Origin of the sequence: Flavobacterium branchiarum (assembly GCF_030409845.1) — a bacterium.
GTDB lineage: Bacteria > Bacteroidota > Bacteroidia > Flavobacteriales > Flavobacteriaceae > Flavobacterium > Flavobacterium branchiarum.
Map to the genome: position 1 here is coordinate 1958724 of NZ_JAUFQQ010000003.1, position 57671 is coordinate 2016394.

41 protein-coding genes and 2 tRNA genes (2 of these 43 cut by a window edge) are annotated in these 57671 nt (G+C 31.1%); 16 read left to right on the forward strand and 27 right to left on the reverse strand.

What is annotated here, in order from left to right; all coding sequences use genetic code 11:
* The 4 genes from QWY99_RS09285 to QWY99_RS09300 form a co-directional block, all read left to right on the forward strand.
* A protein-coding gene (locus tag QWY99_RS09285) for a type II asparaginase (RefSeq protein WP_290264071.1) crosses the window boundary here: on the forward strand, positions 1-1039 show its 3' portion. 11 nt of this gene lie to the left of the window's left edge; only the last 1039 of its 1050 coding nucleotides appear in the window; its start codon lies off the left edge, out of view; the stop codon is at positions 1037-1039.
* A 29-nt stretch (positions 1040-1068) separates the two neighbouring features.
* Positions 1069-2478 (forward strand): aspartate ammonia-lyase, encoded by a 1410-nt coding sequence (gene aspA, locus QWY99_RS09290; protein ID WP_290264073.1) that lies wholly within the window; start codon positions 1069-1071, stop codon positions 2476-2478.
* Complete coding sequence (locus QWY99_RS09295) at positions 2475-3809, forward strand: anaerobic C4-dicarboxylate transporter family protein (RefSeq protein WP_290264075.1); 1335 nt, start codon at positions 2475-2477, stop codon at positions 3807-3809. The genes aspA and QWY99_RS09295 overlap by 4 nt, the downstream gene beginning before the upstream one ends.
* Positions 3810-4028: 219 nt before the next feature.
* Positions 4029-4101 (forward strand) — tRNA-Met (locus QWY99_RS09300).
* Between the two features lie 626 nt (positions 4102-4727).
* On the opposite strand, the gene QWY99_RS09305 is transcribed toward QWY99_RS09300, so the two are convergent.
* From QWY99_RS09305 to QWY99_RS09320, 4 genes are all read right to left on the reverse strand, one after another.
* Positions 4728-5561 carry an outer membrane beta-barrel protein gene (locus QWY99_RS09305; protein WP_290264078.1) on the reverse strand — a complete coding sequence of 278 codons (834 nt, stop codon included), beginning with the start codon at positions 5559-5561 and terminating at the stop codon, positions 4728-4730.
* Positions 5562-5627: 66 nt separating this feature from the next.
* Positions 5628-12503: an MBG domain-containing protein gene (locus tag QWY99_RS09310; protein WP_290264081.1), complete on the reverse strand. Its 6876-nt coding sequence runs from the start codon at positions 12501-12503 to the stop codon at positions 5628-5630.
* Between the two features lie 1065 nt (positions 12504-13568).
* Positions 13569-14123, reverse strand: coding sequence for a hypothetical protein (locus tag QWY99_RS09315; RefSeq protein ID WP_290264083.1), 555 nt, complete (start codon positions 14121-14123; stop codon positions 13569-13571).
* 172 nt (positions 14124-14295) lie between these two features.
* Complete coding sequence (locus tag QWY99_RS09320) at positions 14296-15039, reverse strand: carboxypeptidase-like regulatory domain-containing protein (RefSeq protein ID WP_290264084.1); 744 nt, start codon at positions 15037-15039, stop codon at positions 14296-14298.
* A 288-nt stretch (positions 15040-15327) separates the two neighbouring features.
* Here QWY99_RS09320 and QWY99_RS09325 point away from each other — a divergent pair.
* Positions 15328-15400: transfer RNA gene (locus tag QWY99_RS09325), tRNA-Met, on the forward strand.
* 196 nt (positions 15401-15596) lie between these two features.
* On the opposite strand, the gene QWY99_RS09330 is transcribed toward QWY99_RS09325, so the two are convergent.
* The 6 genes from QWY99_RS09330 to QWY99_RS09355 all read right to left on the reverse strand — a co-directional run bounded on the left by QWY99_RS09330 (position 15597) and on the right by QWY99_RS09355 (position 21240).
* Positions 15597-15959, reverse strand: a complete 363-nt coding sequence (locus tag QWY99_RS09330; protein ID WP_290264086.1) for a hypothetical protein — start codon at positions 15957-15959, stop codon at positions 15597-15599.
* Positions 15960-16207: 248 nt separating this feature from the next.
* A complete protein-coding gene (locus QWY99_RS09335; RefSeq protein WP_290264089.1) occupies positions 16208-16702 on the reverse strand; it encodes a hypothetical protein in 495 nt (164 codons plus the stop codon).
* 490 nt (positions 16703-17192) lie between these two features.
* Positions 17193-17900 carry a DUF6090 family protein gene (locus QWY99_RS09340; protein ID WP_290264091.1) on the reverse strand — a complete coding sequence of 236 codons (708 nt, stop codon included), beginning with the start codon at positions 17898-17900 and terminating at the stop codon, positions 17193-17195.
* Between the two features lie 59 nt (positions 17901-17959).
* Entirely contained in the window at positions 17960-19096 is a 1137-nt protein-coding gene (locus QWY99_RS09345) for a hypothetical protein (RefSeq protein WP_290264093.1), read from the reverse strand.
* Between the two features lie 396 nt (positions 19097-19492).
* The gene (locus QWY99_RS09350) at positions 19493-20506 is read right to left on the reverse strand and encodes an alpha/beta fold hydrolase (RefSeq protein WP_290264096.1); all 1014 of its coding nucleotides are present in this window, start codon (positions 20504-20506) and stop codon (positions 19493-19495) included.
* Between the two features lie 158 nt (positions 20507-20664).
* Positions 20665-21240 carry a hypothetical protein gene (locus QWY99_RS09355; RefSeq protein ID WP_290264098.1) on the reverse strand — a complete coding sequence of 192 codons (576 nt, stop codon included), beginning with the start codon at positions 21238-21240 and terminating at the stop codon, positions 20665-20667.
* A 425-nt stretch (positions 21241-21665) separates the two neighbouring features.
* Between QWY99_RS09355 and QWY99_RS09360 the strand changes: the two genes are divergently transcribed.
* The gene (locus QWY99_RS09360; RefSeq protein ID WP_290264100.1) at positions 21666-22169 is read left to right on the forward strand and encodes a hypothetical protein; all 504 of its coding nucleotides are present in this window, start codon (positions 21666-21668) and stop codon (positions 22167-22169) included.
* Between the two features lie 272 nt (positions 22170-22441).
* Here the strand turns inward: QWY99_RS09360 and QWY99_RS09365 are convergent, their stop codons facing one another.
* The 8 genes from QWY99_RS09365 to QWY99_RS09400 all read right to left on the reverse strand — a co-directional run bounded on the left by QWY99_RS09365 (position 22442) and on the right by QWY99_RS09400 (position 28778).
* Positions 22442-23920, reverse strand: coding sequence for a serine hydrolase (locus tag QWY99_RS09365; protein WP_290264103.1), 1479 nt, complete (start codon positions 23918-23920; stop codon positions 22442-22444).
* A 71-nt stretch (positions 23921-23991) separates the two neighbouring features.
* A complete protein-coding gene (locus QWY99_RS09370; protein ID WP_290264105.1) occupies positions 23992-24759 on the reverse strand; it encodes a DUF2185 domain-containing protein in 768 nt (255 codons plus the stop codon).
* Between the two features lie 29 nt (positions 24760-24788).
* Positions 24789-25631 (reverse strand): carboxypeptidase-like regulatory domain-containing protein, encoded by an 843-nt coding sequence (locus tag QWY99_RS09375; RefSeq protein WP_290264107.1) that lies wholly within the window; start codon positions 25629-25631, stop codon positions 24789-24791.
* 52 nt (positions 25632-25683) lie between these two features.
* A complete protein-coding gene (locus tag QWY99_RS09380; protein ID WP_290264109.1) occupies positions 25684-26169 on the reverse strand; it encodes a hypothetical protein in 486 nt (161 codons plus the stop codon).
* 42 nt (positions 26170-26211) lie between these two features.
* Positions 26212-27096: an alpha/beta hydrolase gene (locus tag QWY99_RS09385; RefSeq protein WP_290264111.1), complete on the reverse strand. Its 885-nt coding sequence runs from the start codon at positions 27094-27096 to the stop codon at positions 26212-26214.
* Positions 27097-27650: 554 nt separating this feature from the next.
* On the reverse strand, positions 27651-27812 hold the full coding sequence (locus QWY99_RS09390; protein WP_290264113.1) for a hypothetical protein: 162 nt from the start codon (positions 27810-27812) through the stop codon (positions 27651-27653).
* A gap of 224 nt (positions 27813-28036) precedes the next feature.
* A complete protein-coding gene (locus QWY99_RS09395; RefSeq protein ID WP_290264117.1) occupies positions 28037-28204 on the reverse strand; it encodes a hypothetical protein in 168 nt (55 codons plus the stop codon).
* Between the two features lie 73 nt (positions 28205-28277).
* The gene (locus QWY99_RS09400) at positions 28278-28778 is read right to left on the reverse strand and encodes a DUF6934 family protein (RefSeq protein WP_290264120.1); all 501 of its coding nucleotides are present in this window, start codon (positions 28776-28778) and stop codon (positions 28278-28280) included.
* A gap of 291 nt (positions 28779-29069) precedes the next feature.
* On the opposite strand from QWY99_RS09400, the gene QWY99_RS09405 reads away from it, so the two are divergent.
* From QWY99_RS09405 to QWY99_RS09420, 4 genes are all read left to right on the forward strand, one after another.
* Positions 29070-29540, forward strand: coding sequence for a GIY-YIG nuclease family protein (locus QWY99_RS09405; RefSeq protein WP_290264123.1), 471 nt, complete (start codon positions 29070-29072; stop codon positions 29538-29540).
* Positions 29541-29795: 255 nt separating this feature from the next.
* Positions 29796-30203 carry a helix-turn-helix domain-containing protein gene (locus QWY99_RS09410; protein WP_290264126.1) on the forward strand — a complete coding sequence of 136 codons (408 nt, stop codon included), beginning with the start codon at positions 29796-29798 and terminating at the stop codon, positions 30201-30203.
* Between the two features lie 178 nt (positions 30204-30381).
* Entirely contained in the window at positions 30382-31080 is a 699-nt protein-coding gene (locus QWY99_RS09415) for a pseudouridine synthase (RefSeq protein ID WP_290264128.1), read from the forward strand.
* 499 nt (positions 31081-31579) lie between these two features.
* On the forward strand, positions 31580-32260 hold the full coding sequence (locus tag QWY99_RS09420; protein WP_290264130.1) for an ATP-binding cassette domain-containing protein: 681 nt from the start codon (positions 31580-31582) through the stop codon (positions 32258-32260).
* 183 nt (positions 32261-32443) lie between these two features.
* On the opposite strand, the gene QWY99_RS09425 is transcribed toward QWY99_RS09420, so the two are convergent.
* On the reverse strand, positions 32444-34828 hold the full coding sequence (locus tag QWY99_RS09425) for an outer membrane beta-barrel protein (protein WP_290264132.1): 2385 nt from the start codon (positions 34826-34828) through the stop codon (positions 32444-32446).
* Positions 34829-35506: 678 nt separating this feature from the next.
* Positions 35507-37534, reverse strand: a complete 2028-nt coding sequence (locus tag QWY99_RS09430) for a tetratricopeptide repeat-containing sensor histidine kinase (RefSeq protein ID WP_290264135.1) — start codon at positions 37532-37534, stop codon at positions 35507-35509.
* A 196-nt stretch (positions 37535-37730) separates the two neighbouring features.
* On the opposite strand from QWY99_RS09430, the gene QWY99_RS09435 reads away from it, so the two are divergent.
* The 3 genes from QWY99_RS09435 (at position 37731) to QWY99_RS09445 (ending at position 40717) form a co-directional block, all read left to right on the forward strand.
* Positions 37731-38399 carry a response regulator gene (locus QWY99_RS09435; RefSeq protein ID WP_290264137.1) on the forward strand — a complete coding sequence of 223 codons (669 nt, stop codon included), beginning with the start codon at positions 37731-37733 and terminating at the stop codon, positions 38397-38399.
* 541 nt (positions 38400-38940) lie between these two features.
* Positions 38941-40038: a Ppx/GppA phosphatase family protein gene (locus QWY99_RS09440; protein ID WP_290264140.1), complete on the forward strand. Its 1098-nt coding sequence runs from the start codon at positions 38941-38943 to the stop codon at positions 40036-40038.
* Positions 40039-40363: 325 nt separating this feature from the next.
* Complete coding sequence (locus QWY99_RS09445) at positions 40364-40717, forward strand: DUF6713 family protein (protein ID WP_290264142.1); 354 nt, start codon at positions 40364-40366, stop codon at positions 40715-40717.
* Between the two features lie 43 nt (positions 40718-40760).
* Here the strand turns inward: QWY99_RS09445 and QWY99_RS09450 are convergent, their stop codons facing one another.
* Positions 40761-41615 carry a helix-turn-helix domain-containing protein gene (locus QWY99_RS09450; protein WP_290264143.1) on the reverse strand — a complete coding sequence of 285 codons (855 nt, stop codon included), beginning with the start codon at positions 41613-41615 and terminating at the stop codon, positions 40761-40763.
* Between the two features lie 62 nt (positions 41616-41677).
* On the opposite strand from QWY99_RS09450, the gene QWY99_RS09455 reads away from it, so the two are divergent.
* Together QWY99_RS09455 and QWY99_RS09460 are read left to right on the forward strand one after the other, a co-directional pair.
* Positions 41678-42682: an alpha/beta hydrolase gene (locus QWY99_RS09455; protein ID WP_290264145.1), complete on the forward strand. Its 1005-nt coding sequence runs from the start codon at positions 41678-41680 to the stop codon at positions 42680-42682.
* 5 nt (positions 42683-42687) lie between these two features.
* Positions 42688-43281 (forward strand): NAD(P)H-dependent oxidoreductase, encoded by a 594-nt coding sequence (locus QWY99_RS09460; RefSeq protein ID WP_290264150.1) that lies wholly within the window; start codon positions 42688-42690, stop codon positions 43279-43281.
* Positions 43282-43408: 127 nt separating this feature from the next.
* Here QWY99_RS09460 and QWY99_RS09465 read toward each other — a convergent pair whose 3' ends face one another.
* From QWY99_RS09465 to QWY99_RS09490, 6 genes are all read right to left on the reverse strand, one after another.
* Positions 43409-44686, reverse strand: coding sequence for a RagB/SusD family nutrient uptake outer membrane protein (locus QWY99_RS09465; protein ID WP_290264153.1), 1278 nt, complete (start codon positions 44684-44686; stop codon positions 43409-43411).
* A 15-nt stretch (positions 44687-44701) separates the two neighbouring features.
* Positions 44702-47761, reverse strand: coding sequence for a SusC/RagA family TonB-linked outer membrane protein (locus QWY99_RS09470; protein ID WP_290264155.1), 3060 nt, complete (start codon positions 47759-47761; stop codon positions 44702-44704).
* 361 nt (positions 47762-48122) lie between these two features.
* Positions 48123-48755 (reverse strand): AcvB/VirJ family lysyl-phosphatidylglycerol hydrolase, encoded by a 633-nt coding sequence (locus QWY99_RS09475; RefSeq protein ID WP_290264157.1) that lies wholly within the window; start codon positions 48753-48755, stop codon positions 48123-48125.
* Positions 48756-49208, reverse strand: a complete 453-nt coding sequence (locus QWY99_RS09480; RefSeq protein WP_290264159.1) for an alpha/beta hydrolase — start codon at positions 49206-49208, stop codon at positions 48756-48758. It lies immediately after the preceding gene.
* A gap of 4 nt (positions 49209-49212) precedes the next feature.
* Positions 49213-49545: a hypothetical protein gene (locus tag QWY99_RS09485; protein ID WP_290264162.1), complete on the reverse strand. Its 333-nt coding sequence runs from the start codon at positions 49543-49545 to the stop codon at positions 49213-49215.
* Between the two features lie 153 nt (positions 49546-49698).
* Positions 49699-51435 carry a tetratricopeptide repeat protein gene (locus QWY99_RS09490; protein WP_290264165.1) on the reverse strand — a complete coding sequence of 579 codons (1737 nt, stop codon included), beginning with the start codon at positions 51433-51435 and terminating at the stop codon, positions 49699-49701.
* Positions 51436-51654: 219 nt separating this feature from the next.
* Between QWY99_RS09490 and QWY99_RS09495 the strand changes: the two genes are divergently transcribed.
* Positions 51655-57671: the 5' portion of a T9SS type B sorting domain-containing protein gene (locus QWY99_RS09495; RefSeq protein WP_290264167.1), read on the forward strand. 1231 nt of this gene lie beyond the right edge of the window; the window shows 6017 of its 7248 coding nt (coding positions 1-6017); it begins with the start codon at positions 51655-51657; its stop codon lies off the right edge, out of view.

Below are 57671 nucleotides of genomic sequence, written 5' to 3' on the forward strand. Positions count from 1 at the left end.
AGTACTCGTATTTCTGTTGTGTTTAGCAACAGCTGTGGCTTTTGCACAACAAAAGCCAAGAATAATAATTCTTGCTACTGGAGGAACTATTGCTGGCGAAGGAAAATCTTCTGATAGAGCAGGGTATACTGCGGGTAAAATACCTGTATCAGATCTTATAGGAGCTATTCCTAGTGTGAATACTATCGCAAATATTAGTGGAGAACAAATATCTTCTGTTGGAAGTCAAGATATGAGTATAGAGATATGGAGAAAACTAGCTATACGTATTAATGAAATAGCCAGCAAAAATGAAGCAGATGGTGTTGTTATTACACATGGTACCGATACTCAGGAGGAAACAGCTTATTTTCTTGACTTAGTTGTACCAAATGATCTACCAGTTGTATTAACTGGATCTATGCGTCCAGCAACTGCTATTAGTGCTGATGGACCTAAAAATCTTTTTGATGCTATTACTGTTGCAGCAGATCCGCAAAGCAAAGGACGTGGCGTAATGGTTTCTTTTAACGAATCAATTTACGATTCAAGAGAAGTTACAAAAACAAGTACTACAAAGGTAAATGCATTTAAATCTCCCGATACAGGTCCACTTGGAGAAGTATATGATGGACGTGTAGAGTATTATAAAACAGCTACAAGAGAAAGCGCAAAAGGAAAACCTTTTGAAGTAAATAATACGACTAAATTGCCGAAAGTAGAAGTTGTATATATGTATGCCGATGCTTCTCCAGATTATATAGATTATTTAGTAAAACAAAAAGTAGATGGAATTGTAATCGCTGGAGTTGGAAACGGAAATTTTTCAAAAGCTTTTACAGATGCTATAAAAAGAGCCACTAAGGCGAACATTGCTGTATGTCGTTCAAGTCGTTGTTTAGGTGGTAGAGTAGTATTAGATGGTGAAACTAACGATAGTGAACTTGGAACTGTAATATCAGATAATCTAAATCCCCAAAAAGCAAGAATATTATTGATGCTTGGGCTTACAAAAACTAAAAACCAAAAAGAACTGCAAGATTTTTTCTTCCGTTTTTAATTTTCTTTAATAATTTAATATATAGTATTATGAGTGATTTTCGTACAGAGCATGATTTTCTTGGAGAAAAAGAAATACCAAACAATTGTTATTATGGTGTACAAACCGTACGTGCCAAAGAGAATTTTAATATAACAGGAATCCCTATAGGATCAGAACCTTTATTTATTAAAGCTTTTGGGTATGTTAAGAAAGCGGCGGCAATGGCCAATAGAGATTTGGGTGTATTAGATGCAAAAAAAGCTGAAGCTATTATTTATGCTTGTGACCGTTTAATTGCTGGCGAGTTTTTAGACCAGTTTATAAGTGATTTAATTCAGGGCGGAGCAGGGACTTCAACGAATATGAATGCTAACGAGGTAATTGCCAATTTAGGATTGGAATATCTGGGGCATAAAAAAGGGCAGTATGAGTTTCTTCATCCTAATAACGATGTAAACCTTTCACAAAGTACTAATGATGCTTATCCATCAGCTTTTAGGTTAGCTATTTACCTTAAAATAGATGCTTTTGCAGATGCTTTGACAAATCTAAAAGATGCCTTTTATGATAAAGGAAAGGAGTTTGCAAATGTAATTAAGATGGGACGTACCCAATTGCAAGATGCTGTACCAATGACATTAGGTCAAGAATTTAATGCGTTTGCAACAACTATAGGTGAAGATATTCAGCGTCTGCTTGTAGCTGAACAATTAATCACTGAAGTAAACATGGGAGCAACTGCCATTGGTAGTAAAGTAAATGCACCAGAAGGCTACCCAGAGTTATGTGTAAAATATCTAGGCGAAGTAAGTGGTATTCCAGTTACTCTTGCAGGTGACTTGTTTGAGGCTACTTATGATCCAAGTGCTTTTGTAGAACTGAGTGGTACTTTAAAAAGAAGCGCTATTAAGTTAAGTAAGGTTTGTAATGATCTTCGTTTATTAAGTAGTGGACCCCGTTGTGGTTTTAATGAAATTAACTTACCAGCTTTACAACCAGGATCATCTATCATGCCTGGAAAAGTAAATCCTGTGATTCCAGAAGTTGTGAACCAAACTTGTTTTTATGTTATTGGAGCCGATTTAACGGTTACAATGGCAGCTGAAGCAGGACAATTACAATTAAATGTAATGGAGCCAGTAATTGGTTTTGCTTTGTTTACATCATTAGAATATCTTGCCAAAGCATGTAACACTTTAAAAGATAAGTGTATTGTTGGTATCACAGCTAATGAAGAGCATGCCAAAGATTTAGTTATGAATAGTATTGGAATTGTTACACAACTTAATCCTATTTTGGGGTATGAGGCTTCTGCAAGCATAGCCAAAGAAGCACTTAAAACTGGTAAATCAATACATGATATTGTTGTAACCGAAAGAAAACTAATTACCCAAGCAAAATGGGACGAGATTTATTCTATAGAAAATCTTATTAATCCTAAATTCATCACTTCATGATATTAGTACAGTTCGCTATACTTTTGGCTATGATTCTTATTGGGTCACGGCTTAAGGGAATTGGTCTTGGTGTTATGGGAATGATTGGACTACTCCTATTTGTCCTTGTTTTTCATATGCGCCCAGCCGATCCACCTATAGCGGTGCTTCTTATCATTCTAGCCATAGTAACCACAGCTGCCACATTACAAGCAGCTGGTGGTTTGGATTATTTGGTAAGCATTGCCGAAAAGATTATTAGACGTAATCCCAAGCATATTACTTTTATAGCTCCATTTACAGTTTATTTTTTATGTTTATTTGCTGGAACAGCACATATTGTTTATTCCTTACTTCCTATTATAGCCGAAGTATCAGCAAAAAAAAGAATACGACCAGAAAGACCATTGAGTATATCGGTAGTCGCATCTCACATGGCACTTACAGGAAGCCCAATGAGTGCGGCAACAGCTTCATTAGCGGCTGTATTGGCTTATTCTACAGCAGTAGTGGATATTATGAAAGTATGTATTCCTGCCTGTCTAATAGGAATTATTGCTGGTGTTATTTCAGTATGGAAAAAAGGGAAAGAACTTAGTGATGATCCTGAGTTTATAGAAAAAATGAAAGATCCTGAATTTGCTGAAAGTATTGATAAGACATCCGAAACAAACAGAGAGATAAAACCAGGCGCTAAAACGGCTGTTTTTATTTTTGGTGCAGCAATAGTACTGATTATCTTTTTTGGTGCTTTTCCTCAATTTCTACCGAACGTTGGGCCTGGAGCAGCAGGATTTGCAGTAGGAGCAGATGGGGCTGTTAACCTAACAGGATTAATCATTATGATTACTTTATCAGCATCGGCATTGATAATGATAATTACAAAAACGTCTGCAGTTTTAGTTTCAAAAATGAGTCTATTTACTTCTATGGCAACGGCTGTAGTTTCAGTACTGGGAGTAGTATGGATGAGTGCTACCTTTATGAGTGCCAATGATGTTTTAATTGAGAAAACTTTTAGAGAAGTTACATCAGAATATCCTTTTACTTTTGCTTTTGCATTGGTCATCATGGGGGCGCTGACTTTTAGTCAAGCTGCTACTACAAGAATAATGATGCCAATAGGATTGTCTTTAGGAATTGGTCAACCACATCTGATAGCTATGTTTCCAGCTGTTAATGCTGATTTTATATTACCAGGTTATCCTACATTGGTTGCTGCAATGGATTTTGACCGAACAGGTACAACCCGTATTGGTAAATATGTGGTTAATCACAGCTTTATGATTCCAGGCCTTGTTACTATAGCTACAACAATAGCATCAGGTTTTTTATTGAGCATGTTTTTATAACAGCAATGAGTAGAATTTATATTAATGATTTGTTTTTCTTGCCTCAGAACATCGAAATCACAAGGAAAACAAATCATTTATAAAAAAACACAAAAGGGTAACAGGTTAACAATAATTGTATTAGAGATTGTTTTTAGATTGAATAAAAAAAACAAGCAAAATAATTCGATATTTATATTGTTTAACTGTATAAACTGCCTATCTTTGCACCCGAAACAACGCGGGATAGAGCAGTAGGCAGCTCGTCGGGCTCATAACCCGAAGGTCACAGGTTCGAGTCCTGTTCCCGCTACTAAGGAAAACACCACTTGAAAAAGTTGGTGTTTTTTTCGTTTATAACACATTTTATTATGGAAGAATCTCATGTCTCAGAAGGACAAGCTTGGAATCAAGACGAACCTTTAGAGCATTAAAATTGGGGTAATGCAGGATTCTCTAAAAAAAGCTTTTTTGTGTTTGCTACTTGTGGAGATTCTTCGTTCCTCAGAAAGACAAGTTTGAGGGTAATTGAGGATTCTAAAATCTGTTTTGTGTTAGTTACTTGATTAGGTTTTTGTCTCCCCACAGGTTTCAGTTTTGATTCATTGTGTTCTATCTTTGCAGGCACAGATTGCAAATCTGCACTGTCGCTGTCTACATATGGGAGCTAGCAACTGAATTGGGTTTCGAAACGCTAGTAAACCATGTCCAACACATCTGTTACACGAGGTATTGCTTAAAGTTTTTTATTCAATTTAAAATTAAACATAATAAAAAAAACAACCCGAAGGTTGTTTAGATAATGCTATAATTTGATTAGAGTTTAGCATGAAAAAATTAATCACCGACACATCTGAAATACTATCAAATGATTCACCTTTACAGAAAAAGATATTAAGTCATTTTGGCAATCAATAATTTATAATTTAAAAAAAAAAATTATTTAAAATTCCATCCTAATGTCAGTCCAAATGCAACAGGTCGGATTTTTGCATTTTTATCAGTGCTGTACAATCCGTTAGCTTTTCTATCTGAAGCAGATGTTGGGTTATATCCTATGTAAGATTCATCTTTGTCTTGGTCAAGAATAGAACCATAACCATTTTCAAGGAACATCGCTACATACAATGCATTTCTTGCACCCATATCAAATGTAAAACCCAACTCAAACATACTCATTACAATACCTTTGGTTTGGTATTCACCAGATGCCGAATAATTACTCTGACTACCAAAACCATACTCTGGTAAATTATCAATAGTTAAATTAATATCTGGATAGTAAGCAATACCATTTACGCTGCTTGCTGTTGCTTTTATTTTATAATTTACAGGTAAAAAGTACTTCGCACCTGCTCTAAAATTAAAATCAATTCCTTTATTAATATTCATTTTATACTGTACGAAAAGTGGAATTTGAATAGCATGCAAGGTTTGTCTTTCTTTATAATTACTTGCTGCAACATTATAACTAAAAGCAGAGGTAGCAGGATCAACTTCAAAATTACTGAGCGTTGCTGATGAATTACTTAAAAAAACATCTTGTTTGTACTGAGAAAATTCTATTCCAGTACCAATTCCGATATGATTGTTTAAAGAATAAATGTAACCTGCCTTTATTGCTCCTCCAAGTTCATAACTAGCGTAAGTTCCTTTAACATTACTTTTAATATTTCCAATTCCTGATTGCACACCTACATAAAACTGTGCAGCCATTGTTTGCGAAATTAAAAATGCAGCTATCCCAATTGTATTTTTTATATTCAATTTCATAATTGTTTTTCATTAGAATAATCCGTCCTCATTTATAAAAAATGAGGACTTCATACTCTTGATTATTTAATTTTTAACTAGAAGGTTTTTAGTAAAATACTTTCCATTTGCTAAAGTCATCTTTACAATATAAATTCCCTCAACACTTGGCGCTTCTAAAGTCACTCTACTTTGATTGGTTGTTTTATTGATCATTAGCACGCCACCTATGCTATACACTTCAACACGAGTATTTTCTAATCTTGAAGAAGATATAATCGTAAGGAGTTCATAATTTGCATTTGGTTTAACTGGATTTGGAACAATTTTGATATATTCCTCTTCTACTGTTGGTGATAAAGTTAACGGACAAGTAGTAATCAATGTACCATCAAGTTTTTCAGCTATTGCATAATAAGTTCCATTTAAATCTCCATTTTCTTTATAAAACTGATGCGTTTGACTTGGAACCAAAATTCCGTTTTTGTACCAAGTATACGATTTAAAACTTTTAGAACTATTATCAAAGAAAATAACATTTTCAAACTGTTTTCTAATTAAATTAGGATGACTATTTGTTATAGGTAATACTACTACTGAAGCGGTATTATAATTGTTATTTCCAGCTTGTAAAGCATTAACAGTTGCTGAACCATAACCTGTAAAAGTTAATAGACTATTTGTTACAGTTGCAACATCAGTATTTGAAGAAGTATAATTTACAAGCAAACCACTACTAGAGGTAGCTGTTAATACTGTTGTAGTCTCTCCATCGCAACCAGATACTAAAGTTTGATTCCAGGTAATTGTTTGATCAGCTTTAGTTATGGTAAAATCATTACCAACATAAGTAATACCGTAGTTAGCACCTGCACTCAAACTTCCCTGACCAATTTCATAAGTACCTACATCTTTTCCTGCAGCTCTTGTCAATACTCCGGTAAACGCATCTCCAGTGACTAAGGTTGGAGTAAAAGTATATGTTAATTTCGGATCGGTAGTACCATACACTTTTGTTTGTGATGCCGAAGTTACAGTTACTGTTTTACTACCAATGGTTAAATCGGCACTTATATAATTCAAAGTATAATTTCCGCTTAAAGCAAGTGTACCTTGATTAATTGCATAAGTTCCCACGTTTTCACTAACAGCTCTATCAAGACTTCCGGTAAAGGTATCTGTTCCATTAAGTGGCGGGTTGAAAGTATAAGTGAATGCTGGATCAGTATCGCCATACACTTTTGTTATAGCAGTTGCTGTTACAGTAATTGTTTGCGAAGTAATAGTAAGGTTAGCTGGTACATAAGTAATCTGGTAGTTTGTACCTAAGCTAAGGTTACCCTGTCCGATGGCATACGTACCAACGGCTTCGCCAACTGCACGATCCAGATTTCCAGTAAACACATCTGTTCCTATCAATGCTGGGTTAAACATGTAAGTTAAAGCGGAATCAGCGGCTGTAAATATTTTAGTTTTAGCATCAGCAGTTACAGTTACCGTTTTCTTACCAATGGTTAAATTGGCACTTGCATAATTCAATATATAATTTCCGTTTAAAGCAAGTGTACCTTGATTGATTGAATAAGTCCCAATGTTTTCACCAGTAGCTCTATCAAGATTTCCTGTAAAGGTATCAGTGCCTATTAACGCTGGGCTAAAAGTATAAGCAAATACAGGATCAATTGTTCCGTATTCCTTATTACCAGTTGTTCCGTTTACGTTTACTGTTTTCTTAGCAATGTTTAAATCAGCAGATGTAAATGCTAGAGCATAATTGTTACTTAAAGCCAATGTTCCCTGTGTGATAGCATAATTTCCAATGTTTTCACCAGGAGCTCTGTCAAGATTTCCTGTAAAGGTATCTGTACCGTTTAGTACCGGGCTAAAAGTGTAAGTCAGAGAATCAGCATCGCCATAAGTTTTGGTTTTAGCTGTTGCTGTTACAGTAATAACTTGGGAAGTAACGGTCAGGTTAGCCGGGTTGTAAATAATTTGGTAGTTTGAAGCTAAGCTCAGGTTACCCTGTCCGATGGCATAAGTACCAACATTTTCGCCAGGAGCACGGTCTAGGTTCCCAGTAAAGGTATCAGTTCCGTTAAGTGCCGGGCTGAAAGTATAAGTTAATGTAGGATCAGCAGCAGTAAATGTTTTAGTTTTTGCGACAGCAGTTACCACTATAGGTTTGACAGTAATGCTTAGGTCTGCTGAAGTAAAGGCAAGAATGTAATTGTTATTTAAAGCTAATGTTCCTTGTCCAATGGCGTAATTCCCAATGTTTTCACCAGGCGCTCTGTCAAGATTTCCTGTAAAGGTATCAGTACCTATTAACGCTGGGCTAAAAGTATAAGCAAATACAGGATCATTTGTCCCATATTCCTTATTACCAGCTGTTGCGTTTACGTTTACTGTTTTCTTAGTAATGTTTAAATCAGCAGATATAAAGGAAAGGGTATAATTGTTATTTAAAGCCAAGGATCCTTGTCCGATGGCGTAATTTCCTATGCTTTCACCAGTAGCTCTGTCAAGATTTCCTGTAAAGGTATCAGTACCTATTAACGCTGGGCTAAAAGTATAAGCAAATACAGGATCAATTGTTCCGTATTCCTTATTACCAGCTGTTGCGTTTACGCTTACTGTTTTCTTAATAATGTTTAAATAAGCAGATGTAAAGGCAAGAGTATAATTGTTACTTAAAGCCAATGTTCCCTCTGTGATGGCATAATTTCCAATGTTTTCACCAGGAGCTCTGTCAAGACTTCCTGTAAAGGTATCTGTACCGTTTAGTACCGGGCTAAAAGTGTAAGTCAGAGAATCAGCATCGCCATAAGTTTTAGTATTAGCGGTTGCAGTTACAGTAATGACTTTAGAAGTAACGGTCAGGTTAGCTGGGTTGTAAATAATTTGGTAGTTTGAAGCTAAGCTCAGGTTACCCTGTCCGATAGCATAAGTACCAACATTTTCGCCAGGAGCACGGTCTAGGTTCCCTGTAAAGGTATCAGTTCCGTTAAGTGCCGGGCTGAAAGTATAGGTGAATGTAGGATCAGCAGCAGTAAATGTTTTAGTTTTTGCGACAGCAGTTACCACTATAGGTTTGGCAGTAATGCTTAGCTCTGCTGAAGTAAAGGCAAGAGTATAATTGTTATTTAAAGCTAATGTTCCTTGTCCAATGGCGTAATTACCAATGTTCTCACCCGCTGCACGGTCCAGAATCCCTGTAAAAGTATCTATTCCGACAAGTGCCGGACTGAAAGTATAAGTGAATGCAGGATCAGCTACGCCGTACACTTTGGCTTTAGGAACCGCCGCAACTGCAATATCCTTTTTATTCACGACTAGATCATGAGCTACAGGAGTAGCAGCAAGAAAGCTAGAGTTTCCAGACTGATAAGCAGTGATTGTGGTTGTTCCTGATGACAGTATTGTTATTGAGTTTCCTAATATAGTAGCTACAGCGGTATTACTAGAAGTGTAAGTAATACCTAATGTAGAACTGCTGGTTGCCGTTAGTGTAATTGGGCTTGCGCCATAAACTGAAGCGGCAAGCGGATTAAAGGTGATGGTTTGAGATCCTTTAGGAGCGGAAACAATATTTCCAGATTTAGCCCCTTCGTTGCCAGTTAAATCTACTGCGGCGATACGGTAAAAATAACCAACACCATTGGTCAAGCTGGTATGGTTATATGTTAAAGTTCCTGCCGGTATGGATTGAATAACTGTGGTTGGGTTAATAGTTGTTCCTCCATAAAGCATGTATTTGCCAAGATCGGGAGCCGTACTGGCATTCCAAGTAATGGTGTTTTGATTATTTCCTGCAGTACCCGTCAGGCCTGTAGGTGCAGCAGGAGCAGTTCTGTCAACAGTCACTGTGCTACTGTTAGTGGTCGCGGTTACTGGGATTCCTGCATTTCCTGGCAGATCTGAGAAAGTAATATTAAAGGCAAGAACTCCTTCAGAAGTCATTGGTGATACCGTATGGGTTGCTACCCAATTATTCGCCCCGCTATTAATAGAAGTTACCGCAATTCCGCCTATGGTCACAGTAGGCGTGTTAATAGCTTTTGAGACAGTAAAATTCAGGGTGATAATATCACCTATCTTTGCTAAAGTTGTGGTAAGGTTGTTTGAAGCAATAGCTACAGTACTTAGGGTAGGGATCGTTTTGTCATAAGTAACACTGCTGCTATTGGTAGTTGTAGTTACGGTTGTTCCTGCATTACCAGTCGAGCCTGTAAAATCAATATTGAAATTAATGGTTCCTTCTGTTTCTGTACCTGCGAGGGTGTAGCTTGCAACAAAGCTGTTTTCACCTGTTGAAGTTGCTACTGCAGGATTACCTGCAATAGTTACAACGGGAAGTGCAACAACTTCTGAAGCGGTAAACGTTAAGAAGATGGTGTTTCCTGTTTTAGCTGTTTGATTTGAAGTATTATTCGAGACAATGGCTACTGTAGTTAATGTTGGTATAGTTTTGTTGTAGGTTACGCTACTGGCATTTGTTGTTGCAGTAACCGCAGTCCCAACGTTTCCGATAACATCAGTAAAAGCAATGTTAAAGGGGATGACACCATTTGCATCTGTAGCTAATGTAGTGTAAGTAGCTGTCCAGTTGTTTGCAGCTGTATTGGTAACAGTAGCAGCATTTCCAAAAATGCTAACTACTGGTGTACTAATTGTTTCTGAGGCTGTAAAGCTAAAGGTAATCACATCTCCTGCCTTTGCTTTTTCAGTATTGGCATTATTGGATGTAATGCTTACGGTAGTTAAAGTCGGAATTGTTTTATCGATGGTATAAACTTCACCGGAATATCCTACCTGAATTTCATTTCCAATCGAGTTGATGATTCCTGTACCTGAACTATTAAGATTCAGTCTTAAGGTTCCTGATCCTGTTCCGGTGTTTACCGTAACCGTACTGGTATTATTATTTCCTATTACAGAAGTAACAAAAGGACCGTTAATTCCGGTAGTGGTAATACTAAAATCTGTAGTATTAACACCCGTCACATTTTCAGAGAAAGTCAATAAAAATTCTACTAAAGTACTGTTAGTTGTGGCGCTTCCTGTTCTTGTAATGCTCAGTATGGCTGGTACAGTAGTATTGATAACAATATTTTTGTTGGCGCCTAAAGATCCTGCAGTTCCTGGAGCTGTCAATGTTAAGTTGGCATTATTTCCTGCAACATCTTTAATCGTTCCACCTGCTAGAGAAAGCGAGGTAGTACTGGCTTGATCCAGATCTGCAATACTTTGGTTTAGCGCTACTGTATAGTTAAATACCAAAGCTGTGCTTCCTGAGCCACTCGAGTAACTGGCTGTTCCACCAGAATTAAGACTGAGTGTTGGTGTTCCTGTTACGGTTACTGCTTCTGAGAAGTTAACTGTTACGGGTATATTGTTACCAATTTTGTATGTTCCGTTTGCTAGGCTGGAGTTAACTGAACTTACGACTGGTGAAGTGCTGTCTATGACAATATTTTTGTTGGCGCCTAAAGATCCTGCAGTTCCGGGAACTGCCAATGTTAATGTGGCATTGTTTCCTGCTCCATCTTTAAGTGTTCCTCCGTTTAAGCTGAGTGCAGTTGTACCTGTATAGTCGAGGACGGCACTGGCATCTCCTGCCTGTACAATATAGTTAAACGTTAGAGTTGATGTTCCTGAACCACTAGTATAATTTATAGTTGTACCAGAATTCAATTCGAGTCGAGGCGTTCCAGTTACGGTGATAGCCTCAGAAAAATTTACGTTAATGTTGATGGGAGCACCAGCATTATAAGCACCGTTGGCATTACTTGAGCTTACTGAAGTCACCGTTGGTACAATTCCATCTATAACAATATTTTTGTTGTTGCCAAGGGAATTCGTTGATCCAGGTGCTACGAGAGTTAATGTGGCATCACTATTTCCTGCATCTTTAATAGTTCCTCCATTAAGACTTAATGCTGTAGTAGTAGAATAGTCGAGGTCAACAGTACTTTGTCCGCTGCCCACAGTATAATTGAAAGTAAGTGTATTTGTAGTGCTTCCGCTGCTGTAATTAACAACGGCTCCTGTATTTAGGGTCAATGTTGGCGTTCCAGTTACGGTTACAGCAGATGAAAAGATGACATTAATCGCAATAATATCACCAACTTTATAGGTTCCGTTTGGAGTAGAAGATGTTACATTGTTGACTTTTGCTCCAAGTTGAAAAATAGGATTCAATCCAGGGAAGGCTACTCCGCCAGGATCAAGGGATTTCTTTGATGCGAGTATTTCTGTCGTTGTCCAGTTCGACTTTGTCTTGATTGTGGCCAGGATGGATTCTTTTGTTCCTAAAAAAGTTCCATTATAGTTGTTATAATCTCCGTGATAACCTGCGGGTGGAGTTCCTGCAATGGTTAATGTTGCATAAAAATCTCCTGCCGCAAGTGTTGCTGGCAGGTAAGAAACGGCGGCACCAACAATTCCTGCTGATTGCCATCCGGTAATTGGATCTGAAGGATACGCACCAGGAAGTGGAGTAGACCAGTTAGCAAATCCGTAGATAAAATTAGGACTTGCATCGTTGCCGCTATAGAGAAACCAGTTGTCTCCAACACCTGCTACAACGGTTCCTGTAGTCCAACCAGTAGCAGTAGTAGTCCCATAGGTATCGAGTCCAGTCACGGATACAGAAGCCCCACCGGTTATTCCAATGTTAAATAGCGTTCCTGCCGGGATAGGAGTCGTGGTTGTCCAGGTAATTAATCCATCAGAACCATTCGCGACCAATAAGGTTGTATTTTCATCCCAGCCTCTATCGGTAATTTTAAGCTCGGTACCTGAAGGGATAACTTTTAAGGCTACAATAGCTAAATTGACTGTTTGTGCATTACCGTTAAAGCCAACAATCGCAAAATCACCTGGAGTTAATTGTGCGAAAGCACTAAAATTAGTAAAATAAAATAAACAAAATAAAAGTGGTAATAGTAGATTTTTTTTCATATTTTTCATTATAAATTACTCTTATAAACAATGGGGGAATCACCGTAAATGTATGTAATAAAACGTATTAACAATGCATTTTTTACAGGATTTTAATAAAACAAATCTTTAAAAAAAACATTCCCATATTTGGGATAGAACTTTAAGACTTTTTTACCTAAATTCCATACACTTGTTGAACTTCTCTTTTTTATAGCCGAGGCAGAACTGTCCAGAAGTCTTATTTCATTAATCTGATGAGACGATTGAATATGGACGAAATTACATTTAACTTGTGAATTAGTTATAGGTAATTTTACCTGTTTTCAATCTATGATAAATTACATATTCTAGGATGAGATATACCTTATTTTAATGACATTGATTGTTCGGGGCTTTGTTCCTCAGATGAGCAGATTGAAACTTTAGAGAGCTAAGAAGTCTAGAATAAAAGTCAACTTTCTGTGATCAAGCATAAAAAAAACTCGAAAAATAGATTAGATATATAAGTTGATTTTAATTTATAAATTTTTAGATAAAATATAAATATTTTTAACTATTATTAAATACCCAATAAATCTTATAATAGTTCTATATTAGTAATTATAAAAATGAAATAATGACTTGAGTTTTAATAAAAGGATTTGATAAACTATTATTTTTAAAAAAACTTCAAAACTTTCATAAGCAGATTATTATCTTCGAATTCATTTTTTTTAAATAATATAAAACCATAATAAGAATTTTAAGAAATATGTCATATCCAATTTGCCGAAATAATAGATATGGTGTTATTAATAAAAAAAAACCAAGTTATACTACCTTTTAATTATGATAATACAAGTAATTTTCAAAATGTTTTAAGGATAATAATCTCTTAACAAATGAAGGTATTGATGCCTACAAGGATAAAAGAACTTAGAAACAAGATTTTACCGATCGATATTCAAGGAAGATACCACTGAATTTTTAGACTATTTTTATGATTATTGGTTTAATAAACAATATATTGAAAATTATCAAATTGATCCTGATTTAAAATTTTCTAAATTATGCTAAATACCCAAAGATTTTAGCGGTAATGCATTAGTCAACGATATTTTTATAATTCTGCTCTCCTAATTTTCCAAATCTATAATAAGTTCTAAGCTCATCAGAAAAAATTCGAATATCTTCTGTTTTAGTCTGAAGAAAAAAATATTTTTTATACTCTCCGTTTTTTTTATATATTTCGATATAATTTTTAACGCCATTTGATCTTTTGCGTTCCCAAGCACTTATATTACCATTAAATTTTCCACGAAAATAATCACTTAAAATACTTATTTTTTCAATTTCGTAAATTGAGTAAACATCTAAATCACAAGTGATTTTGTCAGAATCGATAACCAAATACCCACTAAAATTTCGATTAGCGGTTTCGCATTTAAAAAAATTACTTGTGAGAAAATAAAGAGAGTATGAAAAAGTAATTATTGCAACAAATATAACTAGTAAATTAAGGCTTTCTTCATATGTTGGGAATATTGATTTTGCAAAATTTAATAAAAATAGTAGTAACCATAAAAATAATGCTATCAATAAATTCTTATCAATCTCAAATGAATTTTCTGGTTTATATATTTGTAGTTTTTTCTCCATAGTTTCTTGGCTTAGCATCAGCATTATTGACTAACGTCTCTCTTTTAGAGCGAGTTTGGGACAAAATTAAGCACTTTTTGTTGACAGCTAATTTTTTTTTTAGAAATCAAATACCCAAATCGCTTGTCGAATTTGTTAACTTTATTTTATTTTGTATTTTGGTTAATAGATTTTATTTGAATTGCCTAGTTATTTTTCTAATGATTTTTCCAACAAAACTTCTTTTTTTCGTGACATAAAATGAGGTTAAAATCATTTGTTCTTTTTCTAAAATTAGTACACCTAAGTCTATTACTTTATTATTCGTACTTATTTCAATTTCTTTCTTCTTAAATTCAATTCCTCCAAATAATAATGTAATTTTTTCGTTTTCTACACTTGGTAAGTATTTGATTTTAAAATCTCCATTTTCGTTTGTTGTTGTTCCGATTTTAGTTCCTTTGATGATTACATAAACGTAAGCATCTGTTAAGTTCGTTTTAGAAATTGAATCATAATATTCAACTTTACCATTTATTGAAATAGAATCATTAGTTATTTCAAATTGTTGCATTATTTGTGTACTATTTCCGTTGTCGTTATAAACTTCATTTGATAGATGTTTTTCAGTCGTTTTATTCTCAGAATTAGCAACTGTAGTTGTAGCGATTAAAGTTGTCAATCCTATAGTTAATGGGATATTCTTCTTTGAACGTTTAATTTCTAACAATTGTTCAGGTAAATAGTACCCACAAGTAGAAAGATTAGTTTCGGACATTTTTAAAGCTATTTCGCTAAACGACATTTTAGAAAAATCTACTATTGATTTATCACATTTCTGACACAAACGACCGATTTCATTCGGTTCCATTTCGTTCCAGTACATATCACATTTTTTTAATCTTTTGAGACTATTTTTAAAATTGTCTAGTTCCATTTCTTGATTTTTTTACCTTACAGATTGCTTACATATATTTGATAAAATCAGACAAAATAACTTAATTATGAAAGACTAACGTCGTAATTGATTTAAACCAAATATATGATAATTCTTTATAACTCATTAAAAGGATTTTATATTTATTGACTGAGATTGTGGCATTACAGTGCTGACATTGATTACAAAACGGAGTGTTGTAATTGGAAATTATAGGTGAGTAATGAGAATAATTCTTTTTTTTTATTGTTTAACCATAAAAAGTCCGTACATTTGCACCCGAAACAACGCGGGATAGAGCAGTAGGCAGCTCGTCGGGCTCATAACCCGAAGGTCACAGGTTCGAGTCCTGTTCCCGCTACTACAAAGAGAACTTTTTTTTAAGTTCTCTTTTTTTATGTCCTAAGATCAAGGATTTACACTACTTTCCTATTTTTATTTTTTTAACTTTCTATTGTTCTGGATCAGGTTCAAAAGTTGTGTTTATGCAAAAATGTTAGTTAATCTAAAGAGGAAGAATTTAAATATCAAGACGAATCTTGTGGGACAAATGCAGTTTAGTCTTGCCATACATCAATTTCTATAACTCTTTCGTTTTCAAATTTTATGATTAAACTTCCAGTATTAATTCCAATTTTACTGTAACCAAGATAATATGTGAATTTCTTTTCTGTTGAAAAATCACTGTCAGGTTTTCCAAGTAAATTAAAAATTTGATTTTTAGACATCCCAATTAACTTATAATTATTCCGCAAACTATTCATCATGTCCCAACGCAATGACATGTTGTCTTCAATATTTAAATTTGCATTTTTCCATTTATAAGGGTCAAATTTTTCTCCAGAAATTTTACCGCTGAATCCTAAAACGCAAATAAACACTGTTACAATGACAATTATAAAAATATTATTTTTTTTCATTTAATTACTTATGTTTTAAATTGCCTATAAGATTCCCTTGAAACAAGTTGTTGAGACTAAATTAAGCCTTCTTTTCGGAATTGTGTATACATTCCAATTATAAGACGATTTTTAAATTAGACCAAATGTCAAAATCTAATATAGCAAGTGTTATTGGTTGGTTTTGTTAAAATTATGATTCTAACTGTAATTTTGTAAATTTCCGTTGGGGAATTCCAAATTTCAAGTTTCTGCTTCGCAATCAAAAGTTACTCATTGATGATAGGAGGAGGAACTGGAAACATTTTATCAAATTCATCAAATTTTATTTTTCGATCTATCGTTTTGAGTTGTTTGTAACTTTGTAAACGATCGATGCATTCTTCAAATTTCCAAAACTCTCCTGGTCCTTTACCACCATGTAACATTAATCTTTTATTGTCAATTGAAAAAGCTATCGTTGTTCCATCTTCTATTTGGTTATTTGAAATGACTGAATCTTTGATAGGGAACTTAAGTTCACATATTAAACTATCTAATATTTTTTTCTCATCCTGTTCGAGTATAAAATAGCTTAATACTTTTTGTTGAAATGGATTGTCGTTTAAATAGTAAACTGTATCTGAGGAGTTAAATTTTAATCTATAAAGCGTTTTGATATTTCCTTTTGAATAAGTAAAATTTGTGTAACAATTTTTCTTATTCTCTTCACAACTGCAGAGTAAAACTAATATTATTATTATTATTGTAAGAAGTTTTTTCATTTTTAAAATATTATTTTTTACCAACTATTATTTTTTTTAACTATTTTAATTTGAGTAATTTAAATCTGTTTATTCTATGCTAACTTATTTATTTATTTATATATATGTGTAACAATATTCCTCAAATTATTCAAATTAGGGTAGATATGTGTCATGAATTTTAAACATTATTTGTTTCACATATATTAACTATAAATTATCAAAATATCTTTTATTTTATTGATGCTTTTTTATACTTATAAAATTGACGATACAAGAAATAAAATAGAAAAAAATTAGATGCGCATTATAAAATATTATAATCTAAGACAATCTAGTTAGATACTTAAATGCTTCCCACTACTAACACAAAAGCTTCAGATTTCTCTGAAGCTTTTGTGTTTACATTAGTTTTTATAAATTGACATAAATACAAGCTAGACTACTAAAAATTATGTACTTTTCTTATTGATTTAGATTGCAGTGCGAAGTTAGAAAACAATTGTCGTTTTTATTTATTCAACTCTTTTTCAATTTCTTTAATAAGTTCAATTGCTCTTGGCTTTGTGTTTTTATCATAAACCCTTATGTTATTGTTACCTAGTTTGACAAGAAATTCAACTGTCATTTTGAATTTTGGATCTGAATATAACTCTTGTTCTGATTTATCTGCATTTTCTATCATTTTATCAAAACACTTAAATAAAAATTCATTGTAATATTTATCGACTTCGTTTATTGCTGGTACAAATATTTGGTAATAATTTAAGATTTTTTGTTTTAATTTTTCGTCTTCAATATATCCAATTTTACCACTTGATTTAAAACCTTCATAATTACCAATGTTCATTTTTGGTCCATGTGAATAAATTGGAAAATTTACTTTATTATTAGATTTATAAATACTGTCAAGTTGGTGAGTAGTTAGTGTTAAAATTTTTTCATAGTCTATGTTAGACTTTTTGTATGCTTCCTTTTCAATTTCAATGTTTTCTACATCATTTTGCAAATCATTCTTTAAATTTTCAAGAAAAACTGACACTTCTTCTTGTTGATGTCTGTGTTCGCTCCAACTGTGTAGCGATATTGAAAGTGTTACGGCAAAAACGATTATAAAAATTTCTATGATTATTTCTTTCGCTTTCTCTCCCAATGTGTGTTTAGAATTTTTAACAGTTTTATAAATTTTTCCTGAATGTTTCGTTATTTCTTCTTGCATAATTTTTTGATAAAAATATTTTTTGATTAGTTTGTTTTTACGACGGTGGTTATTTGTTGTTATTTTATCGAGATTTCTTTACTTTTAGTCACTTTAGGAATATAAATAAGATAATCATATCCTTTTATAACTCTCGATAAGTATGCATCATCTACTTTTAGCTTGTTTTGTAAAATTGATTTCTTTAGAGGTCTTAAATCGAAACAATACCATTGGTCATCTTTTAGTACATTTAGAAAAGATTTAAAACTAGTGTCATCACTTTCATCTTCTCCTTTTCCTATAAGCATTATATGCAACGATTTCCTAAAACTTGCCTCTTCAACATTAAGAACTAAGTTACCTATATCATATATATCAGTTTTCATTAATATGGTTTCACCTTTTGGTAGATGGACTGCACCAAATTTGAAAAGATTCTTTTTGTCTTTCCAATCAGGCAGTTGGTTTAGCAAGATATTTTTCATCAATTGAATCCTTAAAGGATGATTTCTATTAATATAAATCTCTCTACTTAACTTTAATGCCTCTATTTGTTTTCGCTCATTATCAGTAAGTTTTAATTTTAACAACAAATCTATTTTTTGAAGACAATCTTCGGATAATAGGTAGAATTTTTCAAGACCTTCTTTAGATGCAGCTAGTTTGGAGTTAAGAAGCATTTGCTCATATAGCTCTATTACTTTTTTATTTTTTGAAGTTTCTTTTAAAGTTGAAATTATCATTTGATCTGCAAAAATGCTAATTTGCTCGGCACCATATATTTTGGTATTGCGTTTAACTAAATCCTTAAACAAGTTAAATTCGGGTTGATACTCTAAGAAAGAAAAGTTTGTACTATATTGTTTAACAAAAAAATCAAGCTGTTCGGCAGATAGAGTCTTAACTTTTTTTTCGATTATATCTACTGAATATGGATCAACCTCAAGAAAATAGTTGTCAAACTTAACCTCATTGATAATAGCATTTGTGAAATAAGGAATTTCGTTTGTAAAATGACTTTCTCCCAACAAAACCGAATTAGATTCTTTTATTTCATTTAGCAAAATATCCCATCCTTTTCCCTGAAAAGAAGCGGTTTTATCATTTTGGAAAGGAAAACTATTCTTTTGAACTAAACTGTCAAGTAATACATTTTGAGAATAAATAAAATTTGCAATGAATATTGTAAGAAGTAAGAGTATTTTTCTTTTCATGTTGTATTATCTTTTTTTTGGGTTGTTATTTGTTTTTAAGGTTTTTGAAAATTGCTCTAACTTATTTATGATTGTAATAAAACCACATAAAACGTCCATAATTAGGGAAGATATATGTGATAAGTATTACATATTATTTATTTTCAAATATATAATTTTTCTATTATAAATTATTCAAAAAAGCTTTTATTTAGTTGGATGTTTTTGATACTTAAATGAATGTAGTTAAACAAAAAAAGCTTCAGAGTAATCTGAAGCTTTTTGTATGTGTGATTTATATTACAGAAGTAATGAAAAGAGAAAAATATTTTAAATCTGGAATTGGAAGCGAATTTTTTTGTAATAATAAAAGGTTCAATTTACCGAGATTACATGCATAAGCTCTTGTAAAACGTTTTAAATTCTTGTTGACATTAAGCGTATTTCTTTATTAATTTTTTCAGCATTTTCTTTTTTTGTAATTATAGTACCGTGAGTCCCATTAAGAATAAATTGTTTTCCGTTGGTTGATAGCTCTTTTAGTTCTTTCTGCATTTCGAACCATAATGAAACTTGCTTGTCAGGGTCAATCCCTTTTTTTCTATATCTTTCCTTTTGAGGTTCGTTATATTGTTCTGTTGCCGTAAAAACTAAAATTGGTAATGAATCTAAAGTAGTTGCTTGACCACTTCGAGAAAGAATAGCATCGTTGATGTCATTTTCTTTTAAGTTTCTACGATAAACTTCACCTGAATAAGAAGTAAGATTACGAGAACGAATATGGCAATCTTTTGGTAAACCATCATACATAAACTCTGAATTAACTACTTTATTATAGACTCCCAATATCCCCATGTCGGCAAGTATTGAAACAAATTTGAATAATTTAATTTGTTCTTTCGGGATTAGTTCTTTTTGTTCCAATCGCTTCCATTGTTCGGGATGACTCGAATCCAAGAAAACAAGTCCTTTTACTTCATCAGGATATAGGTCTCTAAATATGCGATTATAAGGGCCTCCCATAGAATGGCCTACTAATATATAAGGTGGTTTTTCTCCATTTTTTTCAAGTAATGCGTGTAATTGCTTGGCGTAAAATTCTGGTGTAATACTGTCTTTGCTTGATTCACTAAACCATTTTCCTTCCCTATCATAGCGTATAACCCTCATGTTTTTCTTTAATCCTTCTGCAATCCAATGAAACATATCTGTATTGCCACCTGCACCAGATTCAAGTATAAGGGTTGGCAAATCATTTTTATCTCCTTCTGCTATAATATGAAGTTTAGTTCCATTGACGTCAACTAATTTTCCTGGTGGAACAGGTTTTGAACTAAACAATCGATAGCATGCTCCTGATATTATCAGTAAAATTATAAGACCGGCTAAAATTTTACCAATCCACTTAAATGTTTTTAGAATTATTTTCAAAGGGTTGTTTTTTAATGTTATATAATATTTTATTGCTATAAAAGCTTTGGGATTAAATTATGTCTTATTTTCGGATTAGTCTAAACTTCTCAAATACAAAACTATTTTTGAAATAAGCCAAATGCCAAATCGCTTGTAGCAAGTGTTGGCTACAGTAACTAATTGAATTTTATTATTACTCCAAACTTATCTTCTAGTTTGTCTACTTTCTTATTAACTTTTTCTATGATGTAATTTGTGCAATGGTCAAAAAGGGCAAAGTATTTTTCATATTCTCCTACTGGAGATTTGAAAGTTATTGTTTGACTTAATACAATTTCATCTTCCATTTTTTTCTGAAAAACTACTGCAAGTTCAAAATCACTATTACCATTGTGCGCGATGTATTCGTTACGCATATTCATTAGAGCAGTGTGAATTTCTTTAAGTTTCGGCTCATTTTTGAAAACTTCTTTCGCATCTAGTGATACTTTTTCACTTCCAGAACTCGAAAAACATTTCGCATAAGAGAGAACAGAATTTTTAAACATTCCATGCGCCAACACAAATTCCTCAAAGTTATTAAAAGGTTTCTTTTCGTTAAATTTATTAGCAAACTTTAGCGAATGTTCAGCTTCTAAAATTTGCATAGATAAATTTGTCCAAGAATTTAAATAATGTGTTTCATCTTCACTGATGGCAAAGCCTTTATCTGTCAAGCTTTTTAAATTTTCTGAAAGTTCTTCTTTATGCATTGTTTGTAATTATTGTAGCTAACTTATCAGATATAACAAAATCATGCAAATAAACCTAATTTTTGGTAGGTAAAAATGATAAGCAACATACTTTATATAAACAAATGTATTGATAATTCTTTCTAAATCATCAAAAGTGGAATCTTGGACTTTAAAAGCAGAAATAAATTTTAAAGTAACCTTTTTTTAATCTACAATCTGACATTGATTCTAAACATGATATATTGCCTATTCTGGGCTTAAAGTTTTCAAATCATCGCAAAAAAGGCTCTAGAAATGTCTGGTTAGGGCTACTTAGATAAGCTTCAGCAAATTCAGAAGTTTTTTTATTTACTTTTGATTTCTTGTCGGGTATAGATCTCGAGTATAATTCATGATTTTATTTGCAAAAAAAAGACACAAACAATAAAACTATACAATTAAAAATGTTGATAGAAGCTTTAGAAATTATTGTACCACACGAAGAAAATAGAGAATACTTTAAAAAAGTACTTGAAAGCGGCAATTCTGATATTAATTTTTTCTTTGAAGAAGAAATCTACAAATTTGGATATAGTGATAGTAATCGATCCTTTTTATTTCAAGATAGGAAAGATATTTATGAATATGTATTTTATGATTTATTAACTGAGGAATACCTTATACCAATTCGCAAAATTCAGAATAAGGACAATCTTTGGAGTTCTTTATCGATTTTACTTATTAATTATGAAAGAAATGATTTGCGTAATAATTTAAACATCAATCTTTGCGATAATAAAGATTATGTATTTGATATAGCTAGATGTTCAAATATTTTGGAAGACGAAAATACAGTCGTCTACGAATTAAAAATTTATGATGAAAAATCAATTGGATTGGCTACTAAATTTGATTTTACTCGATTGAAAGAATTGCTTAAACTATCCAAATTGGAAATTAAGGAATAGAAATAGAAAAACAAAGCTTATTGAATAAAGTGATTATGTTCATTTTTTAAAATGGTCTCTATATCTATAAATCTGTATAGATTATTTAGGACTAGTCATAATTACAATAAATGTAAAAAAAATTAATTTCATGTAGTTTTGGTTTTTAATTTTTACGTTTGATTTTTTTAGCATTACAGATAACTTGTATATTCTCTTGACTTTCTAGCACATGATAAAGTTAAGTGTAAATTATTTATATCCCATATATTAAGATTATTACAATGTCTATCTCAAAGTAATTCTTTCAGTACTTTTTTACCATTTTCATTATTTGGATTTAATTCAATAGATTTTTGATACATCTTAATTGCATCCTCTTTTTTACCATTTTGAAGTAATGCTTCACCATAGCTATCATATATATTGGCGCTATTTGGAAAAATTAATGTTGCTGCAGCGAATGTTCGCAATGAATTATCGGTCTTTTGAAGTCTAAGAAATTGATAACCTAATCTATTAAAATCTCTCTCTGTTGCTTCATAACCACTTGAATTTTTTAAATATTCTTCGATTAAATGATTCGCTTTTTCCTTATTTCCAATTTCAAGTAAACTACCATATACTCGCGAAAGATTCTGTGAAGGCATTTTATAAGGTTTCTTATCTATCAAATTCAAAACTTCTGTGGCTATCATAAAAACAGGAGTTGCTGTATTAGATATCAAAATTACAGTATTGTTTTTAGTAATGTTATGCATTAAAATTGATGTTAGTCCAGAAATTAAGCCATCATGAAAAACTATTTTTTCGTTATTATCATTAGTAAATGTTTGCCAGCCCAAACAGTAAGCAATCTCTTTTTCATCAAAACGATAAGAAGCAGTTTTTCCATCATTGAGCTTTGATGGCGTGAGCGCTTCTTCTAATTCTGTTTTGCCTAAAATCTGATAACTAAATAATGCTTTTTGATAGTTTTGCAAATCTTGAGCAGTACTTACAATCCCACCATTTCCATAAAAATTGCTTTTCTCAGCTATTAAAAAAGGCTCTTTTAAGGTTTGAATATTTACTACGCTTGTCGAGTAAAAGTTTGGATACGTGTATAATTCTACTTGATTCGGCGCTTTTAGCTTTCTGTTTTTTGGTAGAAATGAATCTTTCATTTTAGCGGGGCCGAAAATATTTTTTTCCAAATATTCTCCAAAACTAATTCCAGCTATTTTTTCAACTATTAATGCTGCTATACAAAAGTTAACATTGTTATATTCCCATTTGTCTCCTGGAGCAAATGAAAGTTGTACTTTATTATCGATTAAGGCAGGTATAATATCTTCGTTAGAAAAGATTTTTTCAGGATTTTGTTTTATTGCATTATCAAATAGATGATATTCTTGCCCCAACCCAGAAGTATTGCTTAATAGGTTTTTAATACTAACATTTGGATAAGGAAAATCCAGAAGATATTTTTGGACAGGATCTTCAATGTTCAATTTTCCTTTTTGTTTAAGTTGAAGTATCGCTACTGCAGTAAACGTTTTTGATACTGATGCAATTGGAAATTGAGATTTTTTATTGATTTTTTCTTTCTTATCTGCATTAGAATATCCATAAAAAATTGAAAAGATATTTTCTCCTGATTGTGAAACTAAAACACTGCCGTAAAAAAGATCATTTTTAGCAAGTGTTGAAAAGAAATCTTTTATCTCTTGTCCTGAGATACTACATGTAAAAAGTAAAGCTGTTAAATAGAGAAATAACTGTTTGTTCATTTTGATTGATTGATTGATTGATTGATTTGTAAAACGAAAATAATATAGTATTATTTCTTACGTGTTCGTTATTATTTAATTTTTATATTTTTCCAAGTAGTTGTTGCCCAATCAAGATCATTTACTTCGTCAAAATATATAGCAACTTGTATTACTTCTTTGTCAATGATTGAAAATCCAAAAAGTACTGAATACGTTTTTTCATCATCATTCTCTTCGATTAAATAGCCAATTCTTATAACATCACTGTCGGAAAAGTCAAATTTAGCTAACGTTTTTGAATTTGTTTGGTCTCTATTTTCAATATCTTTACTGTAATCAAGTTGTAATTCTTGCTTGTTTTGATCTGAGTTCCAAATGATAAGTCTTATAGATTTATCTCCAGTTGTATAATATAAAGTTCCGTCTTCTTCAATCGAACGTTCAAATAAATTATTGATTTCAATTGTCCAATCTTCTGTTAGTCTATGAGTAGTGATATAATCATCCTCGATATCAAAATCTGTCACTTGATACCATTCGCTACTAGCATCACTTCTTTCATAAACAGAACCAACTCCTTTTAATAATATATCTTGAATTGAAGGGTCAATTTTTAGAATAGTGGAAGGATTGTAAATTCCAACATTATCCGGATTATCGTTATATTCTTCTGTTTCATATCCTGTAAAAATTCTCCAACCGCTATCTTCTGGTCGAGTTCTTTTTTCACGATACATAAATTGTGGTTTGATATTTTCATCAACTACCATTTTAGAAACCATAAGTCCGCCAATAGGAGGGAAGTTATCGAAATTATTATCTTCTTTGTTTTCTTTTTTTTTGAAAAATTTCATCATTACTAATAGTTTTTTATTTTGTAAAATAACTAATTTGATATATTACCAACCGATTGGTTTGCAGTTAAATATATTGATATTGATAAGCCTTTTTTTGTTTTCCAATTTCCTAAACTTGACGTTCTTGTGATTGATCTTCCAAACAATTGGCCACTATATCGAAAAGGTTCATCTGTATTGTCATTATCAGGAATATATTCTAATGAAATGAAAAATGATTTTGCTAATTTTACATCATAATCAGATATATCAAATTTGTTCCAACCAGTTTCAATATCGTGGGTCAAAATTATATTTTGTTGATTTATATTTTCAAAAGGTAAGTTGTTTTTTATACTATAGAAATTTATTCTAAACTTGGCAGTTTTGACTTTTACATTAAATAAATTAACACTTAAGCTTTTAATTTTTATTGGCTTATTAATGTTTATTTCTTTGGCAAATTCTTGAATATCTTTATTCTTGTCATTATTGACTCTAACATAACCTGCAACCATAGAGCTATACGATTTCGTACCAATAGCAACTTCTTTGATTTTGTCCGATAAAATAACAACTTCTGATAATTCATTGATACTTTCTTCAAGAACAAATTGGCTTATTTTATTCGCTATTACATCTGTGATTTTAATTTTAAATTCGTTGTATCCTACATATGATATAGTTAAAGTATCTCCTAGGTTCTTTTCAGGAATGTAAATTGAAAAAAGACCGTTTTCGTCTGAAATCGTTCCTAAATCTTTGTCCTTAATTCCGATATTTGCAAATTTTATTTTGTTATTATTTTTGTCTAAAATTTGAGCACTTATTTTTGTTTCCTGACCATAAAGGAAATTGATATTTAGTAATACTACGATGATAATTCGATACATTTTCATTGTTATTTATGCTCGTTTTGGTTAGCAATATCGTTCGATTTCAGTTTTAATCTATTTTCTTCAACAATCTATAATAAATAACGTTTCCTTTTCCATCGTCCAAGCTCATTATTAAATTTCCTTTCTTTAGGAATTTGTTCACATCCTTTGCGAATAAATTCACACCCCATTTTTCTTCATAATCTTTAATTTCTTTATTATCAATACTTATGAATTGACCGTCTAATTTATAATTTGGAGTTTTTTCAAATGGTAAAGCTGTAAAGATTTCATTTAATTTTTTAGAAGTATAATCATAATCATTGTCAGACATCATAGAATACACTTTTCCATTTTCATAAAATGCAAACCATTGATATTTTTGAGGCCAAGGATCTACTTGATTTATATTTTTAGCATTAGGGATTTCTACTTTCTTCCAAAAACCTAATAATTCTTCTAATTTTGGTGGCCCTCCAGCTTCGGATTTATTTTCTTGCGCATATATTGAAATTGAAAATAAGGTCAATAAAAGCAGCAATGTTTTTTTCATGTTTGAATTATTTTTAATCATTTAGGTGTTTAGTTTTTAAAATTACCGCTTATTATTCAAAGTTTTCTGCTTTATCCATTGAATCGAAATATCAAAAGGTGTTGTATCATTGTCAAAAACTGTATTGTGTCCTAATTTAGAAAACAAAGTATATTCGAAAGGTTTGCCTTGAGCTTTCAATGTGTTTAATTGCTCTATACACATCTTTACTGGAATCTGAATATCTTTTTCACCAAAAAGCCACAGTCCTGGAATTGAAAGAGTATTAAGAGAGCTTTTGGGATCAGTTGCTGTAAATTGATAACGGTCTGCATCATTTTTGATATGTTCGCGAGCTGCTGCTTCTGTATTATTTTCCCAATAATTATTATTTCCATTAGTATGAAACTGAAATCGAAGTTGTTCTAGAGTCGTAATTGTTGGGCAACTAAATAAAACCATAAATTCTATTTGTGGATTTTTCTCTGCTGCAATTGGAATTATCCATCCAGCTTGACTAAAAACAACTAATCCGATAGGTGTTTTTTTATCTTTTAAATAGGTTCGAAATGTATTTACTGCTGCATTTGCATCTTGAGATAATAAATTGAGATTTGTAGTATCAATATTATTAGTACCAACAGTTGGTCCTACATATACGCCGCCAGATTCTCCAACGCCACGTTTATCGTATGTCAATACTGCGATTCCTTCTTTGGCAAGACGTTTAGCAAACTCCATTTCTCTTTTTACAGGATCAGACCCATGAACAATTACAACTGCTGCAAATGGTTTTTTAGGCGTTAAAATCGAGCCTGCAAGAGTTACGCCCTCACTTTGAAACTTTACATCTTGAATGGTAAAATCGTCCGATTGAGAAAATACCATTTCTGGTAAGGTTACCAATAACAACAAAAGAAAGAAGTTAGAAATAAAGGTAATGTTCATTTTAGTTTACTGTAAAAATTGCGTTAGATTTTTAATTTTGAATTAACGTTGCTCATAACTTGAATATATGTGAGAAAATTACACAAATTCCCTCGTTTTTTGTAGATAAGTATGAAAAAAGCAATACTTTAATCTGAATCAAATGTATTGATAATTCTTTATAACTTATCGAAATGGCTTTTAATTTGTTAGATATTTTTAGTACTCAAATAAGTGTTAATTGATGGTTTGTTACTAGCCATAACTAATTTGAATCAAGAGTTAAAATAAAATCCTATTATTTCTCTGATTAGACCTAACAGGTTTTAAAAACCTGTTAGGTCTTCTTTTGAAACAATTAATTATTTATCTAACAGCTGATTCGCATAATTGAATAATTTATTTTTGATTATTCAAAAAAAATGAGAAAGACATTAATACATTTTTAAAATTAATTTTTTACTCTCAAATAATAATTATGAAGGAATTACGCAACTAAATGAAGGATAATTGAAAACTAAACTGATTAGATAAAAAAAATTCGGATTTCATTTTATAATAATTAATTTTATTTTCTAAATAGGTAAAGTTTTAAAGCCTTCCAAAGATCTTTTAGCTGCTCCAATTTTGGTTTGAAACAACTTTTTATCCTTGATATTCGAAGCTACAGTGCTAAATTTGGCTTTAGCATCTTTAGGAATATCAATTGTTTTTCTTGTTTCTACTGTTTGTTTCATAATTACAACTTTTGTAAGTAAATTTATTCAAATATACATACATATACGAGGAACAGAAGATCCGAGCGATTGTGAATCGTCGAAGTAATAGCAACTAGTAGATTGACTAACGAGGAATACTTTGCGTTAGTTTATTGCGGAGATTCTTCGTGCCTCAGAAAGTCAAGATTGTGGTTAAAAAAAAGTGTACTTTAGTGGTGATTTAACTTTTTTCTCCTATAATTTTAAATCTTTTCCAACGGTTCTAAATGCAAATTTTTTAAAAAATCTTTTGCTGTTTCTATTTTTTTTGGAAACAAAACTCTTTCCTTCAATTTAGAAGAAACTAATGATAAAAGTGCCGTTTCAGATACTTTTATATTCTCATAGGTTTTTATATTTTTATTTTGCATAAGACAAATGTATTACTTTTTTTTCAACAACAACGACATTAAAGTGGTCTTTGTATTTTATATACTCTTCTAGTTATGAGTTATTGAACTCATCTTTAAAGCCACCATAGAAGATATACTCTTTAATTAAATCATGATAATTTTTATCTACATATTTCTTGTAAATTCTTAATCTTTGATTGAATTTACGACATTTACTATTGATACACTTTTTCGTTGTACAATTTTGTTTGCATTTATGTAGAAATTCGTCTGTACTATCACTTCCTTGAATTATAATTTTATCATTAGGGAACATTTCAAAAAACTTAGGAATACTACTTAAAACTGTTTTAAAAACGGGATATACATCACCATTATTAGAGATAGTATCATCGACTACTGTATCATTTTCTGAATCATAATTTCCGAAAGCTAAATTATAAATATTGCAATTTTCATGTTTTTGCACGTATTGATAATCTATAATTTTAATTATTTTTTTACTGCCTTCACTAATAAAAAAATATCTTAAATATTCATTTTCATCATTTACGCTTTCTGAAATATTATAAGTATTAGAATTTAAATTCATGTATAATAATTAAATAACAAATATATAAAAAATCTTTAAGTTTAAAATTGAAAAGTAATTTTCTTGTTAATTATAACTTATTAAATTTATTAATTACAGATATGTTTTATGAAACTGTTTACGTTAATATTTATTATTATTAATATTTGTTTAGAATAGCTGTGAGAAATCTGAAGTTTTTATGTTGTATTTATTTTTATTAACTTAGAGCGAAGTCAGGAAAGATTCATACAGCGCTTAACAAGATCACTTGGTCAAGGGAATTAATATTAGAAACAAACAATTAAAAATATGGAAAAATTAAATCAATTAAAGTCTTATGAAATTGAAATGGATTCTTTATTTAGAGATCTATATGAAGAATTTAATACTACTCCTTTTCTAAAAAGAGTAGATTTACCTAAAGTTAGAGGCATATATGTCTTTTATGAAAATAGAGAACCGATTTACGTTGGACGTACAAATAATATTCGTTCAAGAATTCAACTACATACAAGAAAAAGTTCTGGTAGTGAAAGTGCCAGTTTTGCTTTCAATCTTGCAAAGAAAGAATATCCGAAAAATGAAAAACCAATGAAAAGAAAAGAATTTATGCAAATCGACGAATTCAAAGAAATTTTCATAAAACACAAATTAAATTTATCTAACATTGAATATAGATGCATTGCTGTTGAAAATGATATTTTGCAAACAATGTTTGAGCCTTATCTTGCTTTCAAATTAGGAACATATCCAGCAAACAATACTTTTGAAAATCATTAAATTTTAGCTGAATTAATAAAAAAATAAAACCAATCAGTTCAATCCAATAATAGACAATATCTTGGTAATTTAACTTAATCCTCCAATCGGTATTACTCTTATAAATTTGATTTTTTAATTGGTACTTGTCTGAAAAATTGTATTTTTGTCTAATGCACAATTTAGTAACCAATTATTTGTGTTGTACGATATCAAATTCAGCTGTATCATACATAAACGTTACTTTTCTTTATTCTTAATTATTATCTTTGAACTATGAGTACACAAATAAAACCGAATCATATAGGACGAAAAATAAGCCGTATTCGTGAACTGAAAGACATGAAACAAGAAGCTTTAGCACAGGCAATGGGTACAAACCAGCAGGCTGTGTCGATAATAGAAAATAGTGAAGTTGTAGATGAAGCTAAATTAATTGAAGTCGCTAAAGCTTTGGGCGTAAGCGTTGATGCAATTAAGAATTTTTCGGATGAAGCTGTGTTTAATTACTTTAATAGTTTTTATGACAATAGTCAAGGTACTGTAGGTAATCATCATTGCACTTTCAATCCGCTTGATAAATTAATGGAATCTCACGCACAACAAATCCTACTTTTTGAGCGTTTGGTTCAAGCCGAAAAAGATAAAGTTGATTATTTAGAAAAATTACTAAAAGAGAAATAATCTTTTACTGAAATATATTAATTCCAAGAGAGAAGCTTTTACAAGTTTCTCTTTTTTTATATGGTATTGTAATCTGCATAACGGTTAAAAACCTCATTAATGAATCCTAAATATTGATAAAGAAATAAATAAGCTCTAAAATTGATTTTAATCGAAATCTCTTTTTTATTTTTGCCAAATGTTAGAAATTCTTTACCAAGACGAATATATTATAGCAATTAATAAACCTAGCGGATTGTTGGTTCATAAATCATTTTATGCCCGCGATGCAAAAGTTTATGCTATTCAAGAATTACGAAATCAAATAGGAGGGCAGCATGTTTATCCGGTTCATCGGCTAGACCGAAAAACTTCTGGTATCTTGTTATTTACTTTGGATAAAGAAGTTCTGAAAATTATGAATGATCGTTTTGCTACTCGCGAAGTCGAAAAAAAATATTTAGCAATTTTACGTGGTTGGTCACCCGAGGAACTTACGATAGATTATGATTTAACCAATGATGATGACGTTACACAAAATGCGATAACATACTTTCATCGGTTGCAAAATACCGAAATTGAGTTAGAATTTAACAATAAACCAACTTCACGTTATTGTTTAGTAGAAGCAATTCCCGAAACTGGACGTATGCACCAATTGCGTAAACATTTTAAACATATTTTTCATCCCATTTTAGGAAGCCGTCCACATGGTTGCAACAAACAAAATAAATTGTGGTTAGAAAACTTTGAGCTGAAAGGTATGATGCTTCATGCACATCAGTTGATTTTTAATCATCCGATAACAAATGAAAAAGTGATCTTGAATGCTAAGGTTAATGAAGAGTTTAGCAGAGTAGGTACTATTCTTAATTTAGATTTGAGTAAGTATCAATAGAATTTTGATTTATAAAATGCTAATCATTTATTTGATTGCTTCTGGCTACTTATAATTATGAATCAATAAACTGGACGCTTATCTTTTCATTACTTTTAGTAAATAGTTTAGATTGACGGATTAAGATAAAAAACAGAAATATTGTGTTATTGCAGCTGTTTAATTAATTATTTTTATAAACTAATTTGTATCGTTTACTAGGACGAAAAATTTTAATTACAAATAATGAGGCACATCTATCTTTTTTTAGAGTTTTATAAAAGTACATTATTAGCAAATATGATTCTTTCGTCGTTTTCGTTACTATTTGCTTTAAAAGCCTCCTCATTTTGTATTGTTTTTTGTTCGTTTGGTCTTATAGCAAGTATTATTTATAACGAGTACTTTTATAGACCAATTTTTTATTTTTATTACAATAATAGTTTGTCAAAATCCCTTTTATACTTACTGGTATTCCTATTTAATGTTTTAATTTCAACTATTATTTTGGTTTTATTTTATGGTTAATTGCTTAGAGATTGATAGTATTGTTAAAAATTATGGGAGTAGAATTATCCTTTCAGATATTTTTTTAAAATGTGAGACAGGAGATATTGTTGGTCTTTTTGGCAGAAATGGCGCAGGGAAATCAACTTTGTTTAAAATAATTTTCGGAACTGAATCTGCAGAACATAAACATTTGAAGATTAATGGCGAAATTCATCAAAAACCATATTTAACAAAGAATACGATAAGTTATCTTCCGCAGTTTAATTTTCTTCCGAACAATCTCACTGTAAAAAAAGCAGCTTTACTTTTTTTAGAAATTACCGCTACTGATTTGTTTTTTACTGACCCATTTATAGAAAAAATTGTATCAAAGAAAATTAATAAACTTTCAGGTGGAGAATTAAGGTATTTTGAAATAAAATTGATTCTGGCTCAAAAAAGTAAATTCGTAATTCTAGATGAACCATTTATGGGTTTGTCTCCAATAATTATTGAGGAAGTCAAAAAAAATATAATCGAATCTTCTAAAACAAAGGGGATAATTATAACAGATCACAGTTTTGCAAATGTTTTAGACATTAGCACAAAAAGATACGTCATTAAAGATGGAAGGTGCAATTTTTTTCAGCATGAAGATGAATTGATTAAATATGGCTATCTCTCTCGTAACCATTCTAAAATTGAGTATTAGAAGTCATCGTTATTATTTGTGGAAAGAGGAAAAAATTAGAATCACAAAAAAACAAAGCTCCAGATTTCTCTGAAGCTTATTTTGGGAATATAATTTATAATAATTTCGAATCTTACTTCATTTAAGAAGCATAGATAAAATGCTAAGGATAGCTAAGTACAAAAGATATAATAGCGTTTTCATTTAATTACTTCTATTTCTTTCTTCTTCGTTTCCAAAATTTCTTTTTGGAGCTTTAACCTTATTGTTTCCTAACATATAATTGAGCGAAATTTTGAAATAGCGATTGCTTGAATACGCAATATAGTTTTGTTGTATGCCATTAACCTCTGAAATCATTTTTCTAGGACTAGAATTAAAAATATCAAATACACCTGCAGAAAGGTTTAAATCTTTGTATATTGATTTGTACGTAAAAGCAATATCTACTGATGATGCCTGCAAATATTTATATATGTTGTCATTATAAGCTGAGTTATACCAAAAATTGATTTCTCCCAGAATTTTTCCTTCTTTATCTAGCGTGAAAAGATTATTTATTGAGCCATAAAATTCAAGTCCGTTTTTAACCGTTGCTTTTATATCGTTGTTTGTTTTATCTGAAATCGAATAATTTAAGAATAGGGTGTTATCTGTTTTCCACCATGAAAAAAGAGGTAATTGATAATTTTCGGTTAAAGCGAAACTATAATTTGTAAAGAAATTTTCGGGACCTATTAATTGTTCTTGTGTTTCGGGATTGAGATTAAATACTACACCAAAAGCGTTTGTTTTTTTTGTGAAAGATAATTTGGTGCTTAAATTGTCTTTATAAGTATGTGTTAATTCAAAATTATCAATATAAGCAGGCTTTAAATTTGGATTTCCTTGAGATGAGATGTTGCTATTTACAAAATAACGCAAGGGATTTAATGCTGAATAATCTGGTCTTTGAATCCTTCTTCCGTAATTAAATATATATATGTTTTCGTCATTCTTTTTGTACGATAAAAATAAAGTTGGAAAAAGTTTTAGATAATCGTTTTTATCAATTTGGTCTAATTTTTTTGATTCACCTATGGTTTGTGTATATTCAGTTCTTAATCCAAATTGAATTTCAACTTTTGGACTAATCTTTTTAGTTGCAGTACCATATATTGCCTGAATATTTTCTTGATAATTAAAGTTATCCGAAAGGGTAGGGTCGTAGACAGGAGCTCCTGTTATGAGATCAAAGTATATGTTATTATTTTTGGTATTGATAAAACTGATTTTGGTACCATATTGAAAATTGGCAAATTCCGACGGATGCTCAACATCTATTTTTGCGTTATAATTATTTATATTTTGGTTTATATTTGAATTATTTGAAAAATCAATATTCAAAAATTCAGAATTTGAATTATACTTTTTTGATAATAAATAACTTTCTAGATCATTTGCAAAATTTAAAAAATCTAAGTTAAAAGTTATCTTTTTGCCTGTTGTATCGAGTTTTGTTTCGTAAAACAAATTAAAAGAATGATTTTTTTTGTTTCCGTTTAAATCTCCTTTAGCAAATAAATAATGGTTGATTTCATTAGAATTATTAAAGATTGAAGTTTTAATATTGTCGTTAATATTCGATTTTGAAAATACTGCTGCATATTGAACTCCTATTTTGTTATTCTCATTTAAATCATAATCAAACAAAAATCTTGTTGAGAAGTTATTATCGTTTACTTTCTGAATCGTTTTTAGCTTAAGCGGATCTTCTTTAAAATCAATTTCAACGCGTTGATCTCTATGTGTATTACCATAATCAAGTCCTGTAATTAAGGAAAGATTGATTTTATCTTTTCGGTAACTAAAATTATTATTTATTGATTGTTTTCCAAATTTGGCCTGAGTATGAGTTGTTGCAATAGTATTACTCCACGAATTCTTTTTGGATCTTTTAAAAATGATGTTCACAATACCGCTATTACCTTCGGCTTCATATTTAGAGGATGGATTAGAAATTATTTCAATTTCTTTAATATCAGTTGCAGAGATCGTTTTTAAGAAATTTTTTAGATCTTCTCCAGTTAGTTGCACCATTTTTCCTTCTACCATTATTTTAACACCACTTTTGCCTAACATTGCAATTTCATCATTCTTTAAAATCAATCCAGGAGTTCTTTTTAATGCATCAAATCCGTTTCCAATACTTGCTATTGGGCTTTTTTGGACAGAAAAAATAGTTTTATCCAGTTTTCTCTTTATTAGATTTGTAGAACTTTTAATTACTACTTCTCCCAATACATTCACTTTTCTTTCTAAGGTAATTGTATTGAGTACTACGTTTTCTTTGATTATGTGTTCAGCTATATGAGGTTCATAATCAACGTGGTTAATTGTAAATACATAAGTTCCTTTGGGAATGATACATTCAAAATAGCCTGCATTATTTGTGGTTAATTCTTTGACTATTTCTTTATTATTCTTAGCTATAACGATGTTTGCATTGGTTATCATACCTATGTCATCTTTTATAATTCCATTTATTTTTATTTGTGAGAAAGAACAAAATGGAAGTAGTATTATAAATATTATGATTATTTTTTTCATATTTAATTTAATTATGTTTTTTCATAATTGCTAATGTGCAATCTAACTGGTGTTTTTTTGTTTAATGATTACTTTGGAATTCTAATAATTAGTTTGAGCGCTTCAAAAATTACATATACAGTTCTTCTGTTAATAATTTATTTAATTCAAAAAAAAACTTTGGATTATTTTTTAAAGACGTAATTATAGAATTACGATTTGCAGCTAATTGAATGACTTTTTCTTTCATAGGTATCTGATTTATTTAACACTATTAAAATCTATTTTATTTGTGGTTGCGGTTGATCAATAGATTTTTTTCAAAAATAGGAGTGTAATCAGCCTGTAGATTACGGAGTTTTTACAAAATAATTACGGACTATCTAACCGAATAAATAATTATCTAGGAGTATATGCTTTACTAAAAGCTAAAATTGAAGTGAGGGTGCAATTATTTGGATTCTTAAAATGTAATTGCAAAAGAATATTTTTAAGGTACAAATGAGACATTCTGAAGGTGTCCAATTTTAAAATAAAATATAATAGGAGCAGTAGATTTCTTATTTATAAGAGAATCCAAATATTTTTTGCGTGAAGTTGGTATTGTTTTGTCTATCAATTTTTTTTGAAGCCCGAAAAGATGGCATTTAGCACATGGTTTCGCTAGCTAACATAACTTGGGTTGAAAATTATAAATGGCTATTCTAATGTATCTATAGCTATAGTATCGAGATTAAAAAGTACCGTTATTTCAGTCCCATTATCTATTTCAGATTTTATTTTGAATTTACCTTTTAAAGAATCAGTTCTTTCCTTCATGTTGTTTATTCCAATACCAGTTTTCGAAGTTTTAATATCAAAACCTTTCCCATCGTCAATAATAGTTAACTTCAAGAAATTGCTTTTTGCTTTTTGAATTCTAACCTCGCAATTAGCCGCATTTGCATATCTATTTACATTTAAAATGGCTTCTTGTATTATTCGATATAGATTAATTTTATAGCTATTTTGAATCGTTTTCCAATCTATAGAATGATCAACAACGTATTTAAATTTAGTTTGGCTAATATCTGTTTGGTTATTAATAAGATTCAATAATAAGGTATTAAAATTATTTCCTTCAAAAAAAGAATTTAGGTTTAATTCATGAGATATCATCCTAATTTCATTTTCTACATTTTGTAATTCGGCAATATAATCTTTACGTTTTTCAACCGTTTCGGTATCTATTTTGCTATTATAAAAGCCTAAATTCATTCGAATTCCATAAATTTTATTCATTACTCCATCATGTAACTCTTTTGCTATTTTAGTCTTTTCATTTTCTCTTGCAATATTTATTTTTTCTGCTTGTTCAATAAGCAATAAATAGATTTCTTCATTTGTTTTTTTCTCTTTTATTAAGAACTGTAATTCCTTGTTCTTGAATTTTAAATATCTGAAAATTAAAACACTTACTAATAAAAGGAGTACTACAAATGAGCCAATTAATAAGTAAAGATTTTTTTTTGTTAGAACTTTATTTTCGTCCTCAATTCTTGAAGTTTCATATTCTATTCTCGCATATTTATTATGTGCATTTTTTTGTACTGTATTTATACTGTCACTCAGATTGATATATTTATTGGTATAATAAGTTCTGTTTTTTTTATCTATATCAGAGAGTAATTTTGAAGACGTTAAAATTTCGGTGCCATTCTTAATTTTTATTGCTAATTTATTTGCTTCTTTAAGTATTTCAATTGCTTTAAGTGTGTCTTTTTGTGTTAGAAAATATTTACCAATATTAATTTTTTTATATAAAATATCCGATTCATCACCGATTTTTTCTGCTATTTTTTCTGCTTTTAATAACATCGGATAGACATTGTCATATTGTCCGTTCTTCATTTTAGAATAGGCAAGATTACTAAGCGTAGCAGCATAAATTATAGGCGATTTTTCTTCTAAATCTTTTGTAAGTATACTTTGTAGTTTTTGTATAGACTTTGAATATTCTCCTTTTAAATCATATAGATTACAAATGTTAATAGTAGAAGCAACATAATATTTATTTATTACGTTTTTGTCTATATTGCTAAGTTTCATCATTTCTAATTTATCTAAAGCTATTTGGTGGTACACTAATGCCTTGTCATAATTTGCTAATTTTTCTAAACAATTCCCTAATAATGCATTACATGAATAAATTAAACTTAGGTCTTTAGAGTTTTTTAAAAACTTTAATGCTTTAGAAATTTCAACTTCACATTCGATATAATTTCCATCAAAAAATAAGACATAGGCTTTACTAAATAGCATCCTTGCCGTATTATCATAATCAGTTAACTTATAATATATTTTTTCTGCTTGTAGATAATAATAATAAGCACTGTCTTTTTTGGAACTTCTATACGAGTCACCTATAAAGTATAATGCTTTTGCCATTCTAGTACTATCATTGGCTTGTGTAGATAATTCAAGCGCTTTTAAACTTGGAGGTAAAGATTTTTCTAGCTTATTAAGATTATAATATCCGTTAGAGATACTAAGATAGAGATTGCGAACTACCGAATCATTCTTTTTTATTTTTAATAGATCTAGAATCGAATCTAAATATTGCTCTTTCTTGTTTTCAGATAGATTATCGATGTTGATTTTATTAAATAAAACATTTTCTTTTTTTTTACATGAAAAAAAAGAAAGAATTAGAAACAAACAAACTAATATTCTGGAAAGAGTCTTCAATGTTGAATTACTTTTTATATAGTTTCAAATATACTGTTTTTGGAATATAGTAGACTAGGCGTTTTATTTCTTATTTCATATAATTTTATTGTCAGACTTTGACTTAATTAATTGTCATTTTGAGAAAAGGATTTTTAAAATTTTACGGAAAGTCCATAACATTTATTAGATTTGTTTAATATAGAATCGACCAAATATGAATCTTACTGTTTTGATTATTGAAGATCACCCAATGACTGTAGATAGTTATATCAACCTTTTATCAGATCAAGAGTTTCATGAAAATCTGCCTACTTTTATAAAAAGTTACAATTGCGAAGATGCGTTTAATAAAATTACTTTACATGAGAAGCTAAACACGCCCATTGATTTTGTTCTACTCGATATTAATATGCCTCCTTACAAGGAATTAAACATTAATAGCGGTATTGATTTAGCATTTCTTATAAGAAAGAAATTCATTAATTGTAAAATCGTTCTTCTTACCATGAGGAGTGAACCGTTAATAGTGGATAAAATTATAAAAGAAATTAAACCAGAGGGTTTTATATCAAAAAGCGATATCAATTTTGAATTATTCCCTGTATTGTGCAAAAAGATTCTTGACGGGGAAATTTTTAGAAGCAAGACTATAATTGAATCTCAAAGAGAAGTATTTAAGAAAAATATTAATTGGGATAATCATGACAATCAAATCTTAATACTAATTTCTGAGGGTATTAAAACAGCCCATCTTCCAGAGCATATTCCTTTATCTATGAGTGCGATAGAAAAAAGAAAAGCAAGCATAAAAGACCAACTTTTAAAAGGGAAGGGAAGCGATAAAGATTTAATTGAAAAAGCAAAACAATTAGGCCTTCTATAAAGCGAATTGTTTACTATGTCTTTCTTTAAAAGGATTATTTTTGAATGTTAGTAGCTTCATAGCAATTCAAAATACGCTTTTATAGGCTGTTTTACAAAGGGTAAACAATGTTGGTTATGGATTTTATAACTGATTCTTTATTTAATTATATTTTATTGTTATTCTCTTTCAATACGTTAGAGATTTAAAATGTCTTATTGTTAAATTAACATTACTACACATATAATTTAATACTATATTTTCTTAATAACTGAGTTTTATTCATAAATGTTTTTATAGATTTGCTGTGTTTTTATTTAACAGTTTTTGCTTCGTCAAATTTTAGATATGATAACCAATTATTCTTTTATTTAGTCATTTATACATTAATCCCCATGAAGTTTTTTTACTTTATAGTCAATATAAATGGCACTATATCACTCCAAAAAAGAATTTACTACAACTGTTTTTCAATTTTTAAAAAATGCAACACAAACTTGTTATTTGAAAACACACATTAAAAATTTTACTCCAAATTAAATTATAACTGTAACTAAATCCCATGCTCAACAAACACACAACACAAATTTTAATTTTTACCCTTTTTAGTTTATTTTTTTCCATTAATTCATTTTCTCAAAAAAACGTTTATGCCGGAATAGAAATCGGTCGCAGAACAATAAAAGTTACCGTAGTAGAGGTAAATAATATTAAGAAAGCCGATTATAAGATTGTTCACTACGTAAATGAAGAAGGATTTAATTTTGCTAAAAACATTACTGCTACAGGCGAACTTACTCAGGAAGATATTAACAAAGCTAGCAGCATCGTTTTTAATCATTTATCACAAATCAGAGTTAAGTTCAATATTAAGGAAGAGAATATCTTTTTAGTCGCTTCTTCAGTTTTTGCATCAGCTCGTAACCTTGATGTCTTAAAAAATAAAATTTCTGCTCTAACCAACAAAAATCTAGATGTTATAAATATAAGTGAAGAAACTAGAATACTAGTTAAGGGAGCTATTCCTCCTGTTGATTATCCTAATGCGTTATTACTTGATATTGGTGCTGTAAGTACAAAAGGTGGATATATCGAAGAGCACGGAGATAATAAAGTAGAGTTTTTGCCTTTAGAGCTTGATTTTGGTACAATGACACTTACTGATGCAGTAAAAAAGACTGTAGCAAATCAAAAAGAAGCAAGTGATATGGCAGTATATCAAGAAAAGTCTTTTGATTATAACACTGTTCTACGTAAGAAGGTAAAAGAAATGCTTGACTCAAATCCTCTTTTGCAAAAGAAAGATAAAATTTACTTATCTGGTGGAGCTGTTTGGGCTTTTACAACTCTTTACTTTGATGAAAATACAAAAGACCATTATATTCCTTTTAATCTAGAAGATATTATGAATTATGATGCTGTATTAAAGAACAACTTCAATAAATATAGCAATCTTTCTAAAACGGTCAAAGAAGCTGCTAAAGTTTTAACTATATACGATCAAAAATATCTAATTTCTGCTAACAATATATTATTGACTCTTGTAGAAGGTATTCCAGATTCAGACAAAAAGAAAATATACTTTGTTAAAGAAGGGCCAATTACTTGGCTAATCTCATACATTGCAGATCGTTCTAAAAAGATTAATACTAATTTTTAAAGTATTTCTGCTTTAGTGTTCTTGCAAAGCCTATTTGTTTTGCTGTATTAAAGAACGGTATAATACAAAAGCCTCAGACAAATCTGGGGCTTTTTTTGTAAGATAAAAAAGCAATATATTTGATATGGATAATACAAGAAGTGATAAGTACGTTTTACTAAAATTTTGTCAAACTGCTAAATGGTTTATTTAAAATAAAAGAGTTGAGAATATAAAAACTTAAAAAAAATAAACGGACTGATCTGTAAACTAGGTTGGTTCATTGATAAACTCTAAAACTTTAACAGGTCTAAAAAAAGCATATAATCCAAAAAAATACAATATAATGATAGAATATCTTTTCTTTTACTTAGGACTTTCGTTTATCACTATCCACGAAATGGATGCAATACGATGCAGAGAATGGAGAATTTTTCCAGGGCTTTCGTCGCTCAATGACAAGTTAGGATATTTAATATTTGTTTTTGTACATATTCCATTGTTCTTTTTTATTTATTGGCAACTAACATATAGTCAAGATATAGAAAAGTTTATTACAAGTTTTGATGTCTTTATGATTGTACATGTAGGACTTCATATTCTTTTTTTAAGACATAAAAACAATGAGTTCAAAGATTGGATTTCTTGGACAATAATAACTGGAGCAGGTTTATGTGGATTAATTGATTTAATAATCTAGTATTTCAAATTCAACTTTTTTGTCACTTTGATTTATAGTCTTATTAAGAATTCAATCCAACTCTATAGGCTTTAAGACTGAGTTCTTTGTGGCGTTTGAAAAATTTATTGATATGGCTTTCATCAGCAAATCCAAATTCATCTGCTATTTCATGTACTCTCTTGTCACTAAAACGTAGTCTATGCTCTATTAATCGAATCCGATAAGCAGAGATATATTCTTGTATTGATTCATTGCATTGTTTGCGGAAATAACTCCCGAGGTAAGTAGGTGATAAACCAAATTTTTCTGCCATTACAGCAACTTTTAGAAATTCTGGTTGTCGTATATACTCTTGAATGTAATCTAAGATTTGTAATATTCTAATATCTGTATTTGGAGATAGGTGAAGAGGTTTTATTACTGCAATGTTTCTCGCGGCAATTACAATAATAGCATTTACCAAATGTCTTATTAGATCTTCGTTGTACATAGTATGATGCGCAGTTGCCTGCTGTAGATTTTGCATCAGTAAAGCGATCATTTGCTTATCATCACCATTGACAAGCACTGAACCTGATAAATGAGAGGCGTGATACAAAAGACATTCAATATGATCGATACTCTTCCATTGATATTCTCTGATATAGCTTTCGCTAAAGTGAATTACCATAAACTCACTAGTGCTTTTTATGTCAAATTCATGTGAGTCATTAGGCGTTATTAAAAATAGATCTCCTACAAGGTAAGGAAACGTATTGCCAGTGACTGTATGATTTCCAGTTCCTGATATGACATAAACCAATTCAAAAAAATTGAACAGTCTGTCACGTAAAGGACATTCGTCTACTTTCTCGTAGTACACTTCAAGGGATTGATGGATATTTTCTCTTGCCATACGGCAAATATACCTAAACAAGCTTTAATTGTACCTGTTTTAAGTGTTTTTACCAGTCTATTTTTGCTGTAATAAAAATAAATATGAAGACCATTGGTGGTACAGTAGACAAATTCTTAAACAATTTCGGTATGGAAAATATTATGGAAAAGATTGATAAGGATCTTTTGAAAGCTATTTTGGAGAGCCCTTTTAACCAAATAGATTATGAAAATTTATTGGAGAATGATCCTGTAAAAATTAGAAAGGAAGAAATGTTAGTAGCATTAAAAGAAGAACCACTTGTTATTCCTGAGCAAGTTCATGTAGAGGATATTGAGATTCCTTCTTCTGATTTATCAAGAAAAATTAGATTGCGAACATACAAGCCAAAAGGAAAACAAAATTTACCTGTATTGCTGTATTTTCACGGAGGCGCTTTTATATATGGTACACCCGAACAATACGATTTTATATTCTTTCGGTTAGTTCAGGATATGGAGCTATTAATTGTTTCTGTTGATTATCGTTTGGCACCAGAACATCCTTTCCCTGCAGCTATTGAAGATGGATACGATGCCTTATTGTGGCTATCAAAACATGTTAATCAAATAGGGGGAAATAACAATACTATTTTGATAGGAGGGAGTAGTGCCGGAGGAACAATTGCTGCATCGATTACACATTTGGCTAGAGATAAAAAAGAAGTAGCAATAAGACATCAGTATTTATTATATCCTCCTATGAGTTCTCTTTTAGAGACATCTTCTATGAATGAATTAGCAAATGCTCCTATGCAAACTAAAAATGCAGCTAAATGGATGTGGAAGCATTATTTACAGGATAATATAACAGAACCACCAAAATATGCGGTTCCCTTATTAGAAGAAAATTGCAGTAATTTACCCAATGCAACTATTATAGTGTGTGAGTTAGATCCGTTGAAAGATGAAGCAAAAATGTATGGCCAAAAATTGAAAGATGCTGGTATTGCTGTTAATCTAGTAGAAATAAAAGGTGCTGTTCATGCTTTTGATTTCTTTCCAAGCTTAGCTTCAGATACATTTTACAACCAGCAAATTAAATTATTAAAACAAATTTTAAATTAAGAAAAATGCAAAAGATAGTTGTCATTAACGGTCATCCAGATGAAAATAGTTTTAACTGTGTTATCGCACATTCTTATATGAAATCAGCATTAGAAGTTGGTTCAGAAGTACGGTATGTCGCTATTGGAGAGTTAGATTTCAATCCTAATTTACAGTTTGGATACAAGCAAAGAATGGAATTAGAACCCGATTTAGTAAAAGCATTAGATGATATCAAATGGGCTTCACATCAGGTTTGGATACATCCTTTATGGTGGCTTGGAATGCCAGCAATTATGAAAGGTTTTTTTGATAGGGCATTTCTTCCAGGAATTACTTTTAAAAGTAACAAAGGATATAAGAGTGAAGGGCTATTAAATAACAAAACGGGAAGGATTATTACAACAGCCGGTGATTTATCAGAAACTGATTATGAGTCTATATATAAATCAAGTGGACTCGTTCAGTTAAAAAATGGCATTCTGGAATATTGTGGAGTTTCATCTATTCAGACTAATTTTATTGGGCCTATTTATGAACTGGACGAAAGTGATATAAATGAGTGGATAGAAAAAATAGAGGATTTTGCTAGGATAGATTCAGTAACAGAACAATTTTAGATGAGCTTAAATCTTGGCGAAGTTTTGAAGATTGGATTCTAAATGTTGTAAAAACTAAAGGTGAAGAATCTTTATAGATTTTATATAAAAAACGAGGTGCCAATGGCACCTCGTTTTTTAGCATATTCTATATCTCAGGATCAGCTGGAGTATTAGGGTTATTATTTCTTTCAGAATCAGGATAAGGGTACCAGTTACGGTTTCTTTCGGCACTAGTAGTTCCGGCGGCAGGGCGGTCAAATCTTCTGCTGTCTTCCAACTTTAAACTTGACATATACATTTCGATACAACGGTTTCTGTAAATCTCGGTTAAAATACTTGTCTTGGTAGCAGCTCCAGAGTAGGGAGTTAAATTAGCACCAATTCCATAAGCATCATTAGGTGCTGTTTTAGTCAAAACTTTATTTAATTCTATAATTGCTTGTGGCAAATTATCTTTTCGAGCATATGATTCGGCTAAAATTAGCATCATTTCACCAGGCAAGTAAACAGGTATTGATTTGGTATTAGAATCAAAAAAGCCAGTTGCCGTTGTAGGGTTTGAACCTGGTTTTATATAAAAATTTAATCTCCCATCAGAACTTGTAGGAGCTAAATCTGTTGGTAAGCCCAGCGTTAAATCTACAGGCTGAAACACATTATTAGTCGTTATTGAAATATAAGCAATTGGATTAGTACTAATTTGATCGTAGGTAAATACCGACTTAGAAGCTAGATCAACCAAACCAGCGTATTTAATAGCGTTGTCATAGTCACCCATCATTAAATAGGTTCTTGCAAAAAGTGCATTGACAGTATTTTTATAATTTATACCACCTGTTAAATCTGTAAAACCAGTTGCTTTGTCTAGTAAAGGCTCTGTTGTTTTTAAGATTTTAATGACTTCATTTAAAACTTCTGCTCTAGAATTGAAAGTGGCACTTTTCTCTGTTTTTAGCGGCACACTTTGAAAGTATTGTACAATAGTATTAAGAGCTAATGCTTTAAAAACTGAGGCATGTACCAAAACACTTACTCTTTCAGTTTCTGAAGTTAAAATATCAACGTGGTCTATTACTTTTTGAGATTCAGATTTAATTATAAGACATTGTGACCATAGATTATTTACTACCAAATTTTTAGTTGAGAGTATTCCACCACCAACAGAAAGTTCGCCTTCGTCAACATTTCCAGCATTTAGTAATCGTAGTTCTTTTGTAGTAAGTCCATTACCTGCAATAGTATTGTAAACAGGACTCAATCTGTCAACAGTCCAAAGTAGTTGTAATCCATTTGCAGCTCCAATGACACCACCTCTGCTTTTAAATACCATTTCTTCAGATGGTTTGGTTGGGTCTAAATAATCTTCGTTGCAGCTTGTTAAAAGTAGCGTTAGGGCTACTATTGGGATGAATATTTTTTTCATGATGTTTTTTTTAAATTAAAATTGAAATTTTACAGTCAATGAGTAAGAACTAGGAATTGGTACTGTTCCAAAATTGTATTTCGCAACCGAAGATTGTCCGCCAGAATTTGTTTCTGGATCGAAACTTGTAAATTTATCCCATGAAATTAGGTTTCTACCACTTGCAGTAATAGTTAAATCATCAAAGAATTTGTTTATTTTTCCGAATGAATAATTTAAAGAAATTTCTCTTAGTTTTAAGTAACTACCGTCAACCACTCTAAATTCTTCAATATTATAAACTGACCAAATATACCCACGAGGTAATTCTCCGTTAAGTTCCTGAGCAACCAATGTTCCTGATCCAACTCCTTGACGAGTTCTGTAATCTGCATCAAAAACATCTACTCCTTGAACGCCATCAAATAATATAGATAAACCAAATTTTTTGTAATTTAAATTAGCTCCAAATGAAATGATATAATCAGGATTTGGATTTCCAATTTGTTTATTCAAAACGGATCCTGATGGCTGTCCAGAAGTTCTTTCAGAGACCCCTGTAATTGGATTTCCTCTTTCGGTTTGAGGATATCCATCTGGAGTTAGTAATAAACTTCCATCAGGATTTCTTGCAAAATAAGTTCCGTAGAAAATTCCAACTGGTTTGTCCATTTCAACAAAAACTGGTGCTCCTGCCAAATTGCTATCCAATTTAAAGCGTGTTTGTGGTAATCCTGTTACTTTATTTCTGTTGCTACTGTAATTTACAAATGCGTCTAGATGTAGATTTTCTTTTTTGATTATATCATATTTAATGTTTACTTCAAATCCTTTATTATTCATTTGTCCAATGTTTTTGATTGTGTTAGTTGCACCTTCAGAAGCAGCTAATTGAACAGGTAATAGTAAATCATCAATATCGGCATTGTAATAACTAAACGATAAGTTTAAGCGATCTTTTATAAAACCAAAATCTCCTCCAATTTCATACGTAACACTTTGCTCTGGTTTTAAATCTAAATTTCCTTGTTTGAATCCTTCAATAGAAAAAGCACTATTTCCTAAAAGTGTACCTGTAGAATAATTAGTAAAACGCGCATAAGGCTTAATTGCTGTTAAACTTCCTGATTTTCCCCATGAACCTCTAAATCTAACTGAACTGACAACAGTCTGAATATTCTCCATAAACTTTTCGTCAGATAGAACATAACTAAAACTTGCTTTTGGATAAAACTGAGATCTGTTAGCACTAGAAAAAATAGTCGAAGAGTCTTGTCTTCCTGCTAACGTAATATATAATTTGTCTTTATAACCAAAGGTTTCTTGTAGATAATATCCCCATAGATTATATTTTGACTGACTAGAACTCGGTGAGCCAGGTATTAGGGTATTAAAAGCATTTATGGTTTCAATAAATGGTTTTAAATTACGGCCTTCAACAGCTGCAAAATTATCTCGATAGGTTTGTATGTTGTAACCTCCATAAGTAGTTGCTTTCCATTGCTCATTGATATTCCAAACATATTTTAAATTCAAATCATTATTAAATTGTACTACTCTGTTGGTGGCTTCAGATACATAACCATCATTGTAATAGCCCGGATTAACGATATAAGGATACCTCGGGATATATACGTTTCCTCTTTGGTTATAATTATCAATACCAAAAATTAGATCGGCATTGAAGTTTTTAAAAGGCACGTAGTTTAATTGTAAGTCTGAGATAATACGATCTGTATTTTGTTTGATTTTGAAGGTTTCTATAATAGAAAGTGGATTAATTCTATTAGGATCAACGGCTAATAAATTGCCATTTACATCTCTTTGACTAATGTTATAGATATTGTTGGTAATATTTATTGAATTTATTGGACTCCAAAAAACGTTTCCATCAGGTTTTTCATTCGAGCTTGAATTAACATAATTTAATCCAACCGTAGCTGATAGTTTTGAATTAAAATCATGTTTTAATCTAACTTTAGCGCCAGTTCTTTTAAAATCTGTATTTTTTATAATTCCTTCGTTTACCAAATGTCCAAGCGAAGCAAAATATTTTGTTTTCTCATCACCACCTTGCATAGAAAAGTAAGTGTCAGTTCCAATTCCTGTAGTAAAAATATCATCTTGATAATCATATCGTTCTACGCCAAAAGTTCTTGTTTCAAGATTTCTACCTAACACAGTTACAGTAGTCGGACTTGCAGGATTTCCTTGTATAGGAAATAGAGCAGGAGAGGTGCTAACAAACTGTTTGTCGGATCTATTAAGATCTAATTTTTTTCTAATTTGATTAGACGTTACACTGGTTGAAAACGTATATCTGGTTTCGCCCGCAACTCCTTTTTTGGTTGTAATTAAAACTACTCCGTTTGCCGCTCTTGATCCATAAATCGCTGCTGCTGCTCCACCATTCAACACTTCAATGCTTTGTATGTCGTTAGGGTTTATATCAGATGATCTATTTTGACCAATTTGCATATTAGAGTTTCCCGTCGTTACATTTAAGTTGGTTACATTGGTTGTGGCATTGTTTAAAACGACTCCATCAATAACATACAACGGATCTGATGAACCTAATATAGACGAAGTTCCTCTAAGTTTAATACTGAATCCTCCTGCAGGATCTCCTGAATTTTGAGAAACTTGAGCACCGGCTATTTTACCCTGCAATGCAGTTGAAAGTCCTCCTGGTTGCGCTTTTACTAAGTCTTCTCCTTTTAGACTCGTAACTGCATTTCCTAACTCTTTACGCGTTGCGCGGACCGTAGATCCCAATACAACCACTTCTGAAAGTGCATTGAGTTCTTCTGTCATTTTAAGATTAACAGTAGTTGTTCCTGATAAAATTCTGACTTTTTTAGATGTAAACCCAACATAAGTAAAAAGTAATGTTTCATTTTCGTTGACTAGGATGCTATATTTTCCATCCAAATCAGTTACAGTACTTTTTGTACTTCCTTCAATCAAGACCGATACTCCAGGTAGAGTTAAACCGTCTGTTTGGCTTGTAACTATTCCGGTTACAGTTTTTGTTTGTGCAAAGAGAGTTTGCATAAACATAATAGTTCCAAATAAAATAAATAATTGTTTTCCCATTTTAAAATATTTGTTTGGTTATTTAAAATGGAAATGTACGAATTTTGTATAAATAATTTTTGTTTGTGCAATTAATATCTAAATTTAATTTACATCATGCAGAATAATGCGTAAATAATCACATTAAGCCACAATTATGTGTATAAACTTAATTTATTTAATTCATTACTGCAGAAAAATGCATTTTATTTAATGAAGAAGCAAAACTTTAAAAGTATATTTTAAAATTATGAAGATTTTAGCTAGTAAATGATTGATTTAGTCGTAAACTTCCCGATAAATTACAGTTTCAAAACTATTTGTAATAAGAAAAACATTTTTATTTAGCATAATTAGACATGTCAGTTTTATTAATGAAAACCTAAGGCATCATTTCTTTTGCAACTGTTATAAATGCATCTGTATAATGGTGGCCTCCGTCAAGATATATAATTTTAGTATTTTCTTTTGAAATCTCTTTAATCGGAAGATCATCTTCCTCTTTGCCAAAAAAGCAAACTGGATGAATAGCACTGATTTTATTAATTTCATTAGGTACCGAAAATCCTGCTGATGTATTGTCTATATCCAAAAGTTCGGATACATGAACTTCAAAATCTGTTTCTTTAGATGGCGATAACAAGCCAATTCCTGCAATATTTTTTTTAAATTTATCAGGAATTCGATTGTATACAAAAGGAACAATATCTGCCCCGAATGAATAACCAACAAATAGTATTTTTTCTTTTTTCCATTCTTCACTATACGTTTCCATAACCCGAAGCACATCAATTGTAGTTTCTTCAGGACTTTTTTTCTGCCAAAAATATTTTAATGCATCTAGACCAATTACAGGTGCTCCTTTTAATGCGAATGCACTAGCCATTTGTTGGTCAAAATCAGTCCATCCGCCATCGCCAGAAATGAATACAACCATATAAGGACTTGTTTTATCTTTGGTTGGAGTAGTGATATGCAGTGGTAGATTGAGTTTTTTTGTGACATCATCCGGCATTTAGGCCTCTTTTTCTACAGTGATATTATTATAGACTTGCAGGAGTTGTGGCAACCAATTTTTTTCTTGACCATAACCATGTCCTACTTTAGGAAGGGAAACGACCTGCACATTAGAAACGTTTTTAAGAAAAGAGACCGTTTTTGCGTAATTACATACTTGATCATTTTGACCTTGTAAGGAAATAAAAGGTGTTTTAAGGACTTCTGCTGGTCCTAAATCATAGCCTTTGCCATTTTGAAGCTTTATAGAAGTAAATTTCCCAGAACCTGCGCACAAGGGTTTATCAATATTTATATCTGGACAAAATCCTAATGCAATACCAGCTTTAAAAGTGTTTTGAGGTGCTTGGGCGACTAAACCATAAACTAAGGTTGCTCCAGAAGAATACCCCAAAAGAATAGGAATAGTGTATGTTTGAAATTTTAATTTTTTTTGAACAAATTGGCTCATTCGTTCAAAGTCTGCAGCAGGGTAGAGGCATGCTGATTTTTTTTTTTTTCATGCTCTTAAATACCTGACGAATATCAACACCTATAAGTAATGTATTTTCATTTTTTAGATGAAGTGCAATACCTTCGATGCCACTATTCCAACCTCCATCACCCGAAATACAAATAATTACATTACTTACAGTTTTTGTTGGCTTATAAAGTGTTAGATAACCAAAACCGCTATAAGCTAATCTGTCTTTTTGTGTTGCAAAAACAGCTTCTTGAAAGCATATTAATACGAGTAAAGTAACTAATATCTGAACTGATTTAACTGTTTTAAATTTTTGTAGCATCATATGATTAAGTTTAAAGATTTGAATCATAAAAAGTTGATTTATAACTACATAAAGGTATGTTTTTCTGAAATAGAAAATAAATTAATTTAAGCTTGTTGCTAATGAGAGTGCAAATTATTTATAAGGAGTTACAAAGAATAAATTAGGCAGTTATTAAGGCATATCTATAATTTCAAATAACTGATGCTGTTTTTCTCCCAATTTTTTCTTTAAGCGCTGTTTCGATTTTTTAACAGCATCAGCAGTAATCCCTAATAGACTAGCAATTTCAGAATTACTAAATCGTAATTTCTGAAGCATAATAATTTTAAGATTTGAATCCTTTAGCTCAGGGTAATCTGTCATTAAAGTATCATAAAATTGACTGTACTCTTTTCTAAATTCCTTTTTAAAATTATTCCAGTTTTCGTCTGTCATTAAGTGAGAATCCAATAACTCTTGTAGTTTTCCTTTCTCTTCTTCTAGATAATACGATGGAGATTTTTTTATTTCTTCGATTTCTAATTTTAATTTAGAAATCTGTAAGTTTTTATTATGCAGGAATTTAATATTACTATCGAGATCTTGATTTGCTTCGTTTAGCTTTTTTTCAAAAGTTATTCTTTCGTTTTTATGTCTTTTGATTTTTTCATCGTATTCTAAGCTACTATTTTTTAATCTTTTTTTAAATATAATTAAAATAGATACAGACAACAAAACTGCTAGAATTACAATTTTTGCATAGATGTTTTTTGTCTTAATTTCTTGTTTGTTTTGTTTTTGTGCATCTTTGAGTTCATTTTCATATTTTGTTTTCTGAACGAACCAATTTGCTTTTCTCAAGGCAACTTCTCCATCTGTTTTAAGTAATAAGTCATCTAAAGTCTTAAGTTCACGTCTTAATGATAGTTCTTTTTTTGGATTCGAACCGTTTAATATTTGAAGCTTTAATTCGATAATATCTTTTAAAAAATTGTTATAATATGGTTTAGTTAAAGCAACTTTTTTCGCTTTTTGCAATAAGGCGCTAGCTTTGGATATTTCTTGGTTTTTTAAAAGAATTTTTGCCATTAAAATAGAGGCGTACATCGCATTCTTTTCGTCACTATATTTTTTAGAGTAATCAATATCCTTTTGTAAAAGCTGCAATGCAGTTTTATCATCTCCCATTTTCTCATAAATAACAGCTTTACCTCCTAGTGCCTTCGCATATCTGATGTTGTCTCCAATTTGCAATGAAACAGCAATAGTTTTGTTTAAATATTGCATAGCAGTTGACAGCTCGTTAGTTTTTAAATAATGAGTTCCTATCGCATTTAAAATACTGGCATATTCTGAAGTATTGGTTTTAGAATATTCTAATGATTTTTTTAAGAATTTCAAGCTCAGATCATCATCGTGAATGGTGGTCATTATCCACCCAAAAATTTTAAAAGTTTCTCCAGGGAAAATCATTTTTTTTGGATTTATAGTCTCCGCATTTTCTATTGTTTTCAATAAGGTTGGAATTAGTTTATCCATATTCCCGTAATGATAAAGGTATTTTGAATAATTCATCTCTGTCCAAACCACAAGAGCTGCATCATTTATTTCATTTGCTTTTTGAATAGAAAGTAAGAAGTACTTATCACTTTTAGTATTTATTTTATCAAAATAGCTAGAATACCCATTGGCTAATAAAGTATAATATAAAACATTGTATTTTTTAGAAGAGGATTGTTGCAACGGAGCTAGGTACTTTTTTAATCCAACAGAATCAGTTTGAAAATCAATTTCTTGAGAAATTATTTTTTCAATACTCCCCTGTGAATCATTTAAAGGAATTGCTATTTTTTGAGAATATGATTTAGAGAAAAAGACAAAAATTAGAACAATAAATAGAATCTCTGTTTTTTTTAAAATATAAGCCATGCGTACCGAATCATTTAAGTGCTAAAGTACAAAAAATGGTTTCTATCCCTAGTAAAATCAACTTCAAAACGCCAGTGCATAAGGTCTTGTATATAAGTTGTTTAAGAGTGATTTGAGAATTTGTCCCCTATTTGTCCCCCTGCTGTTTTATTATAAGTATCATTAGTAGACTAGTTTTGCCGCTTTTATTAGAATCTTAAAAGAACAAACTGAATCAATATGGCAAAAACACACCTTAGTAAATTAATTCTAAAAAGAACTTTTATTACTATCTGTATCATATTTATAGCACTTAATAAAATTTCTGCGCAAAAAGTATTTGACAATAATGTACTTCGTTTTGGTACAGGATCTGAAAATTCTGTAAACACAGGTGGAAATTTACAACAACCATTTTATTTTAATTCTACGTTATCTAGTTGGTCTCAATTAACATTCAATAATTATTCTTTTGATAATGCCTATTTTATTGGTGGTGATGGTACGAATGAATGGAATGTAAATGGTAATTCCTCCATTAATCCAATTTTAACAAATCAATTAATAGACTATTCTAGGTTTGTGCATACTACAGGATCAAAAGGATATGGCACGATAATTTCAAAAGGGAACATTACCATTGATGGTTCATTATTAGAAGTCGAAAACACTTTTACATTAGAAGAAAATTCTAGTTTTATAATGATTAAGGCGAAAATTAAAAATATTGGGACTCTACCCGTGAACAATGTAAGATATTGGTCAGGTACAAAAGATGATTATATTGGAACTAATGATAGACCAGAAAAAACACGAGGAAATATAGTTGGTGATTTGTTTATGCCTATAGCTACTAAAAGCGAAAGATCTAAAGCACTTAAACTTTTTTCTGGTCAAGAAGGTGTTTTCATTTTTTCAAATTCCAATCGTGCCAATACCTTTATTGATAAATATGGGGTTTGGGAAGAAATAATTAAAAAAGATCCAAGTATAAGTGATATTTCAAGTGGTCAAACGGATGGGTCTTATGGGTTTTATGTTAGATTAAAAGACTTAGATGTAGGGGAGAGTGATGTATTTACATGGTATTATGCCGCTGGTAAAGTTGTATATTTAGAAGAAATAGTTAAAGATATTGCTAATGCAAGTGGAGCTGTAAGTAATATAAAATATACATCGGCAGATTTCAAGACTACTGTCAATAAAGATTTAAAAGGATATTATGTAGTTGTTGAAGCTGGATCTGTTGCTCCTACAGTAAATGAAATAAAAGGAGGTTTAGATTATGCAGGCGTTCAGGTTGTAGCAAGGGGTGATTCTAATCTTTTGGCCAACGTATTAGCTTCATTTCCTATTACAGGGCTGACATTAAATACAACTTATGATTTATACTTTGTAGCTGATGATGGTATTACTCCTAATTCAATAATATTAAATTCTACTTTTAGCACACCTGATTTATTGAGATTGGTAGTAGCTTCGGAAAGTAATATTTCATGTTTTGGAGCTAATAATGGTTCTGCCTCGGTTACTACTATTGGAGGAATGCCTCCTTATACTTATGCATGGTCTCCGTCAGGCGGAAGTGCTGCTAGTGTAACAAATCTTAGTCCAGATAATTATGTGGTTACTGTAAAGGATCATAATAATGAGACTGCATTTAGAAACTTTACAATAACAGAACCTGATGAACTTGTTGCAACGATTAATACCCAAACTAATACCGATTGTAGCACACATAATAATGGAGAAGCAACTGTCACAGTAACAGGAGGAACAGGCGTTTATACATACAGTTGGGACACTACTCCAGTACAGACTGCGGCAACTGCTACAGGGCTATTACCTGGTACTTATACGGTAACAGTAACTGATGAGAAAAATTGTTCGACAACAGATGATGTAACTATTGTTGTCGAAGATCAGATTCTTCCAACAGTTTTAACCAAAAACATCACAGTTCAGTTAGATGCTACAGGAAATGCAACTATAACTCCTGCAGCAATTGATAATGTTTCTAGTGATAACTGTGCTATTGCATCAATAGATTTGGATATAAAAACTTTTGATTGTTCCAATATTGGACCAAATACGGTAACGTTAACTGTTACTGATGTTAATGGAAACGCGGCTTCTGAAACTGCTGTAGTAACTGTTGAGGATAATATTAATCCAATAGTTTTAACCAAAAACATCACAGTTCAGTTAGATGCTACAGGAAATGCAACTATAACTCCTGCAGCAATTGATAATGTTTCTAGTGATAACTGTGCTATTTTATCAATAGATTTAGATATAAAGACTTTTGATTGTTCTAATATTGGACCAAATACGGTAACGTTAACTGTTACTGATGTTAATGGAAACGTAGCCACTGAAACTGCTGTAGTAACTGTTGAGGATAATATTAATCCAATAGTTTTAACCAAAAACATCACAGTTCAGTTAGATGCTACAGGAAATGCAACTATAACTCCTGCAGCAATTGATAATGTTTCTAGTGATAACTGTGCTATTTTATCAATAGATTTAGATATAAAGACTTTTGATTGTTCTAATATTGGACCAAATACGGTGACGTTAACTGTTACTGATGTTAATGGAAACGCGGCCTCTGAAACTGCTGTAGTAACTGTTGAGGATAATATTAATCCAATAGTTTTAACCAAAAACATCACAGTTCAGTTAGATGCTACAGGAAATGCAACTATAACTCCTGCAGCAATTGATAATGTTTCTAGTGATAACTGTGCTATTTTATCAATAGATTTAGATATAAAGACTTTTGATTGTTCTAATATTGGACCAAATACGGTAACGTTAACTGTTACTGATGCTAATGGAAACGCGGCCTCTGAAACTGCTGTAGTAACTGTTGAGGATAATATTAATCCAATAGTTTTAACCAAAAACATCACAGTTCAGTTAGATGCTACAGGAAATGCAACTATAACTCCTGCAGCAATTGATAATGTTTCTAGTGATAACTGTGCTATTTTATCAATAGATTTAGATATAAAGACTTTTGATTGTTCTAATATTGGACCAAATACGGTAACCTTAACTGTTACTGATGTTAATGGAAATTCAGCGTCTGGAACCGCTGTAGTAACTGTAGAAGATTTGATTGCCCCAACTGTTGTAACCCAAAATAGAACAGTTCAATTGGATGATACTGGAAACGCCACGATAACTCCAGCGCTAATTGATAATATGTCTACTGATAATTGTAGCATTGATACCATGGTATTAGATAAAATGACTTTTAATTGTACCAATATTGGAACAAATACTGTAACACTAACTGTTACTGATGTTAATGGAAACGTAGCCACTGAAACTGCTGTAGTAACTATTGAGGATAAAATTAATCCAACAGTTTTAACCAAAAACATCACAGTTCAATTGGATGCTACTGGGAATGCCACGATAACTCCAGCGCTGATTGATAATATGTCTACAGATAATTGTAGCATTGATACCATGGTATTGGATAAAATGACTTTTAATTGTACAAACATTGGAATAAATACAATAACGCTAACTGTTACTGATGTTAATGGAAATTCAGCGTCTGGAACCGCTGTAGTAACTGTAGAAGATTTGATTGCCCCAACTGTTGTAACCCAAAATAGAACAGTTCAATTGGATGATACTGGAAACGCCACGATAACTCCAGCGCTAATTGATAATATGTCTACTGATAATTGTAGCATTGATACCATGGTATTAGATAAAATGACTTTTAATTGTACCAATATTGGAACAAATACTGTAACACTAACTGTTACTGATGTTAATGGAAACGTAGCCACTGAAACTGCTGTAGTAACTATTGAGGATAAAATTAATCCAACAGTTTTAACCAAAAACATCACAGTTCAATTGGATGCTACTGGGAATGCCACGATAACTCCAGCGCTGATTGATAATATGTCTACAGATAATTGTAGCATTGATACCATGGTATTGGATAAAATGACTTTTAATTGTACCAATATTGGAACAAATACAATAACACTAACTGTTACTGATGTTAATGGAAATTCAGCGTCTGGAACTGCTGTAGTAACTGTTGAGGATAAAATTAATCCAATAGTTTTAACCAAAAACATCACAGTTCAGTTAGATGCTACAGGAAATGCAACTATAACTCCTGCAGCAATTGATAATGTTTCTAGTGATAACTGTGGAATTGCAACATTTGATTTAGATATAAAAACTTTTGATTGTTCCAATATTGGACCAAATACGGTAACGTTAACTGTTACTGACGTTAATGGAAACGCGGCCTCTGAAACTGCTGTAGTAACTGTTGAGGATAATATTAATCCAATAGTTTTAACCAAAAACATCACAGTTCAATTGGACGCTACAGGAAATGCAACTATAACTCCTGCAGAAATTGATAATGTTTCTAGTGATAACTGTGCTATTTCATCAATAGATTTGGATATAAAAACTTTTGATTGTTCCAATATTGGACCAAATACGGTAAGGTTAACTGTTACTGATGTTAATGGAAACGCTGCCACTGAAACTGCTGTAGTAACTATTGAGGATAATATTAATCCAATAGTTTTAACCAAAAACATCACAGTTCAGTTAGATGCTACAGGAAATGCAACTATAACTCCTGCAGCAATTGATAATGTTTCTAGTGATAACTGTGGAATTGCAACAATGGATTTGAACATAAAGACTTTTAATTGCTCTAATATTGGACCAAATACGGTAACGTTAACTGTTACTGATGTTAATGGAAACGCGGCCTCTGAAACTGCTGTAGTAACAGTTGAGGATAAAATTGATCCAACTGTTTTGACCAAAAACATCACAGTTCAGTTAGACGCTACAGGAAATGCTACCATAACTCCAGCAGAAATTGATAATCTTTCTAGTGATAACTGTGCTATTTTATCAATAGATTTAGATATAAAGACTTTTGATTGTTCTAATATTGGACCAAATACGGTAACGTTAACTGTTACTGATGTTAATGGAAACACGGCCTCTGAAACTGCAGTAGTAACTGTTGAGGATAATATTAATCCAATAGTTTTAACCAAAAACATCACAGTTCAGTTAGATGCTACAGGAAATGCAACTATAACTCCTGCAGAAATTGATAATGTTTCTAGTGATAACTGTGCTATTTCATCAATAGATTTAGATATAAAGACTTTTGATTGTTCTAATATTGGACCAAATACGGTAACATTAACTGTTACTGATGTTAATGGAAACGCGGCCTCTGAAACTGCAGTAGTAACTATTGAGGATAAAATTAATCCAATAGTTTTAACCAAAAACAGCACAGTTCAGTTAGATGCTACAGGAAATGCAACTATAACCCCTGCAGAAATTGATAATGTTTCTAGTGATAACTGTGGAATTGCAACATTCGATTTGGATATAAAAACTTTTGATTGTTCCAATATTGGACTAAATACGGTAACGTTAACTGTTACTGACGTTAATGGAAACGCTGCCACTGAAACTGCTGTAGTAACTATTGAGGATAAAATTGATCCAATAGTTATAACCCAGAACATCACAGTTCAGCTAAATGCTACAGGAAATGCAACTATAACTCCTGCAGCAATTGATAATGTTTCTAGTGATAACTGTGGAATTGCAACATTCGATTTGGATATAAAAACTTTTGATTGTTCCAATATTGGACCAAATACGATAACGTTAACTGTTACTGATGTTAATGGAAACGCGGCCTCTGAAACTGCTGTAGTAACTGTTGAGGATAATATTAATCCAATAGTTTTAACCAAAAACATCACAGTTCAGTTAGATGCTACAGGAAATGCAACTATAACTCCTGCAGCAATTGATAATGTTTCTAGTGATAACTGTGGAATTGCATCAATGGATTTGAACATAAAGACTTTTAATTGCTCTAATATTGGACCAAATACAGTAACGTTAACTGTTACTGATGTTAATGGAAATACAGCCTCAGAAACTGCTGTAGTAACAGTTGAGGATAAAATTGATCCAACTGTTTTGACCAAAAACATCACAGTTCAGTTAGACGCTACAGGAAATGCTACCATAACTCCAGCAGAAATTGACAACCTTTCTACCGACAATTGTAGGATTGATAAATTAGAGTTAGATAAAACAACTTTTGATTGTACTAATATTGGTGACAATACGGTAACACTGACTGTTACTGATGTTAATGGAAACACAGCTACTCAAACTGCTGTAGTGACTATTGAGGATAAAATAAAACCAAC

What these genes read in the sequence shown, in the direction of transcription:
- aspA (WP_290264073.1), top strand. Translation starts at nt 1,069, where the DNA reads ATGAGTGATTTTCGTACAGAGCATGATTTTCTTGGAGAAAAAGAAATA.
- QWY99_RS09295 (WP_290264075.1), top strand. Translation starts at nt 2,475, where the DNA reads ATGATATTAGTACAGTTCGCTATACTTTTGGCTATGATTCTTATTGGG.
- QWY99_RS09305 (WP_290264078.1), bottom strand. Translation starts at nt 5,561, where the DNA reads ATGAAATTGAATATAAAAAATACAATTGGGATAGCTGCATTTTTAATT.
- QWY99_RS09310 (WP_290264081.1), bottom strand. Translation starts at nt 12,503, where the DNA reads ATGAAAAAAAATCTACTATTACCACTTTTATTTTGTTTATTTTATTTT.
- QWY99_RS09315 (WP_290264083.1), bottom strand. Translation starts at nt 14,123, where the DNA reads ATGGAGAAAAAACTACAAATATATAAACCAGAAAATTCATTTGAGATT.
- QWY99_RS09320 (WP_290264084.1), bottom strand. Translation starts at nt 15,039, where the DNA reads ATGGAACTAGACAATTTTAAAAATAGTCTCAAAAGATTAAAAAAATGT.
- QWY99_RS09330 (WP_290264086.1), bottom strand. Translation starts at nt 15,959, where the DNA reads ATGAAAAAAAATAATATTTTTATAATTGTCATTGTAACAGTGTTTATT.
- QWY99_RS09335 (WP_290264089.1), bottom strand. Translation starts at nt 16,702, where the DNA reads ATGAAAAAACTTCTTACAATAATAATAATAATATTAGTTTTACTCTGC.
- QWY99_RS09340 (WP_290264091.1), bottom strand. Translation starts at nt 17,900, where the DNA reads ATGCAAGAAGAAATAACGAAACATTCAGGAAAAATTTATAAAACTGTT.
- QWY99_RS09345 (WP_290264093.1), bottom strand. Translation starts at nt 19,096, where the DNA reads ATGAAAAGAAAAATACTCTTACTTCTTACAATATTCATTGCAAATTTT.
- QWY99_RS09355 (WP_290264098.1), bottom strand. Translation starts at nt 21,240, where the DNA reads ATGCATAAAGAAGAACTTTCAGAAAATTTAAAAAGCTTGACAGATAAA.
- QWY99_RS09360 (WP_290264100.1), top strand. Translation starts at nt 21,666, where the DNA reads ATGTTGATAGAAGCTTTAGAAATTATTGTACCACACGAAGAAAATAGA.
- QWY99_RS09365 (WP_290264103.1), bottom strand. Translation starts at nt 23,920, where the DNA reads ATGAACAAACAGTTATTTCTCTATTTAACAGCTTTACTTTTTACATGT.
- QWY99_RS09370 (WP_290264105.1), bottom strand. Translation starts at nt 24,759, where the DNA reads ATGATGAAATTTTTCAAAAAAAAAGAAAACAAAGAAGATAATAATTTC.
- QWY99_RS09375 (WP_290264107.1), bottom strand. Translation starts at nt 25,631, where the DNA reads ATGTATCGAATTATCATCGTAGTATTACTAAATATCAATTTCCTTTAT.
- QWY99_RS09380 (WP_290264109.1), bottom strand. Translation starts at nt 26,169, where the DNA reads ATGAAAAAAACATTGCTGCTTTTATTGACCTTATTTTCAATTTCAATA.
- QWY99_RS09385 (WP_290264111.1), bottom strand. Translation starts at nt 27,096, where the DNA reads ATGAACATTACCTTTATTTCTAACTTCTTTCTTTTGTTGTTATTGGTA.
- QWY99_RS09390 (WP_290264113.1), bottom strand. Translation starts at nt 27,812, where the DNA reads ATGAAACAAACAGTAGAAACAAGAAAAACAATTGATATTCCTAAAGAT.
- QWY99_RS09395 (WP_290264117.1), bottom strand. Translation starts at nt 28,204, where the DNA reads ATGCAAAATAAAAATATAAAAACCTATGAGAATATAAAAGTATCTGAA.
- QWY99_RS09400 (WP_290264120.1), bottom strand. Translation starts at nt 28,778, where the DNA reads ATGAATTTAAATTCTAATACTTATAATATTTCAGAAAGCGTAAATGAT.
- QWY99_RS09405 (WP_290264123.1), top strand. Translation starts at nt 29,070, where the DNA reads ATGGAAAAATTAAATCAATTAAAGTCTTATGAAATTGAAATGGATTCT.
- QWY99_RS09410 (WP_290264126.1), top strand. Translation starts at nt 29,796, where the DNA reads ATGAGTACACAAATAAAACCGAATCATATAGGACGAAAAATAAGCCGT.
- QWY99_RS09415 (WP_290264128.1), top strand. Translation starts at nt 30,382, where the DNA reads ATGTTAGAAATTCTTTACCAAGACGAATATATTATAGCAATTAATAAA.
- QWY99_RS09420 (WP_290264130.1), top strand. Translation starts at nt 31,580, where the DNA reads ATGGTTAATTGCTTAGAGATTGATAGTATTGTTAAAAATTATGGGAGT.
- QWY99_RS09425 (WP_290264132.1), bottom strand. Translation starts at nt 34,828, where the DNA reads ATGAAAAAAATAATCATAATATTTATAATACTACTTCCATTTTGTTCT.
- QWY99_RS09435 (WP_290264137.1), top strand. Translation starts at nt 37,731, where the DNA reads ATGAATCTTACTGTTTTGATTATTGAAGATCACCCAATGACTGTAGAT.
- QWY99_RS09440 (WP_290264140.1), top strand. Translation starts at nt 38,941, where the DNA reads ATGCTCAACAAACACACAACACAAATTTTAATTTTTACCCTTTTTAGT.
- QWY99_RS09445 (WP_290264142.1), top strand. Translation starts at nt 40,364, where the DNA reads ATGATAGAATATCTTTTCTTTTACTTAGGACTTTCGTTTATCACTATC.
- QWY99_RS09455 (WP_290264145.1), top strand. Translation starts at nt 41,678, where the DNA reads ATGAAGACCATTGGTGGTACAGTAGACAAATTCTTAAACAATTTCGGT.
- QWY99_RS09460 (WP_290264150.1), top strand. Translation starts at nt 42,688, where the DNA reads ATGCAAAAGATAGTTGTCATTAACGGTCATCCAGATGAAAATAGTTTT.
- QWY99_RS09465 (WP_290264153.1), bottom strand. Translation starts at nt 44,686, where the DNA reads ATGAAAAAAATATTCATCCCAATAGTAGCCCTAACGCTACTTTTAACA.
- QWY99_RS09470 (WP_290264155.1), bottom strand. Translation starts at nt 47,761, where the DNA reads ATGGGAAAACAATTATTTATTTTATTTGGAACTATTATGTTTATGCAA.
- QWY99_RS09475 (WP_290264157.1), bottom strand. Translation starts at nt 48,755, where the DNA reads ATGCCGGATGATGTCACAAAAAAACTCAATCTACCACTGCATATCACT.
- QWY99_RS09480 (WP_290264159.1), bottom strand. Translation starts at nt 49,208, where the DNA reads ATGAGCCAATTTGTTCAAAAAAAATTAAAATTTCAAACATACACTATT.
- QWY99_RS09485 (WP_290264162.1), bottom strand. Translation starts at nt 49,545, where the DNA reads ATGATGCTACAAAAATTTAAAACAGTTAAATCAGTTCAGATATTAGTT.
- QWY99_RS09490 (WP_290264165.1), bottom strand. Translation starts at nt 51,435, where the DNA reads ATGGCTTATATTTTAAAAAAAACAGAGATTCTATTTATTGTTCTAATT.